This is a genomic window from Phenylobacterium sp., from assembly GCF_041691455.1.
Taxonomy (GTDB): Bacteria; Pseudomonadota; Alphaproteobacteria; order Caulobacterales; family Caulobacteraceae; genus Phenylobacterium.
Map to the genome: position 1 here is coordinate 53,309 of NZ_JBEPUO010000009.1, position 55,303 is coordinate 108,611.

Genomic DNA, 55,303 nt, shown 5'->3' on the forward strand with positions numbered 1-55,303 from the left:
GGAAGCGGTCCGCGCCTGTCTCGATCGCGGTCTCGCCGCGGACGACCGCCGTTGCGCCGCGGCGATTGGGGAATTGGCGAGCGCCGCTAGCGCGGCCATGGACGTCGCCACCTCCGGCGCCCTATCTGGCGGGCCATGTGCAACGAGTACCGCTTCAAGCAGTCCCTCGACCGCGTCGTCGATGAGTTCAGCCAGCTGAGGCTGCCGATTCACTGGGCCGGCGGCGCGCCCAACCTCGAGCCACGCGACTCCGTCCGCCCGACTGATCCCGCCCCGATCCTCATCGGCTCACCCGAAGGCGTGGAGCTCCGACAGCTTCGTTGGGGCTTCGTGCAGCCCAAAGGCGGGCCGCTGATCAACTTCCGCTCGGACGGTCGGCGTTTCCCAAGCGGACGCTGCCTGATCCCCGCCGACGGCTTCTACGAATTTACCGGCGACAAGGCTCCCAAGTCGAAGTGGCTGTTCACCGCCACGGACAACGATCTCTTCTGCATCGCAGGCTTCGTCCGCGACGACCGCTTCACCATGCTGACGCGCGAGCCGGGGCCGGACATCGCCCCCTACCACAACCGCCAGATCGTGATCGTGCCGCGCCCGCAATGGGCGGCCTGGCTCGGCCCCTCGCCCGACGCCGAAATCCCGGCGCTGCCGGCCGGCAGCCTGAGGGTCGAGCAGATCCGCTAGGGCAGGTCTTCGGACAGGATCGCCATTTCGAACATGAACGAGCCGTCGCCGTCCTCGTCCTCGAACACCACGCCCACGAACTCTTCGCCGACATAGACCTCGGCGGAGTCCTTCTGCTTGGGACGCGGGGTGAGCGTGATGCGGGCGTTGGCGAAGGTGCCCCGCAGGTGGCCCTCGAGCTTTCGGATCATTCTTTCGTCCACGCCAACGCTCCTGAAGTCTAAAGGCGGCGGGAACCTAGCCGTTCGCGACGGTTCCGAAAACCTCAGATGACGTAGTCGTAGACCGCTTCGGCCAGCGTGTGGTCCATGCTGCGGGCCGGTTCGTCGCAGGTCGGGCAGTTGACCAGCCTCGCGGGCACCCCTGCGGCCGTGCAGCCGGCGGGGACGGGTTTCAACACCACCGAGCCCGAAGCGATCTTGGCGTAGTCGCCGATGGTGATGTTGCCCAGCACCTTGGCGCCGGCGCCCAGCAGCACGCCCTTGCCGATCTTCGGATGGCGGTCTCCGCGCTCGGCGCCGGTGCCGCCCAGGGTCACGCCCTGCAGCATGGAGACGTCGTCGCCGATCACCGCGGTCTCGCCGATCACGATGCCGGTGCCGTGGTCGATGAAGACACCGCGGCCGATGCGGGTGGCCGGATTGATATCCACCTGGAAAAGCTCGCTCATCCGGCTTTGCAGATAGAAGGCCAGGGTCTCGCGACCCTCGTTCCACAGCCAATGGGCGACCCGATGGGTCTGCAGCGCCAGGAAGCCCTTGAAGAACAGGAACGGTTGGACATAGCCCTTGCAGGCGGGATCACGCTCGAACACCGCCTTGAGGTCGGCCTCAGCGGCGTCCACCAGGCCGGGATCGCTTGCATAGGCCTCTTCGGCGATCTCGCGGATGCTCATCCCGCGCAGTTCCTGGTCGCCGAGCTTGCGGGCAAGCTGGTAGGAAAGCGCCCCGCCGAGGGTCTTGTGGTTCAGGATCACGGCGGCGATCAGGCTCGCGAGCGCGGCCTCGTTCTGGGCTGCGGACTGGGCCTCATTGCGCAGCGCCGCCCAAACTGGGGGCGCGCTGGCCGAGTCGACGACTTCCAGGCGTTGCTGGCTCATCAAGTCCTCCCGCCCCATGAGGCGTCTCCCTATCCTAGCATGGCGAGCGCTAACGCGCCCGGCAAAGCTCCCTCACGAGCCATATGGTAGCCCCGTAGCAACATCGCCACCGTCAGCATGTCGGGAAGATATCCCGCCATGGCCGCGTCCAGCGCTTCGCGGAACGGCGCGCGAACCATGGCGATCGCCTCGGTGTCGTCGGCGGCGTGCGCGCCGGCGGTGGGCGACAGTCCCAGCGCCAGATAGCCGATCATCCGCTCGTCGGTCACCGAATTGGAAAGCTGCGTCCGCATCACCTCGCGCCATTCGGCCGCCGCCAGTCCCGTCTCCTCGGCCAGCTCACGCCGGGCCCCCTCCAGCGGATCCTCGTGAAGCGGGGCCCCGCCCTCGGGCAGCTCCCAGCTGTAGTCGCCGTGGGGAAACCGGTGCTGGCCGACCAGGGTCACGCTCCCGTCGTCGTGGATCGGCAGGACCGCGACAGCCACGTTCTTGAACCGCACCAGGCCGTAGGGCGCGAGCCTGCCGGTGGGCGCCATCGCGGTCTGATCGGTCACCGAGATCCAGCCGCTCTCATACACGACCCGCTCTTCCCCGGGTTTCCAGGGCGTTCCATGCGGGCGTAGCCAAGCGGGTTTCTGCGGCATGGGTGGTGGGCTCGCCTTGCGATGCGCGCAGGCGCACCCATAAAGGAGCCACTCTATCGCTTTTCTTAAACCTGATGAGCCGCCCGTGACCGTCGCCCTGCCCCCCGCCCCGCAATTCGGCGACCCCGTCGAGGTCAAGGCGGTCCCTGAAGTGCTGGCCTTCCTCGCCACGCGGCGATCCGCCTCCGCCGTGACTCTCGCCGCGCCCGGACCGAGCGCCGCCGAGCTCGATGCGCTGCTGCGCCTCGCTGCCCGCGTCCCGGATCACGGCAAGCTCGCGCCCTGGCGGTTCGTGATCCTGGAGGGCGAGGCCAAGGCCAGCTTCGCCGGCCGTCTTGAGGCGCTGGCGCAGTCGCGCGGCGACCAGACCGCCGCAGCCAAGCTCGCGAAGCTCAAGATTCCGCCCGTGGCTGTCGCTGTGATCTCGGCGCCCCGCGTGGCCACGATCCCCGAATGGGAACAGCGCCTCTCCGCCGGCGCAGTCTGCACGACCCTGCTCTACGCGGCGCTCGCCATGGGCTATGGCGCGAACTGGATCACCGACTGGTACGCCTACGACCCCGAGGCCAACGCCGTACTCGGACTGGATGGGGAGGAAAAGGTGGCGGGGTTCCTGCTCCTGGGCACGCCGCGCGAGCCGCCCTTTGAGCGCGAACGCCCCGAAATCGCGCCCCTGGTCAGTCGCTGGCGGGACGCCGGTTAGGCCCTGAAAACACAACGGCCGGACGACGCGGGACGCCGTCCGGCCTGAGGTGACACGCCCGAGGAGAGTTGGGCGTCCTTGATATAGGCCGAATTAACGGTTTTGGAAAGCCCGAACAGGCTTCGCCATAACACCCATAGCTTTTCCCGTCAGACGAGAAACCACCTGACTCAGTCGTCGCTCTCCGACATCTGAAACTAACGGCGTCGTTCTTGAAATTTTTAGCGGGGCCAACCCGTTAACGACATGTAATCGATGGGAGAGGGTCGTTTTTCCAGCCGCTAGACTCACTTCTCGTCGCGTCAGCCGCGTCCGCGATACGGCGCTACACCTTGATCAGGCAGCCAAAGGCCCTGCGGCGCCGGGCCGCTCTGCCAGAACACATCTATCGGAATGCCGCCGCGCGGGAACCAATAGCCGCCGATACGCAGCCACTGCGGCTCAGCAACCTCCACGATCCGCCGGCCGATGGCCACCGTGCAGTCCTCGTGGAACGCCCCATGGTTGCGGAAGGAGCTCAGATAGAGCTTCAGCGACTTGGATTCGATCAGCCATGCGCCCGGCGCATAGTCGATGACCAGATGCGCGAAGTCGGGTTGTCCGGTCACCGGGCAGAGCGAGGTGAACTCAGGCGCCGTGAAACGCGTCAGATAGAGCGTGTCCGCCTGCGGGTTCGGCACGCGCTCGAGCACGGCCTCATCGGGGCTGTCGAAGCCGCGAACCTCACGGCCGAGCTGGGTCAGGCGGGTTTCATCCATGCGCGCGGCTTTACCGCCGCGCCTCCCCGCCCGCAACCGAGACAGCCACCGCAGTTGCCGCTATCAAGCCGCAAAACAGTAGGAGGCGAACATGGCCGGCGGCGGTTTCGAGGACTTCGTGGTGGTGGTGACCGGCGCCTCGACCGGGCTCGGCCGCGCCATCGCGGTAGAGACTGCCCGCCAAGGCGCCAAGGCGGTGGTGATCAACTACGCCCGCAGCGCCGAGGAAGCCCAGGAGACCGCCCGCCTGGTCGAGGCCGAAGGCGCCAAGGCCGTGCTCGTGCAGGGCGACGTCGCCTCCGATGACGACTGCAAGAAGATCGCCGCGGCCGCCGAGCCCTTCGGCCGCGTCGACGCCCTCTTCAACAACGCGGGCGTCACCCGCTTCGCCAACCACGCGGATATGGACGCCGTCTCGGCCCAGGATTTCCTCGACCTCTATGCGGTCAATGTCGTGGGCGCATACCAGATGGTCCGCGCCTGCCGCGTCCTGCTGGAAGCCGCCCCGCAACCCGGCGCGGTGGTCAACACCGCCTCCATCGCCGGCGTCACCGGCATCGGCTCCTCAGTGCCCTATGCGGCTTCCAAGGGCGCGCTGACCACCATGACCCTGTCCCTGGCCCGCGCGCTCGCGCCGAAGATCCGGGTCAACGCCGTCTGCCCGGGCTTCATCGACACCCCCTGGTTCGGCAAGGGGCTCACCGAGGCCGCCGTCGACCGCATCCGGGCCAACGCCGCGGCGGGCACACCGCTGAAGGCCGCTTCCACGCCGGACGACATCGCCGCGGCCACCGTTTTCCTCGCCTCTCGGGCGTCGCGCCATGTGACGGGCGAAACCTTGCTGGTGGACGCAGGTTCCCACCTGAGCTTTGCCCCGCTCGTCGCCCGCTGAGCCGGCTGGGCCTTTATACTTCGCCGATGTCGCGGGGCGCCTAAACGGATGGCGCCTGAGCCCGACGACGCCCAAACATTGATCAGCACCGTCAAGCACGGCCTTACGAGGTGTGCGGACGTTGATCTGCCGGGGCTGGCCGCGACGATGACCTCGTACGGTCGGATCCGGTCAACCCGGACAGCGCAGGCCGGGAACAAGGGGATACACGAATGAAGGCTCTGAAACTCTCGCTCCTCGCCGCGGCCGCGACACTGTCGATCGCCGGCGTCGCCCGGGCCGATGACGCGCCGCCCGCGCCCGCCGAAACCAAGCCGATATCGGTCGTCTTCAACGTCGGCGCCAACACCGACTACGAATTCCGCGGGGTCAGCCAGACCAACAACAAGGCCAGCATCTTCGGCGGCGCTGACGCGACTATCCTGACCATCGGCTATGCCGGGATTTGGCTCTCCAATGTCGATTTCCTGAACGGCACGCGGATGGAGTACGACATCTATGCCGGCATCAAGCCGGTCCTGGGACCGGTCACCGTCGACCTGGGCGTCATCCGCTACGGCTACACCAACCAGCCTTCGGGCCCGAAGGAGGTCTATACCGAGTGGAAGGTCGCGCCCTCCATGGCGGTCGGACCGGCCACCGTCGGTGTCGCCTATTTCTATTCGGACGACTTCTTCGGCGAGACGGGCAAGGCCACCTACTACGAGATCAACGGCTCACTGCCGATCGGCAAGAGCCCGTTCTCGGTCAGTGGCGCGCTGGGCCACCAGGAAGTCGTGGGGCCGCTCGACTACAACACATGGAACCTTGGCGTCGGTTACGCGCTCAACAGCCACGTCGGCTTTGATCTGCGCTATTGGGACACCGACGAGCACAGCTTCGGCAGCATCTACAAATCGAAGCTCGTTCTCGGCGTGAAAGCTACTTTCCCGTAACCATCGGCGTTTACGCTCCAAAGCCGCCGCCTTCGAAAGCGGCGGCTTTTCTATGGGCGCCAGTATGGCGCTGCTTTTCTGGCTTCCCCGCCTCGCTACGCGCACGGATCGTGCAGCGGGGTGCTATAGCCCTCTTGGGATCGCCTGATCCTATCGGTTTCGGTGGACGCTCGCACCCTCGAGCCTATGTTGACGATTCGAAGAGCAAACGGAGTGCGGCGCATGGAGCGGATGGCCTTTCGAGCCCAGACCATCGTCGCCGACATGGTGCTGGCCGCGATCGCCTTCGCTCTGGCCTTCCAGGTCGCCTCCTCGGGCCTTCCGACCCTTGACCTCAAAGGGGTCGCTTCGCTCAGCCAGATCCAGCTCATCGTGCTCTACGCCGCCCTTGCCGGCGGCTTCACGGTGCTGTTCCGCCGCGAACTGTCGCCGTGGCGCTACGCCTCGATCCCCGACGCGCTGGTGCTGGCGCGCATCGCGCTCTTCACCGTCGGCGTCTTCCTGCTCTGGGTCTTCGTCATCGACCGCGCCCGTGGCGTGCCGCGCTCGACGCTGTTCCTGGCGCCGATGTTCCAGATGGTCGGCTCCATGGGCGTTCGGATCCTTCGGCGCGCCCTGCATGAGCACGCGCTGGACAGCTTCTCGCCGCTCAAGACCATCACCGACCGGATCACCCAGTCGCCGTCCCTCCTGTTGATCGGCCCGCCCTCCCAGGCGGACACCTACCTGCGCGACATCGCGCGCAGCCATGACCGCACCTACACCCCGGTCGGCATCGTCGGCACTGACCCGCGCGACGTCGGCCAGCAGGTGCGCGGCGTCTGCATCATCGAAAGCCTGGAGAACCTCGATGAGGCTCTGGCCGACCTGCGCCGCTGGAACCGCTATCCGCGCGCCATCCTCTTCCTCGAGGAGCCGGGCCGCCTGAAGGGCCTCACCGCCGACCAGCTTGGCCGCCTCAAGACCGACGGCATCCGCCTGCTCCGCCTACCCTCGATCGTCGAACTCGCCCAGCACGACGGCGTCACCCTGCTGCCGATGCGCGACATCAACATCGAAGAGCTGCTGGCCCGAGAGCCCATCGAACTCGACCGCGTCGCCATCGGCAATCTGATCCGCGGCCGGCGCGTGCTGGTCACCGGGGCCGGCGGCTCCATCGGCGCGGAGCTCTGCCGCCAGGTCGCGGCCTTCCGTTGCGCCCACCTGTCGCTGATGGACTTCTCGGAGACCTCGCTCTTCGAGATCGAGCGCGAGATGGCTGAGACCCACCCGCAGATGTCCCGTCAGGCCGTGCTCTGCGACGTCCGCAACGCCGCCCGGGTGTCCCAGGCCTTCGCCGCCGAACGCCCGGACCTGGTGTTCCACGCCGCGGCCCTGAAACACGTCTCGATGGTCGAGCAGCATCCTTGCGAGGGCGTGCTCACCAATGTGGTGGGCACCTGGAACGTGGCCGAGGCCTCCAAGGCCTGCGGCGCCGGCCAGATGGTCCTGATCTCCACCGACAAGGCCGTCGACCCCACCAATGTCATGGGCGCCACCAAGCGCCTGGCCGAGTCGGTGATCCAGGCGCAGCAGAATGGCGGCGAGGGCGCGCGCTTCTCCGCCGTGCGTTTCGGCAATGTGCTGGGCTCTGCGGGCTCGGTGGTTCCGATCTTCAAGTCGCAGATCGAGCGCGGCGGCCCGGTGACCGTGACCCATCCGGACATGGAGCGGTTCTTCATGACCATTCCGGAAGCGAGCCAGCTCGTCCTCCACGCCACCGCCACCTGCGCCGAGGGCGAAGGCCGCGACGCGCGCCTCTTCCTGTTGGAGATGGGCGAGCCGGTCCGGATCATGGACCTCGCCCGCCAGATGATCGCGCTCTCCGGCCGCACGCCCGGCAAGGAGATCGAGATCGAGATCACCGGCCTGCGCCCCGGCGAAAAGCTGACCGAGGCCCTGCTCGACGAGACCGAGCGGTCCCTGCCCTGCGCCCACAAGGTGCTGGAAGTGGTCTCCAACTCCGCCGTGCGCATTTCCGGCGCCCATCTCGCGGAGATCGAGGCCCTCGCCGAGCGCGGCGACGTAGACGCCGTGCGCCGGGCGCTTTTCGATCTGGTCGCCCAGATCCGCGGCGAACGCGCGGCCGGCGCGCCAAACCTGCGCGTCGTGGCCAACGGCTGACGCACCGGCCAGGCCCATCAGATGTCCCCGACCGACACCGTGACGCTGGTCGATCTGCGACGCGCGTTCCTCGCCCATCTTGAGGGCGACCTCGCGGTCGCTGAGGCTGTCTACCGTCGCGCGCTCGCCGTCCCGGCCATGGCCCCGGCGACCCACCGCCACCTCATCAAGCTCCTTGAGGGGCAGCATCGCTGGAACGAGGCGCTGGACGAGTGCCGTCTGGCTCTGGTCCGCGAGCCCGATGATGCCGAACTCAAGATCAACCTTGCCAACCTGCTTCTGGGTCTCGGCCGCTATGCCGAGGCCTGGCCGCTTCTCGAGGCCCGCGCGGCGCTGTCGGCCGGCAGCGTGCGTCCGAACCTGCCCTATCCGGAGTGGGACGGCGGGACGGTCCGCTCGCTGGTGATCTGGGACGAGCAGGGCTTCGGCGACGCGATTCAGCATTCGCGTTTCGTGCCGGCCCTGGTCGCCCGCGGCATCGCCGTCACCCTGGTGCTGCGGCCGGAACTCTGTGCGCTGCTGTCCGACCTCGGCGCCACGGTGATCCCGGCGCAAGGCCAGTTGCGCGTGCCTGCCGCCGACGCCTGGGCGATGATCGGGTCGCTGCCCGGCCGGCTCGGTGTCACCGTGGAAAGTCTTGCTGACTCCTGGCCCTATCTGGCCCCGCCGGCGGATCGCCGCGCTAAGTGGGCGGGCAAGATCGGACCCGCCGCCCGCATCGGCGTCGTCGCCAGGGGCAAGGCGATCCACGTCAACGACGCGCAGCGTTCGCTACCCTACGAAGGCGCCGACTTCCTGCAGTCCCTGCCGGGCGCGGTGTCCCTCGAGCCGGGCGGTCCTCTGCCGTTGGCTGATTTCGCCGACACCGCCGCGGTCATCGAGCAGCTCGACCTGGTCATCGCGGTCGACACCGCAGTCGCCCACCTGGCCGGCGCCATGGGCAAGCCCTGCTGGGTGATCCTGCCCTATCTCGGTCTCGACTGGCGTTGGTTCTACGACGGGCGCGCGACGAGCCCCTGGTATCCGAGCATCCGTCTCTACCGTCAGGCCGCACCGCGAGATTGGGCCGGCGTGCTTCGCGCTATCGCCGCCGACCTTCCGGCCGTGCTTAGGTGGCCTTAAGGCCTATTCCGCCGCCGCCATCGCCGGCTTGCGGGCCGGTTCGCCCAGCCGTCGCACCAGGGCCTCGAGCTCCGTCCAGAGCGCCGCCGGCATCCGTTCCCCGAACCGTTCGTAGAAGGCCGGCACCAGGGCCGCCTCTTGGCGCCAGATATCGGCGTCGACGGTGAGCAGGAGGTCCAGCTGGGCTTGGGTCAGATCGAGGCCGGAGACGTCCAGGCTGCCCGGCGCCGGCAGGAGGCCGATCGGCGTGTCCACGGCGTCCGCGCGGCCTTCCAGCCGGTCGACGATCCACTTCAGGACGCGGGCGTTCTCGCCGTAGCCCGGCCAAACGAACTTGCCGCGTTCGTCCTTGCGGAACCAGTTGACGAAATAGATGCGGGGCAGCTTGGCCGGGTCGGCCTTGGCGCCCATGGCCAGCCAGTGGGCGAAGTAGTCGCCCATGTTGTAGCCGCAGAACGGCAGCATGGCGAAGGGGTCGCGGCGCAGCTCGCCGATAGCGTTCTCGGCCGCCGCCGTACCCTCGGAGGCCACGTTGGAGGCCATGAACACGCCGTGCGCCCAGTCGCGCGCCTCGTTGACCAACGGCACCGCCGAGGCCCGGCGGCCGCCGAACAGGATCGCCGAGATCGGCACGCCGGCCGGGTCCTCCCACTCCGGCGCGATCACCGGGGTTTGCGAGGCCGGCACGGTGAAGCGGGCGTTCGGATGGGCGGCGGGCTCGGCGCTCTTCGGCGTCCAGTCCTGGCCGCGCCAGTCGATCAGGTGCGCCGGCGCCTCGTCCGTCAGGCCTTCCCACCAGACGTCGCCGTCGTCGGTCAGGGCTACGTTGGTGAAGATGCAGTTGGCGTGGAGCGCGGCCACGGCGTTGGCGTTGGTGCTCTCGCCGGTGCCGGGCGCGACCCCGAAGAAGCCGGCCTCCGGGTTCACCGCATAGAGCCGCCCGTCGTCGCCGAATCGCATCCAGCAGATGTCGTCGCCGATCGTCTCCGCCTTCCAGCCGGCCAGCGTCGGCTGCAGCATGGCCATGTTGGTCTTGCCGCAGGCGCTCGGGAAAGCCGCCGAGAGGAACCGCACGTCGCCCTGCGGCGACGTCAGCTTCAGGATCAGCATATGTTCGGCGAACCAGCCCTCGTCGCGCGCCATCACCGAGGCGATACGCAGCGCGAAGCACTTCTTGCCGAGCAGCGCATTGCCGCCGTAGCCGGAGCCGTAGGACCAGATCTCCCGGGTCTCGGGGAAGTGGACGATGTATTTGATCTCGTTGCACGGCCAGGCGACGTCGGCCTGACCCTCAGCCAGCGGCATCCCGACCGAGTGCACGGCCGGCACAAAAAAGCCGTCCTCGCCGAGCTGGTCGAGGGCGGCTTGGCCCATCCGGGTCATGATCTTCATGGATACGGCCACATAGGCCGAATCGGTGATCTCCACGCCGATGGCGCTGATCTTGGAGCCGAGCGGACCCATGCAGAAGGGCACGACGTACATGGTGCGCCCGCGCATGCAGCCCTTGAACAGGTCCTTCAGGTCGGCGCGCATCTCGCCGGGTTCGAGCCAGTTGTTGGTCGGGCCGGCGTCCTCGGGTTTTTCGGAGCAGATGAAGGTGCGGCTCTCGACGCGCGCCACGTCGCGCGGGTCCGAGGCGGCGTAGAAGGAGTTCGGACGTTTTTCCGGATTCAGCCGTTTGAGTGTCCCGGCCTCGACCAGCTCCCCGGTCAGCTCGGTCCACTCGGCCTCGGAGCCATCGCACCAGCGGACCCGGTCGGGCTCTGTCAGCGCGGCGATCTCACGAACCCACTGGACCAGTTTCGCGTGTTTCGTCGGAGCGGGCTCGACTCCCGGGACGCTGCGTTGGCTCATACTGACGCTCCCTCGCCCCACTCACCGCCCGTCTGATTTGGACGGAATCAGCCGCCCCGGCACGGTCAAAGTTGAACAGTCTCTTAGATGCAGATCGCCCGCCTGCATACTACGGGCCAGCATTTCAGGCTGTTCGTAGCGATCAACGCACAACATCTTGTTTCGATCGGTCGGGCGCTCACGTCGGGTGTTCACTTCTGCGCGCCATCCTTCAGGTAGCGCGCCAGCCAGGCGTCGACCTCAGCGTAGAAATGGCGGCTGTCCTCCGGCTTGGTGATCCAGTGCCAGGCGTCGGGCCAGACCAGGAGGCGGCTCGGCACCTTCATACGCTGCAGCACGGCCCAATTCTCCAGCGTGTTCCCGATCGGCACGCGGAAATCGCGCTCGCCGATCGACAGCAGCATTGGGGTCTTCCAGTTGGCCGCGTAGGTGATCGGGCTCTGGTCCCGCCAGATCGCATTGCCTTCCCAGGGCGGTCCGCCGTTGGTCACCTCGCGGCCATAGATCCCGTCGCTGGTGCCCCACTGGGTGGCGAGGTCCACCTCGCCGGCGTGGCTGACCAGGCATTTGTAGCGCGTGGTGGTGGCCTCCAGCCAGTTGACCAGGTGGCCGCCGTAGCTCGCGCCCGCCGCGCACATCCGCGTCCCGTCGATGAAGGCATAGCGCTTCAGCGCCTCGTCCACCGCCTGGTTGATCTCCAGGCCCGGCGTCTTCAGCGGATCGTGCTTGATCGCTTGGGCGAACTTTTCGCCGAAGCCGGTCGAGCCCGTGTAGTCGGTCAGCAGCATCACGTAGCCGGGCGCGGTCAGCAGGTGGTAGTTCCACCGCAGGCCGATCTGGTCGGGGTTCGTGCTGGCGGCCCCACCGTGGATGAACACCAGCAGCGGGTACTTCTTCGCGGGATCGAAGTTCGGCGGCAGGACGATCATGTTGTGGATCTGCCGCCCGCCGGCGCTGGTGAACCAGAAGTGCTGCGGCGCGGCCCAGTCGAGCGCAGCGGCCGCCGCGGTGTCGATGTGCGTCAGGTTGGCGTGGGTCCTGGCGGCCGGATCGATGCGGACGACCTCGGCCGGGCTGACCGAACTGCCGTAGGAGCCGATCAGCAGCGGCTTGGCGGCCTTCTGCGGGATGACGAGGCTGGTGTAGCCGCCGGTGGCGGGCTCGATCACCAGCGTAGGCTTCCCGCCATCGGCAGCGACCCGGTAGAGGTTCTCCTTCCCGGCGTCGGGAACCAGCAGGTAGATGGTCTTGCTGTCCGGCGTGATGGCAAACCGCGCCGGTTCGCGGTCGAAGTCCTTCGCCACCACCGTCGCGGCCCCGCCGGCCGGCCAGGCCACCTTGCTCAGCCGTCCCAGGTGGTAGATCTCGCCGTCGATCGGGGCGTAGTTGAAGTAGAGCGCCTTGCCGTCCGGGCTGAAGGCCGCATCGCCGTATTCGCCGCGGGCGCCCACGACCGGCGTCGCCTCTCCCCCGCCGTCTGCCGGCAGCCGATAGAGCTGATAGCTCGCCTGGCTATAGGCGGTGTTCCAGCGCTCGGTGGTGGCCGCGAACAGCACCTCCTTGCCGTCCGGGCTCCAGATCGGCGACAGCGAGACGCTGGTCTCGCCCTCCGGTCCTGAGAACCCCGGCGTATGGGCGAGCTTGGTCCCCGAGAGGATGTCCTTGGCCTTCGCGCCCGGCGCCAGGCCCTGCACCGCGATGGTCGGCTGCTTCTCGTCCAGCCACTCGTTCCAATAGCGGATCGGGAAGTGCTCATAGGTGCGGACGTTGTATTTGCGCGCCTTTTTCTCGGCTGCGGCCTTCTTGTTGGCCTCGTCGTCCAGCGCGTTCGGAAAGACACTTGTCTCGAACAGGATCGCTTGGCCGTCCGGCCGCCACTGCGGGTTCGAGGCGCCGGTGGAAAGGCTGGTGACCCGCCGCGCCTCGCCGCCGCCGGCGATGTCCAACACATAGACCTGATCGGCGTCGTCGCCCTCGCGCTTGGTGGTGAAGGCGATCATCCGGCTGTCCGGCGACCAGACCGCCCCGCCCTCGCCGGCCTTGGTGTTGGTCAGCCGCCGCGGCGGCGCCCCGCCCGCCGCGGGCGCTAGCCACAGGTCGCTGACCTGCTTGTCAGCCTCGTAGGCGGGCTCGACGATCGCGAACACCACCCACTTGCCGTCCGGGCTGACGATCGGCGCGCCGACGCGCTTCATCATCCAGATGGCTTCGTGCGTGACCGCCGTCTTGGCGCCGGCCGGTAGGGCCGCAACACCGACGGCGGCGAGCACGCCCGCCGCCAGGAGGGTGGAAATCTTCATGACGCCCCCGCGAGACTCGAATTCTGAAGGCTGAACCCTAGCGGGAGATTCGAACTGCGTCCTCGGGGTTTGAAGTTCGGCGCGGGCGGTGGCACAGCCAGTCTGAACGGCGACAGGAGTTTGCGGCGGCATGACGATCTTGGTCACAGGCTCGGCCGGTTTCATCGGCTTCCACCTCTCGCGCCGGTTGCTGGAACGCGGCGACACCGTCGTGGGCCTCGACGACCTGAACTCCTACTACGACCCCGCCCTCAAGGCCGCGCGCCTGGCGATCCTCGAAAAGCATCCGGCCTATCGCCACGCCAGGCTCGATCTCGCCGATCGCGACGGCGTCGCTGCGCTCTTCGCCGAGGTGAAGCCCGCGGCGGTGGTCAATCTCGCCGCCCAGGCCGGCGTCCGCTACAGCCTGGAAAGCCCCCGCACCTACGTCGACTCCAACGTCGTGGGCTTCCTGAACATTCTGGAGGGCTGCCGGGCCACCCAGCCCAAGCACCTGGTCTACGCCTCGACGAGCTCGGTCTATGGCGCCAACGGCAAGCTGCCCTTCAACGTCCACGACGGGGCCAACCACCCGATCACCCTCTACGCGGCCACCAAGCTCGCCAACGAGGCCATGGCCCACAGCTACGCGCACCTCTTCGGCTTCCCCTCGACGGGATTTCGCTTCTTCACGGTCTACGGGCCCTGGGGCCGGCCGGACATGGCGCTCTTCAAGTTCACCGAGGCGATTCTCGCGGGCCGACCCATCGACGTCTACGGCGAGGGCAAGATGCAACGCGACTTCACCTACGTCGCCGACATCGTCGACGGCCTGGTCGCCGCCATCGACCGCCCAGCCCAGGTGAACCCCGCCTGGGACCCGCAGAAGCCGGATCCCGCGACCAGCGGCGTCGCCCCCTGGCGCATCCTCAACCTCGGCGCCAGCCAACGCGTCGAGCTGATGCGCTACATCCAGGTGCTGGAGGAGAAGCTGGGCAAGAAGGCCGAGCTCAATCTGCTCCCCATGCAGCCCGGCGATGTCGCCCGCACCGAGGCCGATGTCGAGGAAACCAAGGCGGCTCTAGACTACGCCCCATCCACACCGATCGAGGTGGGCATCGGCGCCTTCGTCGACTGGTACCTGGACTATTACGCCGTCAAAGCCTGAGATCGGCGGCGCCCTTGGGCAGCACGCTCTTCACGTCGAAGAGCACCGATTTCGGCCCGCCGAACGCCCGGATCGCCTCGGGGCCGAGCTCGGTGAACTGCTTGTGGGCCACCGCCAGCACGATGGCGTCATAGACCCCCGGCCTGGGCGCCGCGATCAGGTCGAGACCGTACTCGGCCTGCGCCTCGGCGGCGTCGATCCAGGGGTCCCAGACGTCGATGACCGCGCCCTCGCCGGCCAGCTCCCGGACGATGTCGATCACGCGGGTGTTGCGCAGGTCCGTGCAGTTTTCCTTGAACGCCAGCCCCATCATCAGGACGCGCGCGCCCGTCACGGCGGTCCCCCGCCGGGCCATCTCGCCCATCAGCTGTCGCGCCACATAGGGGCCCATGCCGTCGTTGATCCGCCGCCCGGCGAGGATCACCTCGGGGTGGTAGCCGAGCGCCTCGGCCTTGTGGGTCAGGTAGTAGGGATCGACCCCGATGCAGTGGCCGCCGACCAGGCCCGGCCGGAAGTTGAGGAAGTTCCACTTGGTGCCGGCGGCCGCCAGGACCTCTGAAGTGTCGACGCCAAGCCGCTGGAAAATCAACGAGAACTCGTTGATCAGTGCGATGTTCAGGTCCCGCTGGGTGTTCTCGATCACCTTGGCCGCCTCGGCCACGCGGATAGAGCTCGCCCGGTGGGTGCCGGCCGTCACCACCGACGAATAGAGCGCGTCCACGAAGTCTGCGGCCTGCGACGTCGAGCCCGCCGTCACCTTGACGATGTTGGCCAGGCGGTGGCTCGGGTCGCCGGGATTGGCGCGCTCCGGGCTGTAGCCGGCGAAGAAGTCCTGGTTGAACGTGAGCCCGGAGACCTCCGCCACCACCGGCACGCAGTCCTCCTCGGTCGCGCCCGGATAGACGGTGGATTCGTAGATCACCACCCCCCCCTTGCCGACCGCCGCGCCGACCGTGCGGCTGGCCGCCATCAGGGCCGCTAGGTCCGGCCGCTTCTCCGCGTCGATGGGCGTCGGCACGGTGACGATGAAGACGTTGCAGGCCGCAAGGTCCGCCGGATCGGCGCTGAGCTTCAGCCCACGCGCCGCGGCCAGTTCGTCAGCGGAGACCTCCAGCGTGCGGTCCTCCCCGGCCCGCAGCTCGGCGATCCGCGCCGCCTTGATGTCGAAGCCCACCACCTCGTGCGCGGCGGCGAAGGCGACGGCCAGCGGCAACCCCACATAACCCAGGCCGATCACCGCGATCTTCGCGGGCGTCTGGGTGAACGGGTTCTGCAGCATCAGGATCTCGTGCGGGGAAGGTCTGGCGCGGTCACTAGCACGGTTTGGGTCCGGTCCGGGAAGCGCGGACGGGGCCTAGGGGACGGAGCGCCTTACCGGCCGCCAGGAGGCCGCGTCCACGGCGACCTCCGCCGGGCCAAAGCGGGCCTCGATATCCTTCTGCAGCGCGTTGGCCGCCATCAGGTGGCCGCGGAACAGCGTGTCCATCGCCCAGCCGACGATCGGGAAGTCGGTCATGGCGCTGTTGAGGACCAGATAGGCGGCCATCCGCGCCAGGGTCCACGAACCCGCGCCGGCCTTGATGGCCTCGTAGATCAGCAGGCCGCCCGCGCCGACGCTGTAGATCGTATTGGCGGCCGGCACCCAGGCCAGGACGCCGTCCAGGCCAATGCCCCATGGCCCGATCTTGATCAGGTTGTCGGAGAGCTGCTTGATCCGCTCAGCGTTACGCCAGGCGCGGTGGGCGCGGTCTTTGGTCGTGGTCATGGCTCCCCAACGTCTTGCCGCAGCAATGGGCTGCACGGGCCCCACTCTCGCTTAAGGCGCGGAACTCGTCGTTAATGGGCTCGCGCTATTTCGCTGGTACGGCACGTCGCAAGGCAATGGATGTCTGATCTCGGCGCCACGGATGTAGAGGCCGGCTTCGACAACGACGCTCTGCGGCGCCGATCGGCGGTCGGCGCGGCCGTGACCCTGGTCGCCCAGGGCGTGAAGTTCGTCCTGCGGTTCGGCTCGACGGTGGTCATGGCGCGGCTGCTCGCGCCGGCCGAATTCGGTCTGGTCGCGATGGTCAGCCCCATTGTCGCGTTTGCCGTCGCGCTCAACGACGTCGGATTTTCGCAGGCCATCATCCGGGACCACGCCCTGCCCCCGAAGCAGATCAGCTCGCTGTTCTGGCTCAGCCTGCTGGTCAGCGCCGGACTGGCGGCTGTGCTGCTCGTCGCCTCGCCCGTCGCGGCCCTGGTCTACCGCGAACCCCATGTCACCGCCGTGCTCGCGGCGATGACCGGGTGGCTGCTGCTCAGCACACTTTCGATGGTCCCGCTGGCGATCCTGGCCCGCGAGATGCGGTTCGTCTCCGCCACGGTCGCCGACCTGGCGGGCATCGCCCTCGGCATCGGCGCCACCATCTGGGCGGCGTGGGCGGGCTTCAGCTATTGGTCCCTGGTGATCGGCCAGGTGGTCGGCGCGGGGGCCACAGCGGTGTTGGCGTTCGCGCTCAGCCGGTGGCGTCCCTCTCTTCCGGGCATTGCGCCGGGCACGGGCGAGATCGCGCGGTTCGGGGCGAACCTGACGGGCGTCAGCGTCGCGGGCTACGTCAGCATGACCGCCGACAACATCATCGTCGGCGCCTTCGCCGGCAAGGTGGCGCTCGGCCTCTACGATCGCAGCTACGGCCTGGTCCTGCAGCCTTTGAATCAGCTGCTCGCCCCGTTGAACCGCGTGGCACTGCCGCTCTTGTCGCGGGTCCGCGACGATCCGGCCCGCTATCGGCGGATCTATGTGCAGATGCTGAAGCTCAGCCTCCTGCTGACCGCGCCGGTCATGCTGTTCTGCGTGACCTTCGCCCACCCGTTCATCCAGTTCCTCTGGGGTCCCCGATGGACGAACGCCGCGCCTATATTCTTCTGGTTCTCGGTCGGCGGGATCGTCTCGCCGATCTTCACCACCACCGGCTGGCTGTTCGCCAGCGAGGGAAGGACCAACCGCCAATTCCGGTTGTCCGTCGCCACCGCCCTGATCAGCCTCGCCTCGTTCGTGATCGGCATCCGCTGGGGCGCCATCGGCGTCGTGCGGCTCAACGCCTTCACTTTCATTCTCCTGCAGACGCCTCTGATGGTCTGGGGCGCGGCCAGGAACGGCCTCGTCACCCTTCGTGATTTCGCCGGCGCCCTGCTTCCGCTGCTGATTCCGGCAGCGGTGACGACGGCGGCGCTACTGGCGCTGTCGGGCCACTTGACCGGATGGCTGACATTGGCCGCGCTCTTCGCGGCCTATGCGGTCTTTGGCCTCGTATCGCTGGCGATGCCCGGCGGCCGCGATCTCCTGGCGACCACCTGGCGGCTCGTGACCTCCCTCAATGGCGGGACGAAGCGCGCCTAGCATCCTGGTAAAGGCGGCCGGTCAAGCTCGCCCTGGCGCCGCTTGCCGAGTCGCGGCAGGCCTGTAGTGAAGCGTTCCCCTATCAACGTTCGGTCCGGGACTGGAAATGACGGAACCCCTGGCGCGCGTGCTCGCGCTGTATCTGCCGCAGTTCCATCCCATCCCGGAGAACGACGCCTGGTGGGGCCCGGGCTTCACCGAATGGACCAATGTCGCCAAGGCCCGGCCGATGTTTCGCGGCCATCATCAGCCGCGGCTTCCGGCCGACCTCGGCTTCTACGACCTGCGGGCGCCCGAAGTCCGGGAACATCAGGCGCAGCTCGCCCGCGCAGCCGGCATCGAGTCCTTCTGCTACTGGCACTACTGGTTCGGCGACGGACGCCGCATCCTGGAGCGGCCCTTCGACGAAGTCTTGGCCTCGGGCGCGCCTGACTTCCCGTTCTGCCTGGCCTGGGCAAACCAGACATGGACGGGTATCTGGCACGGCGCGCCGAACGCCACCCTGATCGAGCAGTCGTACCCGGGGAGGGCCGATGAGGAAGCCCATTTCCGCTGGGCGCTGAAGGCCTTCGAGGACCCGCGCTACACCCGGGTGGACGGCAAGCCGCTGTTCGTGATCTTCCGCCCCAACGACCTGCCTTCAAGCGCGGCCATGCTGGACCACTGGCGGGAGCTGGCGCTGAAGGCCGGCCTGCCGGGTCTCTACTTCGTGGCGATCTCGCACGTCCACGCGCGGGGCGTGGACCGCTACCGCGACAAGATCCTCGAGCCGTTCGACGCCGTGACGATCTGCGGTCCGCAGGACTATCTGGAGACCCACGGCTGGGCCGCGGGCCGCTCTCTGTCGCGGCGCCTCGCCGAGCTGAACGTCGGCCGCCTGAACCGGTTCAAACCCCCGTCCCTGCGCCGGCCGACCCGTATCGATTTCGCGGACGTCGTGGCGCATGCCTTCGAGGACCTGCCCGACGATCCGCGCTTTCTCCTGTCAGTCCTCGCCGGGTGGGACAACACGCCCCGCTCGGGCGAACGTGGGCTGGTCTACGAGGGGATGACAGTCGAGCTCTTCAAGGCCTACCTCGAAAAGGCGGTGAACCTCCTGAAGGCCCGGCCCCCGGAGCACAGGATCCTATTCTTGAAATCCTGGAACGAGTGGGCTGAGGGCAATCACGTGGAGCCGGACGCCCAATATGGCCACGGGCTGCTCGACGCCCTGCGAGAGGTTCTGCTGCCCTCAGCCTCCCGGGCCGGCGCGACCTAGCCCCACAACGCAGCAGGCGGCGGCTCGATCAGCGAGCCGGTGATGGCGAGCCCCGGCTCGCGGTCGCGGACCAGCAGCAGCGGCCCATCGAGGTCCACGAACTCGGCGCCCTGAGCCAGGATCAGCGCCGGCGCCATGGCGAGCGATGTGGCCACCATGCAGCCGATCATCAGGCCCAGTCCCATGGCCCGCGCCTCGGCGGCCAGCGCCAGGGCCTCAGTGAGGCCGCCGGTCTTGTCGAGCTTGATGTTGACCAGGCCGTAGCGCCGCGCACAGGCAGCGAGCTCCCCGCGTGTGTGCAGGCTCTCGTCGGCGCACAGGGCGATGGGGCTCTCATAGCCCTCCAGCACCTCGTCCTCGGCGGCCGGCAGCGGTTGCTCCAGAAGCTTGACGTCGAGCCGCGCGAGGTCGGGCGCGAGCCGGCGCAGATCGTCGAAACTCAGCGCCTCGTTGGCGTCGACGATCAGCCGGGCGCGCGGCGCAGCGGCATGGACGGCGGCGACGGCGGCGAGGTCGTCGGGCCCGCCGATCTTCAGCTTCAGCATGGGCCGGCGCGCATTGGCGCGGGCCGCCTCAGCCATCTCCTCGGGCGCCCCCAGGCTGATCGTGAAGCACGTCTTCACCGGATCGAGCCGCGTCCGGCCCGCGAGCGTCCAGGCCCGCACGCCCGCCTGTTTGGCCTCCAGGTCCCAAAGCGCGCAGTCGAGCGCGTTGCGCGCCGCGCCGGGCGGCAGGAGGCCCTGTAGCGCGCCGCGCGCGATCCCGGCCTCGATCCGCGGCCGGACGTCTTCGATTTCGCTCAGGACGCCCGACGCCGTCTCGCCGTAGTGCGCATAGGGCACCGCCTCGCCCCGGCCGCGATGGCCGTCCTGGATGATCTCGGCCACCACCACCTCGGCCTCCGTCTTGGCGCCGCGGGAGATAACGAAGGCCGCGGCCAGCGGCCAGCGCTCGACACGGGCGCTTAGCCCCGCCACGCCTAGCCCAGGTCTCCCGCCGCCGCGTCGAGGAGCAGATAGATCCGCCCGGCGTCGTCGCCGAGCAGGGTGGCCATCAGGAAGCCCTCCGGATCGCGCACCATCGCGTCGTCAACCAGGGTCTGGTAGCGGCGGATATAGACCTCGGCGCGTCGCCGGGCATCCTCGTCGGTGAACAGGCGCCGCTCGATCCGCCGGGTCGCGGCGGGCGCAAGCCGTCTGACCACGGTCCGCGCCCCCTCGGAGTCGCCGGTCTGCACGGCCGCGGCGATCTCGTCGATCCGCGCCTTGGGCAGGAGCTTGGCCGGCTCCACGCCCATCTTCGAAAGCTCGTTCCCCAGGACGTCCTGCAGCCGCTCGCCTTCGGGATCGGCGCCGTCGATGGAGGCGAGCAGGTCCTTCCAGGTCCAGGACTCCCCCTCGTGCGGAGCCTCCGCCGGATCGGCCGCCAGGCCCCCGGCGGCTTCGAACACCGCGGAGAATTCCTCGTCCGTCGCCGTGGGCGTGAGTTTGAGACGCGGCCGCAGGCCCGGGTCCTCGGCCGCAGCCCGCGCCGGGGCCGGCTCCATCAGCTCTTCCAACGCCCGATCGTCCTCGTCCTCGGCGGCTTCGACCTCCGGGGCCGCGACCTCTGCGGCTGCGGCTGCGGCGGGCGCGGGCGGCGGCTCCGGGGCGACCGGTTCCACCAGCACGGGGCGGGCCGGCGCGACTGGTGGCGGCGCGACCGGCGGCGGGGCCGCGGGCCGCGGCGGGGCGGCGCCGGCGGGGATGGCGGCCGAGACGCCCATCAGGCGCACGGCCTCCCCCAGCATCTCGAAGTTGCGGCGAGCGCGGTCCTGGAACGAGGCGTCGATAGCCTGCGCCTCCTCGGCGGTGCGGCGCGCCTGTGCGGTCAACGCCTCCAGGCCCTCGGTCACCGAGGCGCGCACCATATCGACCTGGGCCTGAGCGCTGGCCGGCATGCGCGCGGCGCGCTGGTCGATCTCGCCCATCATCTCCTGCAGGGCGCTCAGCGCGGCGCGGGCGGCCGCGGCGGCTTCTTCCAACCGTTTGGCCGTCGCGGCCCCGGCTTGGTCCACCATGGCGGAGGACTGCTCGACCAGCGCGCGCGCCTCCGAGAGCCTCGCCTCGAACGCCTGGTTGGCCGCCTGGCCGGCCGTGGCGGCGGCTTCGGAGAGCTGATCGACCTGTTCGCGGGCGCTGGCCGAGTGGATGGCGGCGGCCGCGCGCGTCTCCTCCGCGGCGGCGGCCAACGCCTCGATGGCCGCCCGCGTCTGGGCCTCCATCTTCTCGCGCTCGTCGGCCGCAGCCTGAGACACGGTCTCCAGGGATCGCTGCGTCGACTGGCCGAACGCCTCGCGCTCGGTTTCCGCGGTCGCAGCGAGCTCGCGAACCTGCTCGGCGGCGGTTGTCACCAGGGCGCGCAGGCTCTCGCCGCCCTTCAGTGCGCGGTCGCTGAGCTCCACCGACGAGGCGCGGGCCTCTTCGATGAACTCGGAGAGCTTGGCGGCGTGGGTCTCGGCCTGTTCGGCGAAGGCCTCGTTGTCGGTCTTCAGTGTCTCGGCGAGCGTGATCAGCGCCGTCCGCTGCTCAGTGAGGCCGCTCTCCGCGGCGCGCACCTGCTCTGCGACGCCGACACCCGCGGTTTCCAGCCGGGCGATATGGCGCGTGAGGTCCTCGCCGGCGGTGCGGGCCGCATTGCTCGCCTCCCCGGCCGCCGCGGTGATGTCGGCGGCGCGGGCCGCAAGCGCGGCTTCAGCCTCGCGCAGCTGCGCCTCGGCGACTTCTGAGGCCTCGGCCACCATCCGCGCCTGCTGGCCGATGCTGTCGACCACCCGGGCCGCCTGGGCGTCCAGGCTTTGGGTTAGCGCACCCATCTCCGAGCGCTCGCGGCCGAGCGTGGTGGTCAGTTCGTGAGTGGTGCGGACCGAGGTCTCCGTGCTCTCGAGCAGTTTCTGGCTCTCGGCGGCAAGGGCTTCGCGCATCGCCTGCAGCGTCTCGCGCGCCTCGTGGGCCGCGACGCCCGCGCGGACAATCTCCTCGCGGACGCCCTGGGTCACCAGGCCGGCGCGCGCGGCGGCGACCACGGCGGGGGCCAGCATGTCTTCGGCCATGGCCTTGGTCCGGCGGGACTCCGCGCCGAGCTTCTGGCCCTGGCGCACCATGTAGGCGGCGAAGAAGACGAAGACGCCGGGTCCAACCGCCAGCAGGCTGAACACCAAGAGGGCGAAGGTGTCGTTGTGCAGCGGCACGACGCCCTGGCGGTAGCCCAGGGCGAATGCGATCGGGCCGAGCGCCCAAAGCCCGGCCACCGCCAGGGCGGTCAGATAAATCGGCCAACCCGGCGGCGGCCGATAGGGATCGACCTCGGCGTCCTCATAGTCGTCTTCCGCCACATCCTGCGGCGCCGGCGTGCGCGCCGAGCTCGCGGTCATGGAGTGGAAGCGCGGCTCTTCCAACGTGCTCCACGCCGAAGCGTCCGCGGACGCCCGTCCATCGGGCTCCCGAAATGACGTCTCGCCGTCCGCAGATGCCTCCGCGAAGGTGTCGCGCGGCGACGCACCGAAGTCCGCCGGCCGGGTCCGCTTCTTGATCCTCATAGGCCTCTTCCGTCGATGCCGCCGGGCTGGACCGGCGCCGACGCCCCCACTGCCTGCGCAGGATTACCCGCGATGGGTCGCGACGCAAACAGCCGTGCGCGCGTAAGGCCCGATAAAGGCGGTGTTCTGCGGAAGTTCAGACCTTGATGACGCGCGCGCGGTGGTGCTGTCCGGGACAGGAGGTCTTAAGCGCGTGACGATGCGTGGGCGTGCGGGCCACCACCCGCTCGGCGGCCGGCGCGGGCCGCTCGATCTGGGCCGGCTCCACGGTGACACCAAAATGCGAAAGCGCGACGGCCGACGAATGCACGACCACTGCGGCGACAATCTCGGTAAGTGTCGTCATCGCCAACCCCGGCTCCGAAGCGATTCCGTCGAGCGGTGTTATATGCCAAGCCACGCCATGGAGCGACAGCCGGGCGCGTGAATTTTGCGTAATGTTGCGGGCCTCGCGAGGCCTCAGCGCCAGCGGCGTTCCACATAGTCGAACACCTGGCCCATCGGGGCGCACCAGACGTCGAGGGCCGCGACGCGCGCGAGGATCTTGTTATGCGTCGCGACGCTCGCGTCGCCGTCCGTATGCCACTTCGGAAGCACGTCGTGGAACACCAGGATCGCCCAGCCGCCCCGGGCCACCGTCTCATTGAGGTAGCGGATCGCGGGGCCAACGCCATCGCCTTCGAAGGTCGGCTCAAAGCCGTGCAGATGCAGCGGATCGGCCACCGCCTCGGCCGGCCGGTTGGGGCCGCCGGCCGTCGTGCGCGCCGCGATGACGCTATCGCGCTCCAGGATGCGCCGGTAGCGCGCGTACCGCTCACGGCGGGGCCCGTGACCGATGCCCAGATAGCCGCAGGGATAGGCGAAGGTCCGCTGCCGGTCGGCGCCGAAGTGCGCGTCGAGGTAACCCTCCATCCCCTCGATCTCGGAGTGCTCGAACCGGTCTGCGCTGTAGCCGCTGAGCGCGCAGGGATGAGTCACGGTGTGGTTGGCGACCTCATGGCCGTCGCGCGCCAGGGCCTCCCAGTCGGAGAGCCGCCAATGGGCGTTGTCCTCCGTGAGGAAGAAGGTCGCCTTCAGCCCCAACCGGTTGAGTTCCGGCACGGCGTTGTCGAGCTGGCTGTTCAGGCCGTCGTCGTAGGTCAGGCTCACCGCCGCCCGCGCGCCGTTCGGCCAGGCGCGGGCCGGCTGGGCCGACGCAGGGGCCACAAGGCCAAGCGCCGCCGCCGCGGCGAACAGCGAACGTCGTGAGATCCCGGATTCGGCCATGAGACGCCAACGGCTACGCTTCGCGCGGCGTTCCCGCAACGCACCTCGCGCCCTAGGGCGCGTCCGCCGGGGTTTCGACCGGCGGGCCGTGGCGGCGGCGCAGGAGGTAGCGCACCGCCCAGACGATCAGCACGACCACGATGATTCCGCCGGCGGCGATCAGCGTCCAGCGCCCGGCATGGTGGCCATGGCCCAAGAGATTGTGCACCGCCTCGCCGAAGATGAAACCCAGCATGGTGAAGGCGGTCGCCCAGATGATCGCGCCTGCGATGTTGAGCAGCGCGAAGCGCCAGGTCGGCACCTGGGAAACCCCGATCGCGATCGGGCTGGCGACCCGCAGGCCGAAGATGAATCGGAAGGTCAGGATGTAGCTGATCGGGAACCGCTCGATGAACCGCAGAGCCCGGGCGAACGCCTGCTGCTGCGTTGCTCGCACCACCCAGCGATGGGTCCGGAACTGCCGGCCGGCGATGAACAGCAGGTGATCGAGGATCGCCGACCCGGCCATGGCGCTGAACAGCACCAGCCAAAGCTGCAGGATGTGCTGGCGCGCCAAAAGGCCGCCGACGATCACCGCGGTCTGACCCTCGAACGCCGCGCCCAGGAAAATCCCGATCGGCCCATACTGTCGCAGGAACTCTTCCATCGCCTCGCCGGTGGCCGTTCGGGAGGCCGCTCTTAGCACAGCCCGTCGGCCGGTCAGCCGGCGATGCGTGAATAACCTCAGGCCGCGATTTGGTCCTTCAGCGCCGCCCCTTCAAGGTCCAGCAGCCAGCGTTTGCGCGGCAGGCCGCCGCCGTAACCGGTCAGCGAACCGTTGGTTCCGATCACCCGGTGGCAGGGTACGACCACGGCCACCGGGTTGGCGCCGTTGGCCAGTCCCACGGCGCGCACGGCGCTCGGCCGTCCGATCCGCTGGGCGAGGCCCGCGTAGCTCAAGGTTTCCCCGGCCGGAATGGTGCAGAGCGTCTCCCAGACCTTCAGCTGGAAGGCCGTGCCCGACGCCCGCCAGGGCACGGTCTCGAGCGCCCGGGGGTCACCCTGGAAATAGGCCTCGAACGGCCCGCGCACGGCTGGCGGCGCCTTGCCGTCGGTCAGCCTGGCCTTCGGATAGCGCCGCGCGATCCAGGCCCGCATCGCCGCCTCGTAGTCCGTCCAGTTGAAGGCGCGCAGGAACCCCTGCTCATCGGTGACCAGCAGAGCCGTGCCGATCGGGGTCGCCAGCCGGTCGAGGGTGAGGATTTCAGGCGGCGCGTTGGTGGTCGGCATCGGTCTTGGTCCTCTTGGCTTCGCCCGTCTTGGCGTCGGTGGTCTTGGAAGGCTGGTCGGCGTCGGCCGCCCAGAGATGCTGCGCGGCGTAGGCCCGCCAGGGTCGCCAGGCCTCGGCGCGCTCCAGCAGTTCGGCCGGGCTCGGCCGGACGCCGGCCTCGTCCGCCATGCCGCGCAGGAGGCCGATGTCGGCCTGCGGGAAGGCGTCGGGTTCGCGCAACTCGCGCAGCGCGATGTATTGGGCGGTCCACTCGCCGACCCCCGGCAGGGCCTTCAGGGCGGCGATGGCGCTTTCCAGGTCGGCGCGCGGGGTGAAGATCGTCGGGTCAGAGGCCACGGTCCGCGCCAGCGCCTCCAGGGCCGCGCCGCGCGCCTTGGGCATGCCGAGCGCCGCGATGTCCTGGCCAACCAGCTGGTCCGGCGTCGCGAATGCCCGCGTCAGGCCGAGGGAAGCCGCGAACGGATCGTCGACGCGGGCGCCATAGGCTTCCACCAGCTTGGCGGCGAGGCCGCGGGCGGCGGTCACGGTGATCTGCTGGCCGAGGATCGCGCGGACCGCCAGCTCGAAGCCGTCCCAGGCGCCGGGCGCCCGCAGGCCGGGCCTGGCCGCCACCAGCGACGCCAGCGCCGGATCCTGGCTCAGGTGGTCTCCGATCAGCGCCGGATCGGCCGTCAGGTCGAAAACCCGCCGGATGCGGGCGATCACCGCCGGTAGCGCCTGGACCTTCGGGAAGCGGATCTCCGCGACCAGGAAATTGCCGGCTCCGGGCGAGACGGTCACCACGCCCAGCGCGCCGTCCACACTCAGCGTCCGCGCATAGCGGCGGGCCGTGACCGACTCCACGCCGGGAATCGCCCGGGCGGCGAGGAAGCCGATCATCGCCGCCCAGTCGTAGGGCGCGCGATAGGGGAGCCTGACGGTGATGCCGGCGGCCGCGGCGCTGGCTTCCTCGGCGCGGCTGCGGCGCAGGGCGCCCGGCGGCCGGCCGAACAGCTGCTGGAAAGTCTCGTTGAACCGCCGCACGCTGCCGAAGCCAGAGGCCAGGGCCACCTCGCCCATCGGCAGTAGGGTTTCCTGGATTAGCTGCTTGGCAAGCAGAACCCGGCGGGTCTGGGCGACGGCCACGGGCGAGGCGCCCAGGTGCTGGCGGAACAGTCGGCGCAGCTGCCGTTCGCCGACGCCGAGGCGCGAGGCGAGGGCATCGACGTCGCCGGCGTCCATCGCCCCGGCCTCGATCAGCGCCAGCGCGCGCGAGACGGTATTGGACGTGCCGCGCCAGGCGCCGAGGTCCGGCGAGGACTCCGGGCGGCAACGCAGGCAGGGTCGATAGCCCGCCTCCTGGCATGCCGCGGCGGTCGGGTAGAAGGTCATGTTCTCCGCTTTCGGCGTCCTGGCCGGGCAGATCGGGCGGCAGTAGATGCCGGTGGTCCTGACGGCGCCGAAGATGCGCCCGTCAAACCGCGGATCGCGGGTCAGGAAGGCGCGGCGGCAGGCTTCGAAATCCATATCCATGGCGACAAGATGGGGGTTCGCCTCTCGCAAGTCTCGCGGTTTTCGGACATCAATCGACGCGGCTGGGCGCTCACGCCATCGCCTGCATGCTTTTGTCACCGCTTAGGCTTAATTTTTGCGAGGCGGCAGGTCAGGTGCGAGCCGTTGTTCAGGTTCGGTACAGGCGGGCGGATGGAACAGGGCTCCATACGCGACGGGGTTCGATGATCTTGTGGGTTTTACTTCTCGTTGGGCTAGTAATCGCGGCGGCTGCAACCGTCGCGTTGGTCATCGCCATGTCGCGCGCCGAGCGGCGGGCGCGGCGGAACCTCTATCGCGCGCTGGGCCTCGGTGAGGTAGCCGAGCGGACGGCCGGCAGGCCCGACGTCCTCGCCGAGTTGGAGCGCCTGCGCGCGTCATCCGTGGCGTTGGAAGCCGGCGCTCCCTCGACCGAACCCCTTGCCGCTGAAGAGGATGAACCGTCCGGGGGGCCGGCGCCGATCCGCCTCCTCCGCTCCGTTCGGCCCCGCGAAGCGCGGCTTCCCGCCGCCTCGGGCCGGCGGCTGCCCCGCGCCGGTCGCCATCGCCGGCTCTGAGCCGGCTCAAATCGCGGTTTTTGTAGCCGGATTAACCGCTTGCTCAGCCGCAACCCGCATTGTCAGCCAGAAGCAAAGTCGAGGCGAAGCCAAGATGCCGTACGACACGGGCGCAGCGAGCGCCGAGCGCGAAAAGACCGGCGCTGAACGGCGCGGGCCCTTGCGGCCCTCGCGCCTGGCGAGCGCCCGTTCGCGCCTGAGCGGCGGGATGCTGACCGGACTTGTACAGGCCAGCGACCTGGCGCTGCTGGCCGGCTTGCTTTTCGTCAAATCCCTCAACGGCGGTCTGGGCGGCGCGACCGGTCTGCTCGTGGCCGCCTCCGTGCTCGTCGCGGCGACGCTGATGAGTTTCGAGTCCTACCAGCTGAACGCCCGGGAACGCCTCTATCATCACCTGTACAAGGTTATCGGCGCGGTCGGCGGGTCGGGCCTGATGATGCTGACCTTCGCCACCTTCACCGCGCCGGCGGCCAAGGCGGCGAACATCCTGCATATCGTCGACTGGTGCCTGACGGCCGTCGGCCTGCTTTGCGCCTCCCACCTAGCCTGGTTCAGCTACATCCGCCGCCTGCGCCGTCAGGGACTCCTGACCCCCAACCTGATGATCGTCGGCGCGACGCCCGCAGCCCAGCGCCTGGTGGCGATGGCTCTGTCCAATCGCGACGTGAACATCCTGGGCATCTTCGACGACCGCGGAGAGCGCAGCCCCAAGCACATCTTCGGCGTGCCGGTGCTGGGACGGACCGCCGACGTGAAAAATCACCGGCTCCTGCCCTACGTCGACCGCATCGTCGTGACCGTGCCCTCGGGGGCCACCGCCCGCATCGCCCAGCTCATCGCCGAACTCGCGCCCTGCCCGAACGCCGTCAACCTGCTGATGGATGGCTTCGGCCCGGCCGACGAACAGGCCGCCCATGAACGCCTGCTCGACATGCCCCTCGCCCACCTCTCCGGCGTCCGCCGCGGTTTGCTGCAGGGGGTGCTGAAGCGCACGATCGACGTGGTCTTCAGCATCGCGGCCATCGTCGTGCTCGCCCCGGCGCTCTGCGCCATCGCGGTCGCCATCCGCCTCGACAGCCCGGGTCCCGTGCTCTTCAAGCAGCGGCGTCACGGATACATGAACGAAGAAGTGCTGGTCTGGAAATTCCGTTCGATGCGCACCGAGACGACCGACCACGCCGCGGCGCGGCAGGTGACCGCCAACGACGATCGGGTTACGCGCGTCGGGGGCTTCCTGCGCCGCACCAGCCTCGATGAACTGCCGCAACTGTGGAACGTGATCCGTGGCGAGATGTCCCTCGTGGGACCCCGCCCGCACGCCATCGGCATGCTGACCAATGGCGCCGAGGCCTCCAAGCTCGTCGAGACCTACGCCCACCGCCACCGGATGAAGCCCGGGCTGACCGGCTGGGCGGCGGTCAACGGCTCGCGCGGTCCCGTCGACACGCCCGAGGCGGTGCGCCGTCGGGTATCGCTCGATCTGGAGTACGTGGAGCGCCAGTCGGTCTGGCTCGACCTGGCGATCATGGTGCGGACCCTGCCTTGCGTGCTCGGCGACACCCAGGCTGTGCGATAACCTGTGATATGCTGAGTGCAACGCCGTCCGACGAATCCGCGCGTGCAGCAGATCCGCAGACGCGGCCTGCGAAGCGCCCATTGGGTTCCGGGCGGCCCGCGCCGCAGCTCGTCCACGGGGGCCTGAAATCGACCAGTCGCCGGAGCCGTCGCGCGTGACCGAGCTGGCCACCCCTTCCGGCGGCACGAGGGCCCGAATGGCGGTCGCCCTGCGGCAGGTCATGAACATGCGCCACTCCGCCCAGGCCGGTAAGGTTCTGCGCGGCGGCGCCTGGTCGTTCGCCGGCTACGGCGCCCAGACGGCGCTGCGGTTCATCTCGCGGATCGTCCTGGCCAAGCTGCTGATCAGCGCCGCCCCGCTCGGGACGGTTGCGGTGGTGACGACGATCCTGATGGGGCTGGAGATGATCTCCGACCTCGGGATCAACGTGAATATCGTGCAGCATCGCGATGGCGCCGATGCCCGCTTCCTCGGCACCGCCTTCAGCGTCCAGGTGCTGCGCAGCGGCGCCCTCTATCTGCTGGCCTCCGCCATGGCCTTCCCGATCGCCTGGATCTACCACGACCCCCAACTGGCCCCGCTGCTGCTGTTCGGGGCGGCGGCCGTGCTGTTCCGAGGCTTCGTGAATCCCGGCCTTGCGGTCCTGACGCGCGAAGTCGCCCTGCGGCGTCCGACGATCGTGGCCATCATCTCCGAGGCCGCGGGGTTCATCGTCACCGTCGCCTGGGCGCTCAAACAGCCCTCGGCCTGGGCCCTGGTGGCCGGCAGCGTGGCGACGGCCGCCGCCTTCGCCATCGCCTCGCAGTTCGCGGCAGCCCGCGCGCGGTTCAGCTGGGACAGCACAGTCGCCAGGGGAATCGTGCAGTTCGGCGGCTGGATCATCCTGTCGACCGGCACCTATTTCCTCTCCAGCCGCGGCGAAGTGCTGATGCTGAAAGGCTCGGTGCCGGACGTCGAGTTCGGCTGTTTCGCCTTCGCCACCATGCTCGTGACCACACCCGTGAGCGCGGTCATCCAGCTCGGCTCCCAGGTCCTGCTGCCCATGCTGGCGGGCTGGATTCGCGAGGACAAGGCGACGGCGCTGCGCCAGTTCCGCCGCGTGAAATGGGCCTTCACCGGCCTCGGCGTCTGCGTCGCCTGGGGGGCGATCCTCATTGGCCCACCGTTCGTCGCCTTGCTGCATCTCAACAAGTCCTACGCCGGCCTAGGTTGGATGGTGCAGTTCCTCGGCTTCCGCGCCGCCTTCGACATCTTCGCCATTCCGGCCGGAAGCGCCCTGCTCGCCTCCGGCGCATCCCTCTATTCGGCCTTCGCCAACTCGGTCCGACTGGTGGTGCTGATCGCCGGCCTGTGGCTCATGGTCCACGTCCTGGGCCTAGGCCTGCCGGGGGCTATGTGGGTGCTGATGGTGGTGCCATTCGTGGCCTACAGCGCCCTGATGCCTGGCCTGCGGCGGCACATGCCGGGCACGATGGGCCTGGAAGCGGCCACGCTCCTCACCTTCATTGCCGGCGGCGCGGCCGCGGCCGGCCTCGCCCTGGCGCTCGGCGGGATGTGGACGACGGTGCGCGGATGACCCAGCGCAGCCCGCGCCGCGCGACCGCGCCCGACGCCATCGACATCACGGTGATCATCTGCACCCGAAACCGGGCGGCGCGGCTGCGCAATGTCCTGCAGTCCCTGACCGAGTTGAAACAACCCCCCGGCCTTCGTTGGGAGGTCGTCGTCGTCGACAACGGGAGCTCCGACAACACCCAGGAGGTGGCGTTGTCCTTTCGCGACCGCCTGTCGATCCGGGTGATCCGCGAGGAGCAGGCCGGCCTCTCCAACGCCCGCAATCGCGGCGTCGCCGAGGCCAGGGGCGCCTATATCTGCTGGACGGACGACGATCTGGTGCTCGACGAGAACTGGCTGGCGGCCTACGCCGCGGCGTTCAAGCGCCATCCGGAGGCCGCGATCTTCGGCGGCCGGATCACTCCCGTCCTCGAGGCGCCGACGCCCCGCTGGTTCGCCAGGTTCGCCGACGAATGGCCGCTCACGACGCTGCTGGCCAAGCGCGACTTCGGCGACGACATCATACCCCTGGGTTTCGCGGACAACGCCGTGCCCTGGGGCGCCAATTTCGCCGTGCGGACCGCCGAACAGCGGCTGGCGCCTTACGAACCGGGCCTGGGCGTCTCGCCGCTGCAGAAGCGACTGGGCGAGGAGTCCGAGGTCATCTTCCGGATCATCGAATCCGGCGGCGTCGGCTGGTGGGTGCCGGACTCCAAGGTGCAGCACATCATCCCGGTCCAGCGCCAGACCTGGCGCTATGTCTTCGAATACTTCCAGGCCTACGGCGAGACCGTGGCCTACATGGAACGCACTTGGCCGGGCGCCCACCACATGGCGGCGAACGAGCGCGAGATGGCCCGGGTGGCCGGCGGGCCCTTGAGCCTCTACGCCCGCGCTGCGCTGAACGGCGCCGTGTTCGCGGCCGCCTGGCTCCTGGGCGCGACCGGCCGCAGCCTGAAGTCGCTCATGAAGACCGGGTTCTACGTCGGCGCGGCCCAGATCGCCGCAGCGCCTCCGGCCGCATCCCGCCCGCGCGCCGCAAGTCTCTAGCGGCGAGTCTTCCTGCCTGCATCGACGAGTTCCAGGGCCGCCGCGGCGACCGCGTCCGGCCGATCGTTCATCATCAGGTGCCCAGACTTCACCAGCCGCTGGGAGCCGCGCGAGAATTCCGCGGCGAGGTCATGGTGCATGGCTTCCCGGGCCCGGTCGCCGCCCGCGTCCGCCGCCGGTTCGCCGGTCCGCGACGCCGTCAGCACGATCGTGGGCACGTCGCGGATCAGACGGCCCAGCCGCGCCCGCTGATCGGAGGTCTCGGTAAACAGCGTGTCGAGTTCCGATGCCTGGGCGCGCCAAAGCGCCGGCCTCAGCCCCTCGGCGCGGATTTCAGCGCTGGCGGTGGGCGCCACGCACTCGTTGAAGGCGGGATCGGCGACGGCCGCGCCGCCCTTCTCCGTAGCGGCCAGGCAGCGACGCACGCGAGCGCGGATCGGGTCGAGGCTGCCGGCGCCGGGGCCGAAAATCGCCGCCATCCGCTTCTCCTGGTAGATCACCGAAGGATCGACGAGGACGAGGCCCACGACCTCCTTGCGCCGTCGGCCGGCGAAGAGCTGGGCGTAGATACCGCCGGCCGAGTGTCCGACGGCGACATAGGGTCCGTGCTCGCCGGCCGCATGAAGCGCGTAGTCCAGGTCCCTGGCGATCGCCGCCCCATTCCGTGGCAGGGGCCCGGGGTCGCTGAAGCCGTAGCCGGCGCGGTCGTATGAGCAGACCCGCGTCCGCGCCGCGATCATAGGCTGCAGCTTGGGCCAGGCGAACGAACTCGCCCCGAAGCCCGCCTCCAGCAGGACCAGCGGTTTCCCCTGCCCGCTGCAGCGCAGGTTGATCCGGCGACGATCCGGCAGGCTGACCAGCCGCCCCGGCCGGTCATAGGTCGACATGGGAATTGGCGCGGTTTCGGCCTGGGCGGCGGCGCGCGGCGCCGGCAGGGCCAAGACCGCCGAGGCGACGATGGCGGCGGCCAGGCCGCTCAGGCGCAGGTACATGTCGCGATCCGCGCTAGGCGACGGCGAGGCGGGCCGCGTCGGCCTCCCGGATCAGGCTCACCGTATTCTCGATATTGCGCTGGCTGGACGCGCCGAACAGGATCGACTCCACGTAGGGCTCGTTGGTCACCCACTCGATGGCCTCCCGCGCCGGCAGGGCGCCCGAGGCCAGCACCGACATGGCGATCACCCGAGAGGGGTGCTTCGCCGTCGCTTCGCGGTAGGCCTCGACGCCGCCCGACATCCGGAAGGCGATCTTATTCACGTTCGCGCAGACAATGGGATTCTCGATGCCGACCGACGCCAGCGCCGGGACCAGCATCGGCAGGTTCATGGTGAAGAAGCCGGGCTCGGCCTTGTAGCGCTTGCGCACATGGTCGGAGAACACCCGGAAGGCGTCGTAGTAGCCGAGGCCGAGGACCAGGTCGGTGACCACGTTCTGCAGGAAGATGATCGGGGTGTCCAAGCCCTCGAACGCCTTCATCTCCGCGTCGACCAAGAGCGTGATCAGGCTCTCGACGTCGCGCTTCACCAGCGCCTTGCCGCCGCGCATCATCGCATCGAACAGGCCGTCGCTGGGCAGGAACTGCTTCAGCGCCTCCAGGGGGCCGAGCTCGGTCATCGCGTTGGCGTACTTATGGGCATAGGGCATGCCCGGGTAGAAGCGCATCCCCGTCCATTTTCCGGGCTGCTTGCGGATGATCTCGGTGACCTCGATCATCCGCTCGTGGGTGGTGCACATGAACCCATGCACCCCGGCCGAATAGGCCGCGTGCAGGACGTCCACGATGGCGTTGATGTCCTGGAAGCGCATCAGCTGCTGACGCGCCTTCTCCTCGGACATGTGGTTGACGCCGAAGAACTGATTGTCGCCGAAAAAGATGCGGTCCATCGCCTGGCTCACTGTTGGGTCGAGCGCGCGGTCAGATAGTGCGCGACGTTGTCGATCATCTGTTGGGGCGCGAAGCGGGAGATTCCCGCGGACGGCGCGAGCGGCTCGCGAAGCAGCCGGCTCATGGCCGCCTGCAGCGCGTCGGTGTCGTCGACGATCAGCAGGCCCCCGGTGTCGCGGAAGCGCGCCGCCGTGTGGAGCTGATGGTCGGTGGTGTGTTCGCGCAGCGCCGCGAGCCTCGGGAGCATCAGGAGCTGCTTCTTCGCCTCCAGGCTCTGCAGAATCGAGCCCATGCCGACGTGAGCCACGAACAGCGTGCTGTCCTCCAGCCGCTGGCGATACTCGGTGTGCGGCATCATCCGCGTGAAGGGTGCGTGTCTGGGCTCGTACTCCCCGTGGCCGATCTGGATATAGACCGGCTCGGCGGGATTGGCGGCCGCCCACTCGTCCACCGCCTGCACCAGGCGGTCGAAGGGCAGCATGGAGCCGACGGAGGCAAAGATCATATGACCGCGCCCCAGCAGCCGACGCCCTCCCGCTCGGCGACCTCCGGCCACTGCGAGACGACGCGATGGGCCAGGCGCTTAGCCAGGCGACCGGACGAGGACATCCGTTCGGAGTTGGCGATGCTGTCGATCCACAAGGTGCGCACGCCCATCAAGCGGGCCAGCAGGACGAAGGCCAGCATCGGCGCCGACCCGGTGGTCACCAGCGCCTTCGGCCGCTCGCGCAGCAGGATCCGCACTGCGCGGAAGAACACCGGTGCGAAGGACTTCAGGTCGAAGCGCGAGGCGTCGGGCACGGTGTAATAGCGGCTTCCGGCCACCTGCTCGGCGTAGCTCTCGAACATCGAGACATAGACCGTCTCGAAGTCGTCGAAGGCCGGCCGCAGGCGCTGCAGTTGCACCCAGTGGCCGCCGCCCGACGCCAGGGCCAGGAGCTTGGGCTTAGCCATGGTGCTCAGCGGCCCAGGACGCGGGCCAGGACGCCGCGCGGCCTCGCCGGCGTATTGGCGGCCAACACGGCCTCGGGCAGGTCCATCGCGGCGCGCGCGCGGATCATCTCCAGGGTGCGGTCGGTTTCCGCGGCGCTCTTGAAGTCGTTGACGCAGTCGACCTGCCGGTCCGCGACGGCGATGGCGAAGCCCTCGAGCTGGGCGGTGTATTCCTCGCCGCGCAGGTAGTAGTCGACGTTGGGCGTCAGCTCCGTGATGTAGCGGACCGTCCAGCCCTGGCCGTAGCCGGGTTGGATCTTACCGGTGGCGCCGATGTAGACCTGCAGCTCCTGGCGATCGACGACGATTTTGCCGCCGTCGCCCCAGATGGTGATCTGGGTCGACATCTTGCGGACGGTCTCGTCGGACCAGTTCACGGTGACCTGGCCGGTCACGCCGGAGGGGAAGCGCAGGTTCGCGTAGACCGCGTCCTCGACGTCCGACGAATATTGCTTGGCGAGTTCGGCGCCGCCGCACTGGCTGGGTTCGCCCACGTACCAGTTCATCAGGTTGATCGGATGGGCGGCGTAGTCATAGAGGCAGCCGCCGCCTTCGCTGGACTGGCTGCGCCAGGTCTTGGCGACCGGCTTCAGCACCACCGGCCCATAGGCCTCCGCATGGACGTGGCGCACCGTGCCGATGGCGCCGGTCGCCAGCAGGCGCTTCACCTCGGCGAAGGTGCCGACGAACCGGTTATGATAGCCGACCTGGCAGACCAGGCCCCGGCTGACCGCCTCGGCCGCCAGCTCTTCGCTAACCGCCGCCGACAGGGTCATCGGCTTCTCACAGAAGACGTTGAGGCCCTTGGCCAGGGCCGCGCGGACCATGTCGTCGTGGAAACGCGTCGGCGTCGCGACGATCACCGCATCCAGGCCGGGCTGGGCGATGACGTCGGCATAGTTGGGGACGTAGGGGATCTTGCACTGCTTCTCGACCATCTGGCCCAGCAGGGTGAAGCTGTCGCAGACCGCCGAGACGTTGAGCCGTCGGCTCGCATTCGCGATCGCCAGATGGGACACGCCCATCTTCCCGAGGCCGACAACGGCGACGTTTACCTGGCCTTTGGCGCTCATGAACACTCCAAGCGGCAGCTGACGAAAACCCGACGGATCGCCGACGAGCCCAATGGCCCGCCAACCCGCTCGTGGCCATAAGGCGTGCTTCGTAAGAAAGCCTTATCGCGGGCGCAACCGCGCCCTCGTCCGTGCGAAGAATCATTAGCCGAAATATGCGGATGGAGGGTTAAGCCCCGACGCGCCGTCCTGTCATGCGCCGGCTAGCCGGCAGCGTGGGCCGGCTGGGGTTCGTCACGGACGACCGCCGCGGAATCCGGCACGCGGACCTCCACCCAGCGGTCGGCGCCTGGCAGCGGCGCGGCCATGTTGCGGCCTCGCGCCTGCCAGATCACCACGCTGTCGAAGTTGTTGTCGAAGTTCATCGGCTCGTCCGGCGCGAAATCCATGCGCTCGGCGAAGTAGCGGACGAACCGGGCGCTGGCGTCGAACTGGGCTACGCCGGCGGGGTTGTAATAGACCACGAAGACCGAACCCTCGCGGGCGTCGCCGATCTCCTGCTCGAGATATTTCACCAGGCTCGCCACGAGCGGCTCGCGGAAGGGGTTGTAGAGAAACAGCACGACGTCCCCGCTCGCGGGAAACTTCGGGCGCGTCGCATCGCCCAGGACGACCTGGATCGCGGTGCGCTCGGGGCGTCCGGCGGCGAGGCGGTCGGCGTTGCGCTGGGCGCTGCGGCAAAGGGTCGGCGAAAGTTCGATCCCGATGACCTCGCCGAAATCGAATTCCGTCGCCACCGCCAGCACCCGGCCCTTGCCGCAACCCAGATCGATGAAGACGGCCTTGTTCAGCGGCGGCAGCGCCTGCAGCGCCCGGCGGATGATGCTGGGCTGGCTTCCCGCATAGCCGTTGTTGCCCGCGTCAGCTTCCTTGTCGCCGGTCCTGAGGAACGAGCGCAGGACCTTCTGAGAGGTCTCGATGCCGTAGAACTGGTCGATCGGATGCTTGGGCCACGACCGCAAGGCGTTCAACACTCGTCGGAACACTGGGTGCGCCTCGCGGAAGTCAGGAAATCTGTTTATGCATACGCTTGGCTGCCGAAGCTACCGACAGACGATTCTCGGTGCGCCCGATGTTCCGGTTGCGCGCCTGAAGGGCCTGCCGCGCTGAACCTGCCATGTTACGTCGTCCGGGCACAAGGTTTGCAGGGCCTGCGGAGCACCTGCCCCCTGGCTCCCGAAGGAAGGTTCGATCTTGCGTCCGGCTCCGATATCCTCGCCCGCCGCGAGACGTGAAAATGGCATCGGGGCGCTGCGGCTCCTGTTCGCCACGCTGGTGATCGTCTCCCACAGTCCGGAGATGCTTGACGGCGACCTGCGCCGCGACCCGCTCCATATGGTGTTCCACACCCTCAGTTTCGGCCAGCTGTCCGTCGACGCCTTCTTCCTGATCAGCGGCTATCTGATCGCGGCCAGCTTCGCGGCCAGTTCCAGCGTGCGCGCATACTTCACCAAGCGCATCCTGCGGATCTACCCAGCCTTCGTCATCTGCTCGCTCCTGTGCGTGGCCATCGTGGCGCCGCTAGGCGGGGCGCACCTGCAGTCCCTCAGCATCGGGGACTGGGGGCGGCTCGCCTACCGTGTGGCCCTCCTGAAGGCGCCGGAGGTGAACGAGGCCTTTTCCAACGTGCCCTTTCACCCTGGGCTGAACGGGTCGGCCTGGAGCATCTCCTACGAATTCAGGTGCTACATCCTGGCCGCCGCGCTCGGACTGATCGGCCTTTATCGCCGCCGCCGCCTGTTCGTGGCGCTCACCGCCGCGATGGTGGCTGCAAATCTGGTGCTGTTCTGGCCGGGCTTGCTGAACTTCACCCCGCCAGGCTGGGTGGTGGCGACCTTCGGCGAGCCGGATCAGCAGGCCCGGCTGCTGGCCGCCTTCATGATCGGGACCTGCTTCTGGCTCTACGGAAAAGACGTCGTCCTTAAGGGCCGTTACGCCCTGGCCGCCGCCGTCCCGCTGTTTGGCCTGATGTTCGTGCCCCCGCTCGCGGAGACCGCCCTCCTCCTCCTGGGCGGCTACATCCTGTTCTGGGTGGCCTTCGAGGTCCGCTGGAAGCCGCTGCTGACGATCAACGCCAAGGACGATATCTCCTACGGGGTGTACCTCTACGCGTGGCCGATCGCGGCCCTCCTGATCTACTATTGGCGCGATATTCCGCTGGAAGTGCTGACCGGCATCACCTTCCTGGGCGCCGCGGCCTGCGGCCTGGCGAGCTGGCTGGCCGTCGAGCGGCCGGCGATGAAGTGGAAATTGCGGCGCACCGGAAACCAGGCCCACATCGACACACCGACGATTCTCAAGCAAGGAAACCTGGGGCCTGACGGTGAGGTCCAGCGGGGCGAGGCATGAGGATTGCATGTCCGCCCGGCGAAATGCGCCAAGGCGCCGGCCGCGTCTCGATGGGTTGCCGCGATTGTGCAGCCCGCTTACGAGGGCGGCGGGCTGTGAACTGGGGAGGGAGTCGGTTTGGAAACGGTCTATGACTGGATAACGGTGGCCATCTTCGGCGGCCTCGTCGTGCTGTTCCTGCACCGCTCCGTCGGCGAGCAGGAGCCCAACGACACCATCCTGCACTATCTGCCGCCCGCGGTGGGCTGCGCCATCGCCAACTATGTCGGCAATCACGGGCAAGGCCCGATCTCGGCGCTGATCGTGGTCGCCGTCCTGATCTACATCGTGCTGGTCCTCAAGCCCTTCGGCGGCCTCAAGTTCTGAGGTCGGCCGGCGCTCTGCGGATAGCCTAGGACCGGCCCTCAGTGCTGCGGGTGTTGGGAGAGCCACGCCTTCATGGCGGTGGAATCACCCGGCTTCGCGGCGCGCACGGTGCTGTTGTGATCTTCCTTGTAGCGGGGGTTCTTCCCTTCGCTGTCCAGGTTGAAGATCGACTGGGCGACGTTGTTGCGGACGGTCACGTCGCTGCTCGCCCCGCGCACGACGATGCGGGAATCCATGTCGGTGAACCCCTGGACAAAGTTGTCCTCAACCAGGCCGGTCTTGACCGTGGACAGCGAGATCCCGTTGTACATCGTCCCGGTCATGGCGTTGCCGGTGATGGTCAGGTCGTCGGTGGATTCGATGAAAATACCCTGGATCACCTCGCCCGTGCCGCGGTCGATCACATTGTTGCGGATCGCGACGTCGGTTCCCGGCGTGCCGTCCCTGTTGCCCCAGAACTGGATGGCGTCGGGGTGGTCCCCCGGCTGCGGATGGAACTCGCCGATGTGATTGCCTGAGACCACCACATGGGACGAGCCGCCGCCGAATATCCCGTCGGTCTGCAGGTGGTGGAGCGTGTTGTTCGAAATGGTGAGATGACTGGTATGCACATGGCCGATGCCGGAGCCCAGCTCCGTGACCTCCGAGCCGGTCACCGACACACCGGTGCTGTCGCGGAGGAGAAATCCTACGCCGCCGTGCCCGGCGCCCGCTGCGTTGTGCACCTTGAATCCCGATAGCGAGACGTCGGCCGAGTCCACGACGGTGACCGCGACGCCCTCCCCCGCGCTCGCCACCTCCACGCCGCGCACGTCGATTCCTTCGGAGTTCTCCAGTGTGAGGCTGCTGAACACCGCCTTGGCGCCCGGCTTCGCTTCGATCCGGAGCCCCGGCTTGGCGAGCTTCTTCCCGTAGAACTTGACCGGTCCGTAGTCGCCGCTGTCGAGCAGGATGACCGCGCCCGGCTGAGCCGCCTGGACCTTCGCCCAGAAGGTCTTCGGCGTCACGACCTCGCCCCCCCGCCGCGCCGGCTCCTGAGCGCTGCAGCCCGTCGCGGCCGCCAGGGCCAAGACGGCGGACGCCGCCAACAGGATCAGCGCGCGCTCACCTCCGCGCCGGGCGGCCGTTGAATGGCTGTGACGGTTCTTGTTCATGGCGTTCCTCGACCAGCACCTTGACAGCGGCAGGCAAACTCATAGTCCGTGCGCCATATGGACCGTTTCATACTGCCGATCCTGTTCGGACTCATAATCGTCTTTACCGTGGTCATGGGGTGGTTGAACGGCGGGGATCCGCCGGACTGATCCGACCGCGCGGCGCCGCTTCCCGGCTTCGTCAGTCCTTAGCGCCGCCGCCGGCGTCCTATCGCCGACTCAGGCGGGACCTCGGCATTGGGCGAGCCCAGCCGATCGCTCTGGCGGCGCTCCTCGCTGCCGCCCATCGCAATCATCAGCAGGGCGATGCCGACCCCCGCGAACATGAAGGCGTAGTCGGCGATGGTCATGAGGCGGAATATGTTCATGTCGGGCCTTCGCCAGGAGATTGGCGCGCGTCTGGATCGACCAACGGCCGACTGGGGGGCATGCGCCTCTCGCTAGAAGATAGCCCAGTCGGTGTGGCTCATGAAAAATACCTTGAGCTGTGCGGCGATGTCGTGCGCGATCAGGTCCTGGATCTCTGCCCAGTTCGGGGGCGCCTGGTTGAAACCGTGGTCATCGCCGCCGGTGACCGGGGGCTCGATCGGCGGCGGGGCCACGACGACCGGCGGGGCCACCACGGGAGCCACCACGACTGGCGGAATCACCACGACGGGCGGAACGACCGGTGGGATCTGGACGGCGCCGACCCCGGCATGTGTGGCAAGCCACGCGTTGACTCCCGACAGGTCGCTCGCCGTTGTCCCCGCGATGATGGTGTTGTCGCTCGCGACGTAGCCCGGATTCGGCAGTCCGCCGTCTTGGACATTGATGACCGATTGGGCGGTGTTGTGCAGCACGCTAACGTCGACGCTCTGGCCGCGCACGACGATCCGCGAGTCCATGTCGGTGAAACCCTGGACGAAGTTGCCCGAGATCACGGCGTGGTCCGTAGTGGACACCGAAATGCCGTTGTACATCGTGCCGGTCAGGGCATTGCCGGTGATGGTGACGTTGTCGGTGGACTCGATGAAGATGCCCTGGATGACGTCGCCGCTGCCGCGCGTGATGATGTTGTTGCTGATGGTGACGTCGTTCCCAGGGCTCCCATCGGTGTTGCCCCACAGCTGGATCGCGTCCGGGTGATCGCCTGGCAACGGGTGGAAATTCGAGAAGCTATTGCCCGAGATCACCACATGGGACGATCCGGCCCCGAAGACCCCGTCGGTCTGCAGATCGTGGAAGGTGTTGTTGGAGACGGTCAGTCCGCTGTCGTGGACGTGGCCGATGCCTGAGCCGATCTTGCTGAAGTCCGAGCCGGTGATCGAGACCCCCGAGCTGTCGCGGACCATGAAGCCGACGCCGTCGTCGCTGCCGGTCGTGCCGTGGACGGTCAAGGCGGAGAAGGCGACGTTCGACGAGTCCATCACGGTCACCGCCGTGCCGCCGGGCGTGGTCATCACCAGGTGATTGAAGGACAGTCCCGAGCTCCCGTTGAGCGTCAGGCCGGTAAGCACCGCCTCATTGCCGAGGTCGGCCGACTGGATATTGACCGGACCGTCGAAATGGAAGCCGTTCAGGTTGATGGCGCCGTAGGTTCCCGCCGCCAGCAGGATGGTGTCGCCGGCATGGGCCGACTGCAGCGCGGCGAACAGGCCATCGGGACTCGAAACGGTCGCTAGCGCGGCCCCAGGTTTCGTTGGAACTGGCATTTTGTTCGCCCCTCGTTACGCGACAGGTCCAACGACCGTCGCCGCGCCTGATCGCCCGCCCCGAAACCGCGCGATCAAGCCGTCACCTTCGCCCTAAAGCCAAGCTTGTCAATGTGATGCGCGTCACACGCGACACCGACTCACTCGCACTAAGAGGGCCGCTGAAATGACTAACGAAGGTTAAATTCAGGCGGATTTTAGCCATGCGGCCAAACCTGGTCCAACAAGCCGGCGCTGGCGGGCACGCGGCTTGCAGTCTTGCATCCCGACGCCGCGTTTTGCGGTATTATTGGGCTGGCTTGCCGAGCGGACGGTGGGCGCGGCGCCGGGATGGGCGAAACGATGCGTACGACCCTTGGACTGATCTGCGCGGCGGGATTGCTGCTGAGCGGCTGCGGCCGCGCGCTTCATTCCGTCGCGGCCGTCGCGGAGAATACCCGCACCGCGACGGAGCAGCTGGCCTCGACCAGCGACGCGACGGCGGCGCGAAAAGAGATCGAACTCTATCCGGACGCGATGAACATGCGTTCGGCCCAGACCCCGCTAAAGCTCTCGGAGCGCTACGAGACCCGCGAAGGTCCCGATGGCTTCATGGTCTATGACACCGAGAACCACACGATCGCGCGCATCGCCAGCCAGACCCAGGCGGGCCTGACGCTCGACCAGGCGCAGAAGGCGACGGAAGCCCTGAGCTGGGCGAGCACTCACAAGGAATCCATCGGGCAGCTGAAGTAGCCGAGGCGACCCGATCAGACCTTGCGTGGGCCAAGGCGGCGAGCGCGGTCGGTGCCCACCAGGACCCGCTGGCCGGCCGGACTCGTCGCGGCGATCAGGTCGCGGACGAACTGTTCGAGGTTCGGCCAGGCTTGAGCGCTGCCGTCGGCGTTGGAGAACCGGCACAGAATGCCGTCGGGGATCAGCCCGGCGACGGCGTTCCTGAACCGGTCTTCCCGTTGTTCCGAGGCATCGATCGGGAAGAACTCACCAAGCCTGGACCAATAGATGACGCTTTCTTCATGGCTGGGCGACTTGGCCAGCAGCCGGCGCGCCGGCACCGTTATGGCGTCGGCCAGCCTGACCTGCGTCGGTTCGTTGTGCAGCAGGGCGTAGCCGAAAGCCGGATAGCAGACCTCCGGCCGGTGCAACTGGAGCTCGTCGCTCTGCCGCTCGCCATGGGCCAGCAGCATCAGGACCTGGTGCCCGCCAGCGCCGTCGGTGTAGGCGCGCGTCACCAGCTGGTTATAGAGCTTGGAGGAGAGCGTGCCGGGCCCGTTGAGCGCCAGGGGATCGCCGACGTCCTCCGAGGTCCAGGCGCCGAAGCTCCGCGGAACGAGATCGTCGAGCTTCGCCGACTGCAGCAGCGAGACGTAGTGATGCGGCTTCAGCTGCCGGGCCACCAGGGCCGCGCCGACACAGGCCGCTCCGGCGAAGAGTGCGCGACGGTTCATCAAACCGGCCGCCATTTGCGGGGCACGATCCGCACCAGCAGGCTGTCGACCGCAAACACCAGCATCAGGTCGATGGCGAAGAGCAGGAAGCCCGCGGTGTAGTGCAGGAAGCCTTGGGCGACCTCGTCCCCGAAATAGTAGGTCAGCAGGATGAGGATCATCACCCGCAGGATGTTGCCCAGGATGGCGATCGGGATGACAAACGCCGTCATCAGCAGCGAATAGCGCACCGAGGCGCCCCGGAGCAGATAGATGTAGAGGAGGCTGATGGCCGTCAGCCCAACCAGGGAATTCATCCCCGAACAGGCGTCTTCCATCAACAGCTGGTACTTGGACACATAGATGGTGACGCCCTCGCGCGACACCGGATAGCCGACGCCGTACAGCGAACGCATCGCCACTTCGGACACGAACTGCTTGAGCGGCGCGGTGATCCTGTCGATCAGCCATGCGGGCGGCGGAATGGCGAACCCGAGGTAGAACAGCGGGAACCAGTTCTTGAGCAGGGCGACCACGCCGAAGACCGAGTGCAGCATCGCCAGGCCGACGCCGAACAGGCCAAGCGTCTCAAGGCTGATGAAGTCGAAGACCCGCCCGAAGACATAGGTCGCCAGGCCGACGAACAGCACCAGGGCGCTCAGCCAGAGCGCGCCCGGCTTGGCGATGGCCCGCGCCGCGGTCAACTGGCGGCTCAGCAGCCAAAGGCCGGTGACCAGCACGATCGGGCCGTGGGCGCCGGACTCCCGGTTCCAGGCCTGGCCGGCGAGGGTGTTGATGGTGGGCACGGCCAACGCCGCCAGCCCCACAACGCAGGGCCACCAGGTCGTCAGAAGCTGTTTGAGGTCCAACCGCGGCGCGGCGCCTTCGGCAGCGGCGGCCACGTCACGCGTCATTCAGGACAGTGCCGATCACCGTGGAATGGTCGGCGCGCAGTTGGGCCGCGAGGGTCTTCACGTCCGACACCAGCCCCTTGTGACGCCGAGACACGATGAGGCTGTAGGCCGCGACGGAGGCGATGCGCCGGCCGTCGGCGCAGCTGTTCGCCGGAGGCGTGTCGATGATGGTCATCTCGTAGTCGCGCAGGCAGCTGTTGACGACCTGTTCGAAGGACGATCGCGCCAGGAGTTCCTGCGCATTCGGAGCCGACCCGCCGGAGAACAAGACCGACATGTTCGGCAGGATATCGCCTTGGACGTAGTCGCCGACCGAGGAGCCCGCCACCGAAAGGCATTCGCGCAGGCCCGGAAGCTCGCGGTCGGGACGGATGACATGCTGGATCATCGGCTCGCGCAGATTGCCGTCGATGAGCAGCGTCTTCACCCCAGCCTGGGCCAGGGAGACGGCGAGGTTCGTGGCGACGAAGGTGGCGCCGAGCTTGGGGCTGGCCTCGCAGATCGCCAGGGCGCGGCGGCCGGCCTCCACGTGCTGGGCCATGATGTGGGTACGCAGAGCGCGGATGTATTCCGCGCTCTGGGCGAACGGATCCGAGAGCGTGACCAGAGCCTCCGAGAAGGAGTACTGCCCACGCCGCACGTTCGCCGCCTCGACGGCTTGATGGACGGTCATTCACCCCACCCCAGAGATAGAAGGAGAGACCTCACGCGGGCGCCGATCGGACCGCGGGGGGACCGAGGCCGAGAATCCTGCGCAGCAGGCCGAGCTTCGGGCGCGGCGAGCGAATGACGCCGATGCACAGCACCTCTTTCGAGAGGTTCAGATCCTCGACGCCACGCACGCGCCGGTTCAAGAGTTCGAGCAGCAGGGCGAGGCCCAGGCCCAGGCCGATGCCGAGGCCGGCGGCCCCGCCCATCATCAGAGGTTTGTTGGGGAACGCCGGCTTATTGGGCGCGAGCACGATGCCCATCGGCGTCAACCCGGAATCCGTCAGGGCGGCCTGCAGGGCGAGCTCGGCGCCGCGCGCCGCGGTCTTCTTGTATCCGTCGCGCCGCAGATCGACCTCGGCCTGCAGCTGGTGCAGCCGCTCGACCTTGTCGCGCTGGCTGATCACGCGGGTCTTTTCTTCCTGCAGAACGCGGCTGAGCGCCGCCGCGCCGGAGGCGCCGCTGGACGCCTGACGGGCCGCAGCATCCTCCTGGGCGACCACCGCCGCCATCGTCGCGCGCTGGGCGCGGAGGTTCTGCATCTCGGGGTGGTTCGGTCCGAGGTTCTTGGCGACCTGGGTGATCTGGGCGTCGATCTGGGCAAGCTGCAGCCGGGCCCCGGAACTGGAGGCCATCGCGGTGTTTGCGGTGGGCATCGCCATCTGACCGGCCAACGCCGCCAGACGACCGCTGTCCATGTCCGTGTCGTTGGACTGCATGACGATGCCGGTTTCTTTTTCGTAGGCGGCCTTCTTCGTCTCGGCTTCCTCGGCCAGCTTCCGCAGACCCTCGGCCTGTTCGTTGTACCAGCCGGCGAGCTTGGCCGCGTCGCGCTGCTTGCTGGCGAGACTGGCCGACATGAAGGATTCGCGAAGCGCCTCAGCCCCGGTCTTGGCCTCGACCGGATTGGCCGACTTGAAGGTGATCTCGAGCACCGTGCTCGAGGTGATGGCCGTCGAGGTCGCGTCAGTGACCTGCTGCGCCAGCCAGCGCCGGAAGTCCCGGGTGTCGTTGGGCGCACGGCCCTGATAGGCGCGAATCCGGCCCGGATCGGACAGCCAGCCCAGCTTGTCGACGACCGGCCCGGTGACGGAATAGTCCTTCACGAGCTCCTGCTGGGCGTCGAAGTAGACCCCGGCGTTGCGCACGTCGATCCCCCCGCCGGAGAGCGGATCCTGCTTGAGGATGTCCATGTTCACGCGCGCCGTCGCCTCGTAGCGAGGCTGCACGAGCGTGACGACGACGAACGCCCCGAACACCGAGGCGAACAGCGCCACGAAGACGAGAATCCGTCGGGCCCAGAGGATGCGGAGGAACTGGATGATACTCATGCGGTCTTCGCTGCCCTAGAACAGGCGCTCCCCCACTTGAAGGATATCGCCGGGTTCGAGCTTGGTGTCGAGCTTCACGCCCTTCACCTCCTCGTTCTTGCGGAAGACCTTGATCTTCTTGTCGCTGCCCATGTCGGTGAGGCCGCCGCCCTTGGCGATCGCCTCGCGCACAGTCAGCTCCTTGGTGATCGGGAAGGAGCCCGGGTTCTTGACCTGGCCGGAGATGTAGAAGACCTCGCTGGTGGCCGCGGGGACGTAGATCTTGTCGCCCGCCATCACCAGGGGATCGGCGCCGCCGCCACCGGTCGCCAGATCCTCCATGGAGTACTTCTTGGAGGTTCCGTCGGCGCGGGTCAGGACGACGAAGCTCGCCCCTTCGCCGGTGTGGGCGCCCACCTTCGCGATGACGTCGGAGAGGTGATAGGTGCGGTCGAGCGGCATCAGCCCGGGGGTGGCGACATTGCCGAGCACCGTCGCGTAGCGGCTGGCGACGCCGGTCACCTCGACGCGCACGACGGGGTTCGAATAGAAGCCACCCTTCGCCAGGGCGTCCTGTGTCTGTTGCGCCAGCTCCGAGGTCGTCAGGCCGACGGCCTTCACTCGGCCGAGCAGCGGCAGGACGATGGTGCCCTCCGTGGAGACCCGGACGCGGACGTTGAAGTCGGTCCGGCCGATGACGCCGACGTCCACGACATCGCCAACGCCCAGGGCGAAGGCCTGGTCGACGACGACGGCCGAGGGCGCAGTGTCGCCGGCGGCGGGGGGCGCGGCGGCTGGAGCGGGCGCTGCGGCCTTGGCCGACGCGCCGCCCGGCGCGGCGTCTGGAGTCTGCCCGTACGCAGGCGCGACGGAGCCGAGCAGCAGGACCGCGGCCGTTAGGGATCGCAGCGAACGAATGGGAACCTCCCAGACCAAATTAGAACGACGTCGAGAGCGTGAGGCTGACCCGGTCGGACTTGAAGTTGAACAACGCAAGGTCGGTAGTGCTCTCCTCATGCTGAACCTCACCTGACAAAGCTGAAGTCCGTCCCAACTTGACGGAAACCCCCGCCGTCACCGACTTCAGGTCCACCCGGTTGGGCGCTGAGGTCGGTACGAGAACAACACCGCCACGGAAATCTTCCCGTGACCAACTGGCCCCCAGATTCGCGTGGATGCGTGAAGATACCGTGTAGTCCGCGCTGAGCGAGGCCTGGTTGTTGATCGAGTAGCCAACGTCCTGGCGGATCGTGGCCTGCACGGCCCGCGACAGATTGGCGGCGAGATTGATCCGTGGGCCGAGGTGGTAGGTCAGGCCGGCGTTGGCGGTCAGCCCGCTGAACGAGGAATTCTGGCCCGCGACCGCGCCGGGGCCGAGCTCCGATGTCGACTTGGAATAGAACACCCCGGCCGTCCCCGACAGGCGCATGCCGATCGGCCGGAAGAACTGGACGCCGAAGCTCGAGACCTGCAGGTCGCTGGGCACCCCGGCCAACGGCACGGCCGAGCGGTCATAGGTGGTCTTGTTGTAGCCGGCGATCAGCGAAATGTTGCCGAGCGCGTGATTCCCGTACCCCACCGACGCCGAGACGCCGGTGGTGTTGAAGTCGATCAGCGTCGCCGAGCTATTCTGGGCCGCGGAATGCGAGACCTGGACGTTTTCGGTCAGGCCCGCGGTGCTGGCGCAGCTCTCGTTGGCCGAGATTGTGTAGGTCTGGATGGTGTTCTTGGTGACGAGGAGGGTCAGATCCTCCAGGCCGCTCTGCCCGCGGTCATAGGCCACCTGAGCTCCGACCGTGCAGAGCGCGCCGATGGCGGTGTTGGCCGCGGCGGAGAAGTCGATGTGCTCGCGGCGCAGCGTCGTATTCTTCTGGTAGTAGTCGTACCCGAAGTAGCCGCGCAGCGCCAAGCCGCGGCGGCCGATGCCCGAGGCGTAGTCGACCGTTATGCTGGGCGCATAGATGACGTCGGCGGTGTCCAGCCCACGGAGCGTGGCGGCTTGGTCGCTGCCGCGCGCGGCGTCGGTGTCGTAGGTCGTCCGCTCCTGGACGCCGATCGTCAGCGGCTTGGCGGCCCCGCCGACCGACACCGCCTGTGCGCTGGCGATGGCGGGCGCAGCCGAGGCCAGCGCGAGCGTCGCTACCCCGGCGAGGGCGTAGCGAAAACGATATCTTGCGACCGCCTCCGGCTGGCGGAGCGCCGCCACCGGTCGATCACCATGCGAAGTCACGCAGACGTTGGCTGCCATTTTACCCCTGAGTGTCGCCTAGACGCACTCGCCCCTCGTTTGTGTCAGCCGGCCTTGCCGGCGGGTGCGGTCGATCCGCCTTGAGTTGGTTTTCCCTTCGCCGGCGGCGGAGGCGGCGCATAGGCCTTGTTGTACACAACCTTGGCCTTCGGATTCGCGACCACCGCTCCAAACTGCCGGCGCACGGATTCCTGGGCGCGCTGACCCTTGATGAACTGGGCCGCATGCTTGGTCGCCAGATCGTTCGGCACCGGCACGACCTTGGTATCCATGATCTTGTTCGCGATCAGCATGCTGGACGCCGGAACCACGAAGACCTCGCCTGGCGGCAGCTTCTCGATCTGGGCGAGCAGCGCCGGTTCGACGGCGAGCGCGTCGATGGTCGCCTTGGCCGAGGTGAACCGGATGCCGTGGCTCGTGAGCACCTGACCGATAGCCTCGAGGCTGTTCAGCGGCTTGAGTTCGGCCAGGATCGCCGGATCGTTGATCGGCGGAATCCGCAACTGGTCGACGGTGAACACCTTGTGCTCGGCGTAGAATTCCGGGTGCTTGCTGATGAACTGCTGGATCTCCTCGGGCGCCGGTTGCGGGACCGCCTTGACCAGATTGTTCTGCCAGGCCTGGACCAGCAGGGTCTCTTCCATCCGCTGCTTCTGCAGGGCGAAGTCCGGCGACTTGGCGACGCCGGCGTCCGTGGCCGCCTTGGCGAGCAGCTTGCGGGCCACGATGTTCTGAAGCGCCCGCTGCTCGGCGAGCTTGCGGATCTTGGCGTCCGGCGCATTGAAGCCGGCCAGCTCGGCCTGGAGTTCCTGGACCGTGACCTCTTGACCGTTCACACGAGCGGCGACCTGGCCGGTTGGCGCCTTGCCGCTACCGCCGCACCCGCTCAAGGGCAGACACACGGCGAGCGCCAGGACCGCCACGCAAACTGTTCTCATTTTCGATAGCCCCGACGTTTTTTCGTTTTTCCAGCGCTGGCTCGAGCAAGTTTCGTACCCGCGCGACGCACCCATAAGAGTACAGGGTCAGACCATAAATGACATCATTTGTCTGTCGAGCTGCGTCCGATCGACGCCGTGCGCGGCGCCTCGGCGAGGTGGAAGGTGCGGGTCCAGCGGGATGAGGCGTTCGGAGCCGCGCCCGGACCGAATCTGTGGAAAGCTGACGCGCCCGCAGGCAAGCTCGCGGCGAATCGCGGCCTCGCCGATTTGATCAACGTCCTTTAAGGCCTGCATCGCCTATCAAGGCCGCTGAGCGGATCGTCAGAACGTCAAGGACAGCCGTTGAAACCGAGCATGAGGAAGGTCCGACTGCAGCCCGCCGCCTGGTGGCAGGCCGCGCGGCCGTTCCTTCCCGATCCGGACGCCGCCCGCCAGCTGTGGCGCGACTGGCGCGCGCGGAAGCGGCCGATCGTGCTTCGCCCCTATGTCGACCTTCACAGCCGCTGGCGGTTGGCGGCGCGCTTCCTGGTGCCCGCGGGCGTGGGCCTGTTCTGCATCGTCTACGGCTTCTTCTTCGCGATCACCGCGCCGTTCCTCATCGTGCCGCTCGCCGTGCCGATCGCGATCCTGAGCCTGCTGGCGATCTGGGCGCTTCCGGAGAACAACGTCGTGCCGACCAAGGCGATGGAGTTCGCTTTCGCGGCCAGCATCATCGGCCTGATCCTGTGGCCCAACTATCTGGCCCTCACCCTGCCGGGCCTGCCCTGGATCACCATGATTCGGCTGACCGGCTTTCCGATGGCGTTCTTCCTGCTGATCAGCCTGTCGATGTCTCCGACGTTCCGGCATCACATCGTCGAGACGGCGAGCGCGACCCCGCTGGCGTTTCGCGCGTTTCTGCTCTTCACCGCCAATGAATTCGTGAGCCTTCCCTTCACGCACAACTTCGGGGACTCCATAAACAAGATCATATTGATGCAGTTGAACTGGACCTGCGTCTTTCTGATCTGCCTGTATATTTTCCGGAAGCCTGGTCGGGCGGAACGCTACCTGCGGCTCATGCTGGCGCTCACCCTCACCATCATCGTCCTGTCGATCTGGGAGGCTGAGGTGCAAAAGGTGCTCTGGAGCGGATCAGTGCCGAGTTTCCTGCGGGTGGAGGACCCTTCCGCGCAGCGGGCGCTGGCCGGCGCGGTCCGCGGCGCAACCGGTCAGTACCGCACGAAGTCGACCTTCGCGACGGCGCTGGGCCTGTCGGAATTTATCTCGCTGATGACCCCGTTCGCCCTGCATTGGGCGGTCGGGCGCTACAGCATGTTGATGCGGCTGACCGGCCTGGCGCTGATCCCGACGCTCTATTTCGTCATCCGCCTGACCGATTCGCGTCTGGGCGTCGTCGGGTACCTCGTCTCCTGCATGATCTACCTGTTGCTCTGGAGCCTCGTGCGGTGGCGCCGGCGGATGGGCGACATCCTGACGGCGGCGGTCGTCTACGCCTATCCCTCAATGTTCCTCGCCGCGGTCGCCGCGACGATGTTCGTCCACAAGATCCACGTGCTGGTGTTCGGCGGCGGCTCGACCGCCGCCAGCAACGAGGCGCGGGGCAACCAGTTCAGGATGGCCATACCCGCATTGCTCAAGAATCCCATCGGCCACGGAGCCGGGCAGTCGGGGCTGGCGATGGGCTATGGGGCCGGCGATTTCATTGCGATCGACAGCTACTACATCAACATCGGGCTCGACTTCGGGATCGTGGGGCTGGTGCTTTATGTCGCCATGTTCGCCATGGTCATCGGCGCCGCCGTGACGACCATACTGCGCAGCCCCCAGACCAACGACCGGGAAGCCGGCCTGCTGTTGCCGCTCGCCACCTGCATCTGCGCCTTCCTGGTGCTCCGCGGCGTGTTCGGCGAGCCCGACATGCACCCGGTGATCTTCATGATGGTCGGGATGGTCATGGCCCTGGTCAGCCGCATCAGGGCTCAGACCGCGCAGGCGACGCCGGCGCCGGCGAGCCCGAAGCCGCTCTCCGCCGCGCCCCGTGGACCGAGGCGCGCGCCGCGCAGAGCCTGAGAGATCAGCGCCGCCAGGCCGCGTCGGGCGCGTTTGGCCGTTCGTCTCCGAAGCGCTCTCGGATCCCGAACATGATCCGCGACTGGATCATCACCAGCCGCGCCCAGTTGCGCCAGTCCATCGGCTTGAGCGACAGGGATTTCATGAGCAGCAGGCGCCCGCGCCGGGGCCACCCCAGTTTCGCGACGCCCCAGCCCAGCCGGCCCAGGTGGGCGCCGATGGTTTCCCGGCTGACGTCGGGCTTGCGCGATAGCCGCTTGATGATTCGAATCTGGGCCTTGGCCCCGCGGCGGCGCAGCATCGAAATACTGTCGTTCTGCAGGTAGCTCATGACCAGGGGTTCGTCGATGAACACGACCTTGGAATTGTAGAACAGCTCGATCCCGAAGGCCCAGTCCTCGCTGTTGACCAGATGGACGTCGAAATAGCCGGCGCGGTCGAAAGCCTTGCGGGTGATCAGCAGGGTCTGGGTGCTGATCAGGTTCTGCGACTGGATGAGCTTCTTGATGACGGCTTCAGCCTGGTCCTCGATCGCGGGAATCAGGCAGACGCGGTGCGGGCCGTAGAGCCCGCTCAGGTCGCGGCCGTAGAGAATCTTCGGGTGGAAGACCGTCACCGCCTCGTCGCCGGCCGCCTGGGCCGCGCGGACCTGGCGCTCAAGCTTGCCCGCCAGCCACTCGTCGTCGCTGTCCTGGAAGGCGATGAACTGGCCCTTCGCCAGCCGCAGGCCGGCGTTGCGCGCGCTCGACGCGCCGCCGTTGACCTCCAGCGGGATGTAGCGGATGCGCGGGTCGCCGATGGCGGCCACGATCTCGGCGGTGTTGTCCTTGGATCCGTCGTCGACGATCAGCAGCTCGAGGTTCTTATAGCTCTGGTCCAGCACGCTCATGATCGCGCGCGGCAGGGTCGCGGCGCGATTGAACGTGGGCAGGATGACGCTGACCAGCCCGTCGGCGTCTTCGACCAGGGCTTCTATCGACATGAAGCGTCTTCCTCGGACCGTTTGGTCCGCCCCCCCTTGCTCGGGATTCCTCCGACCACGCCCGGCATAGGATGCGGCATGACGCGACGCAATCCACATCTCCCGCGATAGGCGATCGCCGGGAACTCCGAAAACGAGCAGTTCGGCGTCAGATGAGCCTCCACTAGCCGGCCGCCCAGCGCGGAACGCCGCGGCGGTTGAAAAGGCCCGCCGCCCACCCTTGCAGGCCATAGGCGAACTGACGCCAGGCGCCGCGCTTGGCGCAACGGACCAGAGCGACGCCGAGGGCGGTCAGGAGCGTCACGGGGACGAGCGCAGGGAAACAGTCTCGGGTCAAAAGGATGCGGTTGCGCTCCCCCAGATAGATCGAGAGCCGCGAACTGGCCTTGAGGTCGGCCGAGGCGCCCGTGCTCGTGCCCTGCTTGTGCAGCACGACGCCCTGCGGCGCGAATCCCAGCCGCATCCCGCGCTTCAGCCCGCGCAGGCACCATTCGACCTCCTCGCAGTAGAGGAAATAGTCCTCGCGCATCGGTCCGGTGGCTTCAAGGAACTCGCGCCCGATCAGCATCGAGGCGCCGTTCAGGTAGTTTTGCGTGCGCTCGATCCGCCCGGCGTCGACGTCGGCGGCCGTGGCGTCGCCGTAGCCCAGCGAAACCGCCCGGGCCAGCCACCGCTGCCACAGGCCGCCATAGGACTGCACCCGGCCGTCGCCCAGCTGGATCGTGCCGCCAACCGCCTGGCAATCGCCGCGGGCCAGGCGCTCGACCAGGGCCGACAGGGCGTCGGGGTCGGGCTGTGTGTCGGGGTTCAGGACCCACCAGGCGGCGGCGTCGGGAGCGCGGCGCATGCAGACATTCACGCCGCCAGCGAAACCGAGGTTGGACGGCGCGCAGATCAGCTGCACAGGCTGGCCGGACGGCAGGTGGGCCGGCGTCCTGGCCTTTAGCTCTGCGAAGGCTGCCTCGCCGCCGTTTTCGCAGATCACCACCTCGAAATCGCGATGGCGGGCTTGCGCCAGGGCCGCGAGGCAGTCCTCGACATCCCCCGGATTGCGGAAACTCACGATGGCGATGGCGACATGCAGCGACATCCTCAAGCCCCCGAGAACAGCAGGCGCAGGGAATCGCCGAATCGCCAGAAGCGAAGCCGGAAGAGCACGCTGATCGCGGCCAGACGCTGACTCGCCGAGTTCAAATCAGGACTGGCCAGGACCTTCGCCGTATGGACCACCGCCGACGCCGGAAGCAGCAGCGTCCAGGCAAGCCATCGCAGGCGCCGCGCCGGTTCGCCGGCGGAAAGGCCCCAAGTCTCGGCGTTGATCCGCTTCCACTTCCCGACGAGCTCCGCCCATGAGCGTCGGGCGGGGTGCCCTACGACCGCGAGCGGGGCGTAGCCGAGCGAGAAGCCCGTGGCTTGGGCGCGCCGCGACCATTCGACGTCCTCGGAAACCCCGGTCTTGAAACCGCCTGCCCGGTCGAACAGCGTCCGCGGACAGAAGAGGTTGGCGGTCACCGTGAAATGCTGGCGCTCGACATAGGCCCTGTTGTTGAAGGCGAAGACCCGCTCGAAGGCCTCGGCCGGCGTCAGCTGGGCCGGGTCGGCCACCAGCACACGGATGCGGCCGCCCACAAAGTCGAAGGACTGCAGGCTCCGGACGCCCTCTTCGATCCATGCCGGCTCCGCGACGCAGTCGGAATCGATGAACGCCAGCACCTCGCCACTCGCGGCGGCGACGCCGCCGTTGCGGGCGGGACCGGCGCCCTTTTCGGGGACGACGACCAGATGGGCGCGCTCGGCGATCACCGCCTCGACGGCGGAAGCGCCCTCGGGCGAGGCGTTATCGGCCACGATCACCTCGAACCGGTCCTTCGGGTAGGTTTGCCGGCCGAGTGACGCCAGGCACAGCGCCAAGCCGTCCAGGTCGTGATAGTGGGGAACGATCACGCTCACCTTCGGGGTACTGGCTCGCACGGCCGTCATGAAAGAGAGCTCGCTTCCTCGTTGGGCCAGCTCTAGCCGCCGGACGTTGCCTTGACCTTACCGCAGGAAAAATCGTTGTCCGAGGGTCGCAGAGGGCGAGCCGAGGGGCCATCTGATGCGTTACCTATCGGGCGTTCAACAAATATCCAGGTTCGCCACTTATTAGCCTCGGCCATGAAGCAGTAAGCTTTCTGTGGCGTAAGCTTGACGATGTACCGCCGCGCCGCGGCTGCGATGGAGATACGACGTGGCATTGCCAAAACTCTTCCGCTCGTCAAACAAGCGGAAAGGGCGACCAGCGCCAGCAGACGCCGCGCAGAAACTGCGGCTGGCTCTGCCGGACATGTTCCAGCAGGTCGCGCCCTCGAATTCGTCGGCCGATCTGCCGCGTTTCTCGGCGAGCGCCGCCGACCAGCCGAACCGCCGCGACGATCGATTCGGCGCGGCGCGGATGAAGCTGCGCAACGCCTATACCCCCTCGCAGCCGGTGTTCGATCGCCGGATGTTCGCCGGCCGGCTGGGCGTGCTCAAGGCCGCCATCCGTTCGATCGAGGACCAGCGGCTTCACCTGGTGATCTACGGCGAACGCGGCATCGGCAAGACGTCGCTGCTGCACATGCTGACCTCGGCCGCCCGCGAGGCGCGCTACATCGTCGTCTATTCCTCCTGCGGCGCCGCCTCGAATTTCGACGAGACCTTCCGCGCCGTGGCCGCCGACATCCCGCTGCTGTTCCACAGCGACTACGCGCCGACCACGGCGGAGGCCGAGACCGGCACGTCGCTGGCCAGCCTGCTGCCGTCCCGCAAGGTGCTGCCCCGCCAGTTCGGGGACCTCTGCACGAAGCTGACCGGCACCCGGGTGCTGATCGTGCTCGACGAATTCGACCGGGCCGAGAACATCGAGTTCCGCCGCGACCTCGCCGAACTGATCAAGATCCTGTCCGACCGCTCGGTCCGGGTGCAGCTGGTGATCGCCGGCGTCGCCGCCGACCTGGCCGAACTCGTCGAGCACATCCCGTCGGTTCGCCGCAACATCCTGGCGATACCGGTGCCGCTGATGTCGGTCGACGAGATCGGCGAGCTCGTGGCCAACGGCGAACGCACCAGCGGCGTCACCGTCACCCCGGCGGCCCGCGACCACATCGTCTCCATCTCGGCCGGCTCGCCCTATATCGCCAGCCTGCTCTGCCATCACGCCGCGCTCGATGCGATCGATGACCAGCGGCTGGACGTCGTGCCGGCGGACGTGGCCTCGGCCCTCGAACAGGCGCTGAGCGAGCTCGGCACGCGGATTTCCAAGAACACCATGGGCCAGGTGCGTCGCCTGGTGAACGAGAGCGGCACCGATCTCCTCAGCCTGATCGCTTCGGCGTCCCTGGCCGGCGGCGGCGAGTTCGACGCCGCGATGCTCGACGCCAAGGCGGGCACGGCCACCAAGGCCGCCCGCTGCAAGAGCATTGTCGGCGAGCTGGCGTCCCAGCAGATTCTCATCTCAGAACGCGATGACGGATTCGGGAAGCGCTACGCCTTCATCGAAGACGCCGTGCCGTCCTACCTGTGGTTCCTGGCCGCGCAGCAGACCTTCCGCGAGGAGGACGTGGCGCCCCAGCGGGTCAGGGCCCGCTAGGCGCCGCCTTCCCTGGCCCGCCGGCCCCACGCCGGCTGACGACCGATCGATCAGGCCCCGCCCTCCCAGGCGGGGCCTTTTCCGTTTGGGCGACGAGAGCCGCCGTGGCCGAAGCCGGACCTACGCCGTCCGGCCTGCCTGACATCCTCAGGCCAGGCCCCCTTCCCGCGCGCCGGCGCCGCCCTGCGGCGGCCGTACCGCCGGGTCAGTGACCCCACAGCAGGGCGGAATCAAAAAGGGCTCCCCGGACCTCGC

The 55,303-nt window shown here is 68.1% G+C and carries 52 protein-coding genes; 18 read left to right on the forward strand and 34 right to left on the reverse strand.

The features are described from left to right. Positions 1-135: 135 nt before the first annotated feature. The gene (locus tag ACESMY_RS13185; RefSeq protein ID WP_372785055.1) at positions 136-684 is read left to right on the forward strand and encodes an SOS response-associated peptidase; all 549 of its coding nucleotides are present in this window, start codon (positions 136-138) and stop codon (positions 682-684) included. Here ACESMY_RS13185 and ACESMY_RS13190 read toward each other — a convergent pair. The 3 genes from ACESMY_RS13190 to ACESMY_RS13200 all read right to left on the reverse strand — a co-directional run bounded on the left by ACESMY_RS13190 (position 681) and on the right by ACESMY_RS13200 (position 2,361). Further along, positions 681-875 (reverse strand): DUF3126 family protein, encoded by a 195-nt coding sequence (locus ACESMY_RS13190; protein WP_372785056.1) that lies wholly within the window; start codon positions 873-875, stop codon positions 681-683. The two genes, ACESMY_RS13185 and ACESMY_RS13190, sit on opposite strands and share 4 nt — an antisense overlap. Before the next feature lie 74 nt (positions 876-949). Then, positions 950-1,783: a serine O-acetyltransferase gene (gene cysE, locus ACESMY_RS13195; RefSeq protein ID WP_372785057.1), complete on the reverse strand. Its 834-nt coding sequence runs from the start codon at positions 1,781-1,783 to the stop codon at positions 950-952. 29 nt (positions 1,784-1,812) lie between these two features. After that, on the reverse strand, positions 1,813-2,361 hold the full coding sequence (locus ACESMY_RS13200) for an NUDIX domain-containing protein (protein WP_372785058.1): 549 nt from the start codon (positions 2,359-2,361) through the stop codon (positions 1,813-1,815). 151 nt (positions 2,362-2,512) lie between these two features. Between ACESMY_RS13200 and ACESMY_RS13205 the strand changes: the two genes are divergently transcribed. After that, on the forward strand, positions 2,513-3,130 hold the full coding sequence (locus tag ACESMY_RS13205) for a nitroreductase (RefSeq protein ID WP_372785059.1): 618 nt from the start codon (positions 2,513-2,515) through the stop codon (positions 3,128-3,130). 302 nt (positions 3,131-3,432) lie between these two features. On the opposite strand, the gene queF is transcribed toward ACESMY_RS13205, so the two are convergent. Beyond that, entirely contained in the window at positions 3,433-3,888 is a 456-nt protein-coding gene (queF, locus tag ACESMY_RS13210; RefSeq protein WP_372785060.1) for a preQ(1) synthase, read from the reverse strand. A 91-nt stretch (positions 3,889-3,979) separates the two neighbouring features. Here queF and ACESMY_RS13215 point away from each other — a divergent pair, with 91 nt between their 5' ends. The 4 genes from ACESMY_RS13215 to ACESMY_RS13230 all read left to right on the forward strand — a co-directional run bounded on the left by ACESMY_RS13215 (position 3,980) and on the right by ACESMY_RS13230 (position 9,000). Then, a complete protein-coding gene (locus ACESMY_RS13215) occupies positions 3,980-4,780 on the forward strand; it encodes an SDR family NAD(P)-dependent oxidoreductase (protein ID WP_372785061.1) in 801 nt (266 codons plus the stop codon). 212 nt (positions 4,781-4,992) lie between these two features. Beyond that, positions 4,993-5,715 carry a TorF family putative porin gene (locus ACESMY_RS13220; RefSeq protein ID WP_372785062.1) on the forward strand — a complete coding sequence of 241 codons (723 nt, stop codon included), beginning with the start codon at positions 4,993-4,995 and terminating at the stop codon, positions 5,713-5,715. A gap of 231 nt (positions 5,716-5,946) precedes the next feature. Next, a complete protein-coding gene (locus ACESMY_RS13225) occupies positions 5,947-7,878 on the forward strand; it encodes a polysaccharide biosynthesis protein (protein ID WP_372785063.1) in 1,932 nt (643 codons plus the stop codon). Between the two features lie 21 nt (positions 7,879-7,899). After that, on the forward strand, positions 7,900-9,000 hold the full coding sequence (locus ACESMY_RS13230; protein ID WP_372785064.1) for a glycosyltransferase family 9 protein: 1,101 nt from the start codon (positions 7,900-7,902) through the stop codon (positions 8,998-9,000). Positions 9,001-9,003: 3 nt separating this feature from the next. On the opposite strand, the gene ACESMY_RS13235 is transcribed toward ACESMY_RS13230, so the two are convergent. Beyond that, on the reverse strand, positions 9,004-10,857 hold the full coding sequence (locus ACESMY_RS13235; protein WP_372785065.1) for a phosphoenolpyruvate carboxykinase (GTP): 1,854 nt from the start codon (positions 10,855-10,857) through the stop codon (positions 9,004-9,006). 191 nt (positions 10,858-11,048) lie between these two features. Beyond that, positions 11,049-13,157, reverse strand: a complete 2,109-nt coding sequence (locus ACESMY_RS13240; RefSeq protein ID WP_372785066.1) for a prolyl oligopeptidase family serine peptidase — start codon at positions 13,155-13,157, stop codon at positions 11,049-11,051. 130 nt (positions 13,158-13,287) lie between these two features. On the opposite strand from ACESMY_RS13240, the gene ACESMY_RS13245 reads away from it, so the two are divergent. After that, on the forward strand, positions 13,288-14,304 hold the full coding sequence (locus ACESMY_RS13245) for an NAD-dependent epimerase (RefSeq protein ID WP_372785067.1): 1,017 nt from the start codon (positions 13,288-13,290) through the stop codon (positions 14,302-14,304). On the opposite strand, the gene ACESMY_RS13250 is transcribed toward ACESMY_RS13245, so the two are convergent. Then, positions 14,294-15,583, reverse strand: a complete 1,290-nt coding sequence (locus ACESMY_RS13250) for a nucleotide sugar dehydrogenase (RefSeq protein WP_372785068.1) — start codon at positions 15,581-15,583, stop codon at positions 14,294-14,296. The two genes, ACESMY_RS13245 and ACESMY_RS13250, sit on opposite strands and share 11 nt — an antisense overlap. 75 nt (positions 15,584-15,658) lie before the next feature. Next, positions 15,659-16,069 (reverse strand): DUF4112 domain-containing protein, encoded by a 411-nt coding sequence (locus ACESMY_RS13255; RefSeq protein WP_372785069.1) that lies wholly within the window; start codon positions 16,067-16,069, stop codon positions 15,659-15,661. Between the two features lie 120 nt (positions 16,070-16,189). Here ACESMY_RS13255 and ACESMY_RS13260 point away from each other — a divergent pair, with 120 nt between their 5' ends. Both ACESMY_RS13260 and ACESMY_RS13265 read left to right on the forward strand, forming a co-directional pair. Then, positions 16,190-17,686, forward strand: a complete 1,497-nt coding sequence (locus tag ACESMY_RS13260) for a lipopolysaccharide biosynthesis protein (RefSeq protein WP_372785070.1) — start codon at positions 16,190-16,192, stop codon at positions 17,684-17,686. 106 nt (positions 17,687-17,792) lie between these two features. Beyond that, on the forward strand, positions 17,793-18,944 hold the full coding sequence (locus ACESMY_RS13265; protein WP_372785071.1) for a glycoside hydrolase family 99-like domain-containing protein: 1,152 nt from the start codon (positions 17,793-17,795) through the stop codon (positions 18,942-18,944). Here the strand turns inward: ACESMY_RS13265 and dgcA are convergent. From dgcA to ACESMY_RS13300, 7 genes are all read right to left on the reverse strand, one after another. Beyond that, complete coding sequence (gene dgcA, locus ACESMY_RS13270; protein WP_372785072.1) at positions 18,941-19,921, reverse strand: N-acetyl-D-Glu racemase DgcA; 981 nt, start codon at positions 19,919-19,921, stop codon at positions 18,941-18,943. The genes ACESMY_RS13265 and dgcA overlap by 4 nt on opposite strands. A 2-nt stretch (positions 19,922-19,923) precedes the next feature. Beyond that, entirely contained in the window at positions 19,924-22,356 is a 2,433-nt protein-coding gene (locus ACESMY_RS13275; protein WP_372785073.1) for a polar localization protein TipN, read from the reverse strand. A 301-nt stretch (positions 22,357-22,657) separates the two neighbouring features. Beyond that, positions 22,658-22,873, reverse strand: a complete 216-nt coding sequence (locus ACESMY_RS13280) for a hypothetical protein (RefSeq protein ID WP_372785074.1) — start codon at positions 22,871-22,873, stop codon at positions 22,658-22,660. 107 nt (positions 22,874-22,980) lie between these two features. Then, on the reverse strand, positions 22,981-23,787 hold the full coding sequence (locus ACESMY_RS13285) for a polysaccharide deacetylase family protein (protein ID WP_372785075.1): 807 nt from the start codon (positions 23,785-23,787) through the stop codon (positions 22,981-22,983). Positions 23,788-23,839: 52 nt separating this feature from the next. Further along, positions 23,840-24,433, reverse strand: coding sequence for a DedA family protein (locus tag ACESMY_RS13290; RefSeq protein WP_372785076.1), 594 nt, complete (start codon positions 24,431-24,433; stop codon positions 23,840-23,842). A 77-nt stretch (positions 24,434-24,510) separates the two neighbouring features. Next, the gene (locus tag ACESMY_RS13295) at positions 24,511-25,056 is read right to left on the reverse strand and encodes a methylated-DNA--[protein]-cysteine S-methyltransferase (RefSeq protein WP_372785077.1); all 546 of its coding nucleotides are present in this window, start codon (positions 25,054-25,056) and stop codon (positions 24,511-24,513) included. Continuing rightward, positions 25,031-26,563 carry an AlkA N-terminal domain-containing protein gene (locus ACESMY_RS13300; RefSeq protein ID WP_372785078.1) on the reverse strand — a complete coding sequence of 511 codons (1,533 nt, stop codon included), beginning with the start codon at positions 26,561-26,563 and terminating at the stop codon, positions 25,031-25,033. The genes ACESMY_RS13295 and ACESMY_RS13300 overlap by 26 nt, the downstream gene beginning before the upstream one ends. 675 nt (positions 26,564-27,238) lie before the next feature. Here ACESMY_RS13300 and ACESMY_RS13305 point away from each other — a divergent pair. The 3 genes from ACESMY_RS13305 (at position 27,239) to ACESMY_RS13315 (ending at position 31,324) form a co-directional block, all read left to right on the forward strand. Beyond that, on the forward strand, positions 27,239-28,720 hold the full coding sequence (locus ACESMY_RS13305) for an exopolysaccharide biosynthesis polyprenyl glycosylphosphotransferase (RefSeq protein ID WP_372785079.1): 1,482 nt from the start codon (positions 27,239-27,241) through the stop codon (positions 28,718-28,720). Positions 28,721-28,916: 196 nt separating this feature from the next. Next, complete coding sequence (locus ACESMY_RS13310; protein WP_372785080.1) at positions 28,917-30,296, forward strand: oligosaccharide flippase family protein; 1,380 nt, start codon at positions 28,917-28,919, stop codon at positions 30,294-30,296. Then, entirely contained in the window at positions 30,293-31,324 is a 1,032-nt protein-coding gene (locus ACESMY_RS13315) for a glycosyltransferase (RefSeq protein ID WP_372785081.1), read from the forward strand. The genes ACESMY_RS13310 and ACESMY_RS13315 overlap by 4 nt, the downstream gene beginning before the upstream one ends. Here the strand turns inward: ACESMY_RS13315 and ACESMY_RS13320 are convergent. The 6 genes from ACESMY_RS13320 to ACESMY_RS13345 form a co-directional block, all read right to left on the reverse strand. Continuing rightward, a complete protein-coding gene (locus ACESMY_RS13320; RefSeq protein WP_372785082.1) occupies positions 31,321-32,316 on the reverse strand; it encodes an alpha/beta fold hydrolase in 996 nt (331 codons plus the stop codon). The genes ACESMY_RS13315 and ACESMY_RS13320 overlap by 4 nt on opposite strands. Positions 32,317-32,329: 13 nt before the next feature. Beyond that, positions 32,330-33,208: a hypothetical protein gene (locus ACESMY_RS13325; RefSeq protein ID WP_372785083.1), complete on the reverse strand. Its 879-nt coding sequence runs from the start codon at positions 33,206-33,208 to the stop codon at positions 32,330-32,332. Between the two features lie 8 nt (positions 33,209-33,216). Beyond that, positions 33,217-33,714, reverse strand: a complete 498-nt coding sequence (locus ACESMY_RS13330) for a glycosyltransferase (RefSeq protein ID WP_372785084.1) — start codon at positions 33,712-33,714, stop codon at positions 33,217-33,219. Further along, positions 33,711-34,163 carry a hypothetical protein gene (locus tag ACESMY_RS13335; protein WP_372785085.1) on the reverse strand — a complete coding sequence of 151 codons (453 nt, stop codon included), beginning with the start codon at positions 34,161-34,163 and terminating at the stop codon, positions 33,711-33,713. The genes ACESMY_RS13330 and ACESMY_RS13335 overlap by 4 nt, the downstream gene beginning before the upstream one ends. 5 nt (positions 34,164-34,168) lie before the next feature. Continuing rightward, the gene (locus tag ACESMY_RS13340) at positions 34,169-35,275 is read right to left on the reverse strand and encodes a Gfo/Idh/MocA family protein (RefSeq protein WP_372785086.1); all 1,107 of its coding nucleotides are present in this window, start codon (positions 35,273-35,275) and stop codon (positions 34,169-34,171) included. A gap of 203 nt (positions 35,276-35,478) precedes the next feature. Next, positions 35,479-36,237, reverse strand: a complete 759-nt coding sequence (locus ACESMY_RS13345) for a class I SAM-dependent methyltransferase (protein ID WP_372785087.1) — start codon at positions 36,235-36,237, stop codon at positions 35,479-35,481. A 232-nt stretch (positions 36,238-36,469) separates the two neighbouring features. On the opposite strand from ACESMY_RS13345, the gene ACESMY_RS13350 reads away from it, so the two are divergent. Together ACESMY_RS13350 and ACESMY_RS13355 are read left to right on the forward strand one after the other, a co-directional pair. Further along, on the forward strand, positions 36,470-37,624 hold the full coding sequence (locus ACESMY_RS13350; protein ID WP_372785088.1) for an acyltransferase family protein: 1,155 nt from the start codon (positions 36,470-36,472) through the stop codon (positions 37,622-37,624). Between the two features lie 117 nt (positions 37,625-37,741). Next, positions 37,742-37,990, forward strand: coding sequence for an XrtV sorting system accessory protein (locus tag ACESMY_RS13355; RefSeq protein ID WP_329655345.1), 249 nt, complete (start codon positions 37,742-37,744; stop codon positions 37,988-37,990). A gap of 38 nt (positions 37,991-38,028) precedes the next feature. Here ACESMY_RS13355 and ACESMY_RS13360 read toward each other — a convergent pair whose 3' ends face one another. The 3 genes from ACESMY_RS13360 to ACESMY_RS13370 all read right to left on the reverse strand — a co-directional run bounded on the left by ACESMY_RS13360 (position 38,029) and on the right by ACESMY_RS13370 (position 40,838). Beyond that, positions 38,029-39,144 carry a right-handed parallel beta-helix repeat-containing protein gene (locus ACESMY_RS13360; protein ID WP_372785089.1) on the reverse strand — a complete coding sequence of 372 codons (1,116 nt, stop codon included), beginning with the start codon at positions 39,142-39,144 and terminating at the stop codon, positions 38,029-38,031. Positions 39,145-39,332: 188 nt separating this feature from the next. Next, the gene (locus tag ACESMY_RS13365; protein WP_372785090.1) at positions 39,333-39,512 is read right to left on the reverse strand and encodes a hypothetical protein; all 180 of its coding nucleotides are present in this window, start codon (positions 39,510-39,512) and stop codon (positions 39,333-39,335) included. A 72-nt stretch (positions 39,513-39,584) separates the two neighbouring features. Continuing rightward, positions 39,585-40,838 (reverse strand): nitrous oxide reductase family maturation protein NosD, encoded by a 1,254-nt coding sequence (locus tag ACESMY_RS13370; RefSeq protein WP_372785091.1) that lies wholly within the window; start codon positions 40,836-40,838, stop codon positions 39,585-39,587. Between the two features lie 342 nt (positions 40,839-41,180). Here ACESMY_RS13370 and ACESMY_RS13375 point away from each other — a divergent pair, with 342 nt between their 5' ends. Further along, positions 41,181-41,573: a hypothetical protein gene (locus tag ACESMY_RS13375; RefSeq protein WP_372785092.1), complete on the forward strand. Its 393-nt coding sequence runs from the start codon at positions 41,181-41,183 to the stop codon at positions 41,571-41,573. Positions 41,574-41,587: 14 nt separating this feature from the next. Here the strand turns inward: ACESMY_RS13375 and ACESMY_RS13380 are convergent, their stop codons facing one another. The 7 genes from ACESMY_RS13380 to ACESMY_RS13410 form a co-directional block, all read right to left on the reverse strand. Then, positions 41,588-42,286 (reverse strand): exosortase C-terminal domain/associated protein EpsI, encoded by a 699-nt coding sequence (locus ACESMY_RS13380; RefSeq protein ID WP_372785093.1) that lies wholly within the window; start codon positions 42,284-42,286, stop codon positions 41,588-41,590. Continuing rightward, positions 42,286-43,167: an exosortase V gene (gene xrtV, locus ACESMY_RS13385; protein ID WP_372785094.1), complete on the reverse strand. Its 882-nt coding sequence runs from the start codon at positions 43,165-43,167 to the stop codon at positions 42,286-42,288. Before xrtV ends, ACESMY_RS13380 begins: the two co-directional genes overlap by 1 nt. Position 43,168: 1 nt before the next feature. Further along, positions 43,169-43,852, reverse strand: a complete 684-nt coding sequence (locus tag ACESMY_RS13390; protein WP_372785095.1) for a CpsD/CapB family tyrosine-protein kinase — start codon at positions 43,850-43,852, stop codon at positions 43,169-43,171. 31 nt (positions 43,853-43,883) lie between these two features. Continuing rightward, positions 43,884-45,218: a GumC family protein gene (locus ACESMY_RS13395; RefSeq protein ID WP_372785096.1), complete on the reverse strand. Its 1,335-nt coding sequence runs from the start codon at positions 45,216-45,218 to the stop codon at positions 43,884-43,886. A gap of 15 nt (positions 45,219-45,233) precedes the next feature. Next, positions 45,234-46,133 carry an SLBB domain-containing protein gene (locus ACESMY_RS13400; RefSeq protein ID WP_372785097.1) on the reverse strand — a complete coding sequence of 300 codons (900 nt, stop codon included), beginning with the start codon at positions 46,131-46,133 and terminating at the stop codon, positions 45,234-45,236. A 1-nt stretch (position 46,134) separates the two neighbouring features. Then, entirely contained in the window at positions 46,135-47,403 is a 1,269-nt protein-coding gene (locus tag ACESMY_RS13405; RefSeq protein WP_372785098.1) for an outer membrane beta-barrel protein, read from the reverse strand. Positions 47,404-47,489: 86 nt separating this feature from the next. Continuing rightward, entirely contained in the window at positions 47,490-48,458 is a 969-nt protein-coding gene (locus ACESMY_RS13410; RefSeq protein ID WP_372785099.1) for a SurA N-terminal domain-containing protein, read from the reverse strand. 33 nt (positions 48,459-48,491) lie between these two features. On the opposite strand from ACESMY_RS13410, the gene ACESMY_RS13415 reads away from it, so the two are divergent. Together ACESMY_RS13415 and ACESMY_RS13420 are read left to right on the forward strand one after the other, a co-directional pair. Further along, entirely contained in the window at positions 48,492-48,671 is a 180-nt protein-coding gene (locus tag ACESMY_RS13415; RefSeq protein WP_372785100.1) for a hypothetical protein, read from the forward strand. 69 nt (positions 48,672-48,740) lie between these two features. Beyond that, entirely contained in the window at positions 48,741-50,459 is a 1,719-nt protein-coding gene (locus tag ACESMY_RS13420) for an O-antigen ligase family protein (protein WP_372785101.1), read from the forward strand. Positions 50,460-50,463: 4 nt separating this feature from the next. On the opposite strand, the gene ACESMY_RS13425 is transcribed toward ACESMY_RS13420, so the two are convergent. The 3 genes from ACESMY_RS13425 to ACESMY_RS13435 all read right to left on the reverse strand — a co-directional run bounded on the left by ACESMY_RS13425 (position 50,464) and on the right by ACESMY_RS13435 (position 53,421). Beyond that, on the reverse strand, positions 50,464-51,441 hold the full coding sequence (locus tag ACESMY_RS13425; protein ID WP_372785102.1) for a glycosyltransferase family 2 protein: 978 nt from the start codon (positions 51,439-51,441) through the stop codon (positions 50,464-50,466). 163 nt (positions 51,442-51,604) lie between these two features. After that, complete coding sequence (locus ACESMY_RS13430; protein ID WP_372785103.1) at positions 51,605-52,531, reverse strand: glycosyltransferase family 2 protein; 927 nt, start codon at positions 52,529-52,531, stop codon at positions 51,605-51,607. A 2-nt stretch (positions 52,532-52,533) separates the two neighbouring features. Then, positions 52,534-53,421 (reverse strand): glycosyltransferase family 2 protein, encoded by an 888-nt coding sequence (locus tag ACESMY_RS13435; protein WP_372785104.1) that lies wholly within the window; start codon positions 53,419-53,421, stop codon positions 52,534-52,536. Positions 53,422-53,764: 343 nt separating this feature from the next. On the opposite strand from ACESMY_RS13435, the gene ACESMY_RS13440 reads away from it, so the two are divergent. Then, positions 53,765-55,048 (forward strand): ATP-binding protein, encoded by a 1,284-nt coding sequence (locus ACESMY_RS13440; RefSeq protein WP_372785105.1) that lies wholly within the window; start codon positions 53,765-53,767, stop codon positions 55,046-55,048. The last annotated feature ends 255 nt before the right edge of the window (positions 55,049-55,303 follow it).

What these genes read in the sequence shown, in the direction of transcription:
- ACESMY_RS13185 (WP_372785055.1), top strand. Translation starts at nt 136, where the DNA reads ATGTGCAACGAGTACCGCTTCAAGCAGTCCCTCGACCGCGTCGTCGAT.
- ACESMY_RS13190 (WP_372785056.1), bottom strand. Translation starts at nt 875, where the DNA reads ATGATCCGAAAGCTCGAGGGCCACCTGCGGGGCACCTTCGCCAACGCC.
- cysE (WP_372785057.1), bottom strand. Translation starts at nt 1,783, where the DNA reads ATGAGCCAGCAACGCCTGGAAGTCGTCGACTCGGCCAGCGCGCCCCCA.
- queF (WP_372785060.1), bottom strand. Translation starts at nt 3,888, where the DNA reads ATGGATGAAACCCGCCTGACCCAGCTCGGCCGTGAGGTTCGCGGCTTC.
- ACESMY_RS13215 (WP_372785061.1), top strand. Translation starts at nt 3,980, where the DNA reads ATGGCCGGCGGCGGTTTCGAGGACTTCGTGGTGGTGGTGACCGGCGCC.
- ACESMY_RS13220 (WP_372785062.1), top strand. Translation starts at nt 4,993, where the DNA reads ATGAAGGCTCTGAAACTCTCGCTCCTCGCCGCGGCCGCGACACTGTCG.
- ACESMY_RS13225 (WP_372785063.1), top strand. Translation starts at nt 5,947, where the DNA reads ATGGCCTTTCGAGCCCAGACCATCGTCGCCGACATGGTGCTGGCCGCG.
- ACESMY_RS13230 (WP_372785064.1), top strand. Translation starts at nt 7,900, where the DNA reads ATGTCCCCGACCGACACCGTGACGCTGGTCGATCTGCGACGCGCGTTC.
- ACESMY_RS13235 (WP_372785065.1), bottom strand. Translation starts at nt 10,857, where the DNA reads ATGAGCCAACGCAGCGTCCCGGGAGTCGAGCCCGCTCCGACGAAACAC.
- ACESMY_RS13240 (WP_372785066.1), bottom strand. Translation starts at nt 13,157, where the DNA reads ATGAAGATTTCCACCCTCCTGGCGGCGGGCGTGCTCGCCGCCGTCGGT.
- ACESMY_RS13245 (WP_372785067.1), top strand. Translation starts at nt 13,288, where the DNA reads ATGACGATCTTGGTCACAGGCTCGGCCGGTTTCATCGGCTTCCACCTC.
- ACESMY_RS13250 (WP_372785068.1), bottom strand. Translation starts at nt 15,583, where the DNA reads ATGCTGCAGAACCCGTTCACCCAGACGCCCGCGAAGATCGCGGTGATC.
- ACESMY_RS13255 (WP_372785069.1), bottom strand. Translation starts at nt 16,069, where the DNA reads ATGACCACGACCAAAGACCGCGCCCACCGCGCCTGGCGTAACGCTGAG.
- ACESMY_RS13260 (WP_372785070.1), top strand. Translation starts at nt 16,190, where the DNA reads ATGTCTGATCTCGGCGCCACGGATGTAGAGGCCGGCTTCGACAACGAC.
- ACESMY_RS13265 (WP_372785071.1), top strand. Translation starts at nt 17,793, where the DNA reads ATGACGGAACCCCTGGCGCGCGTGCTCGCGCTGTATCTGCCGCAGTTC.
- ACESMY_RS13275 (WP_372785073.1), bottom strand. Translation starts at nt 22,356, where the DNA reads ATGACCGCGAGCTCGGCGCGCACGCCGGCGCCGCAGGATGTGGCGGAA.
- ACESMY_RS13285 (WP_372785075.1), bottom strand. Translation starts at nt 23,787, where the DNA reads ATGGCCGAATCCGGGATCTCACGACGTTCGCTGTTCGCCGCGGCGGCG.
- ACESMY_RS13290 (WP_372785076.1), bottom strand. Translation starts at nt 24,433, where the DNA reads ATGGAAGAGTTCCTGCGACAGTATGGGCCGATCGGGATTTTCCTGGGC.
- ACESMY_RS13295 (WP_372785077.1), bottom strand. Translation starts at nt 25,056, where the DNA reads ATGCCGACCACCAACGCGCCGCCTGAAATCCTCACCCTCGACCGGCTG.
- ACESMY_RS13300 (WP_372785078.1), bottom strand. Translation starts at nt 26,563, where the DNA reads ATGGATTTCGAAGCCTGCCGCCGCGCCTTCCTGACCCGCGATCCGCGG.
- ACESMY_RS13305 (WP_372785079.1), top strand. Translation starts at nt 27,239, where the DNA reads ATGCCGTACGACACGGGCGCAGCGAGCGCCGAGCGCGAAAAGACCGGC.
- ACESMY_RS13310 (WP_372785080.1), top strand. Translation starts at nt 28,917, where the DNA reads ATGGCGGTCGCCCTGCGGCAGGTCATGAACATGCGCCACTCCGCCCAG.
- ACESMY_RS13315 (WP_372785081.1), top strand. Translation starts at nt 30,293, where the DNA reads ATGACCCAGCGCAGCCCGCGCCGCGCGACCGCGCCCGACGCCATCGAC.
- ACESMY_RS13320 (WP_372785082.1), bottom strand. Translation starts at nt 32,316, where the DNA reads ATGTACCTGCGCCTGAGCGGCCTGGCCGCCGCCATCGTCGCCTCGGCG.
- ACESMY_RS13325 (WP_372785083.1), bottom strand. Translation starts at nt 33,208, where the DNA reads ATGGACCGCATCTTTTTCGGCGACAATCAGTTCTTCGGCGTCAACCAC.
- ACESMY_RS13330 (WP_372785084.1), bottom strand. Translation starts at nt 33,714, where the DNA reads ATGATCTTTGCCTCCGTCGGCTCCATGCTGCCCTTCGACCGCCTGGTG.
- ACESMY_RS13335 (WP_372785085.1), bottom strand. Translation starts at nt 34,163, where the DNA reads ATGGCTAAGCCCAAGCTCCTGGCCCTGGCGTCGGGCGGCGGCCACTGG.
- ACESMY_RS13340 (WP_372785086.1), bottom strand. Translation starts at nt 35,275, where the DNA reads ATGAGCGCCAAAGGCCAGGTAAACGTCGCCGTTGTCGGCCTCGGGAAG.
- ACESMY_RS13360 (WP_372785089.1), bottom strand. Translation starts at nt 39,144, where the DNA reads ATGAACAAGAACCGTCACAGCCATTCAACGGCCGCCCGGCGCGGAGGT.
- ACESMY_RS13365 (WP_372785090.1), bottom strand. Translation starts at nt 39,512, where the DNA reads ATGAACATATTCCGCCTCATGACCATCGCCGACTACGCCTTCATGTTC.
- ACESMY_RS13370 (WP_372785091.1), bottom strand. Translation starts at nt 40,838, where the DNA reads ATGCCAGTTCCAACGAAACCTGGGGCCGCGCTAGCGACCGTTTCGAGT.
- ACESMY_RS13375 (WP_372785092.1), top strand. Translation starts at nt 41,181, where the DNA reads ATGCGTACGACCCTTGGACTGATCTGCGCGGCGGGATTGCTGCTGAGC.
- ACESMY_RS13380 (WP_372785093.1), bottom strand. Translation starts at nt 42,286, where the DNA reads ATGAACCGTCGCGCACTCTTCGCCGGAGCGGCCTGTGTCGGCGCGGCC.
- ACESMY_RS13390 (WP_372785095.1), bottom strand. Translation starts at nt 43,852, where the DNA reads ATGACCGTCCATCAAGCCGTCGAGGCGGCGAACGTGCGGCGTGGGCAG.
- ACESMY_RS13395 (WP_372785096.1), bottom strand. Translation starts at nt 45,218, where the DNA reads ATGAGTATCATCCAGTTCCTCCGCATCCTCTGGGCCCGACGGATTCTC.
- ACESMY_RS13410 (WP_372785099.1), bottom strand. Translation starts at nt 48,458, where the DNA reads ATGGGTGCGTCGCGCGGGTACGAAACTTGCTCGAGCCAGCGCTGGAAA.
- ACESMY_RS13420 (WP_372785101.1), top strand. Translation starts at nt 48,741, where the DNA reads ATGAGGAAGGTCCGACTGCAGCCCGCCGCCTGGTGGCAGGCCGCGCGG.
- ACESMY_RS13425 (WP_372785102.1), bottom strand. Translation starts at nt 51,441, where the DNA reads ATGTCGATAGAAGCCCTGGTCGAAGACGCCGACGGGCTGGTCAGCGTC.
- ACESMY_RS13430 (WP_372785103.1), bottom strand. Translation starts at nt 52,531, where the DNA reads ATGTCGCTGCATGTCGCCATCGCCATCGTGAGTTTCCGCAATCCGGGG.
- ACESMY_RS13435 (WP_372785104.1), bottom strand. Translation starts at nt 53,421, where the DNA reads ATGACGGCCGTGCGAGCCAGTACCCCGAAGGTGAGCGTGATCGTTCCC.
- ACESMY_RS13440 (WP_372785105.1), top strand. Translation starts at nt 53,765, where the DNA reads ATGTTCCAGCAGGTCGCGCCCTCGAATTCGTCGGCCGATCTGCCGCGT.